The organism is Pseudomonas sp. IT-P176 (assembly GCF_949767245.1).
Classification (GTDB): Bacteria; Pseudomonadota; Gammaproteobacteria; order Pseudomonadales; family Pseudomonadaceae; genus Aquipseudomonas.
The window spans coordinates 1-56875 of sequence record NZ_CATKPN010000049.1 but is presented as its reverse complement, the minus strand read 5'-3'; the positions used below and the strand labels follow the sequence as shown (position 1 = coordinate 56875).

Here is a 56875-nt window from a genome sequence, read left to right as displayed (position 1 = left end):
CGCCTAATCCAACACCACCCCAGAGGCCGCCACGCAAGCAAGCTCCATCGCCACAGGCCGCTACAAGGTTGTGTAGATACCTATGGCCATCGCGGGCAAGCCGCAAGCGGGCGCCGCAAGCAGGCGCCGCAAGCGGGCGCCCGCTCTCACATTAATCCAGGTCGTTCGCAGATTATCCATACACCCGCCAAACCTGTGGAGCCCTCAGGCGACGTTGGCTTGTAGTGGGGTGTTGTCGGCCAGGATGCGTTCGATGGCGCCGACCAACAGGCTGTGCAGCAGGCGGTCGCGCTCGCGGGGGGGCAGGGGGTGTTGGCCCAGCCAGCCGGGGGCGCTGTTGAGCAGGGAGGCGATGGTGTGTCCGGCGGCCAGCAGGGCTTGGTCGCCGAGTCGGATCGCGGGGCAGAGCATGCGCATCAGTTGTTGCTCGTAGCGTTGCTGTAACTGACGGACGCGCACTTGCTGGTCATCGTTCAGGCAACTGCTGTCGCGCTCCACCAGGCGAAAGTGCCAGGGCATGTCCTGATGCAGTTTCAGGTGTGCCTGGATCAGCGGCAACAGGCGGTCTTGGGAGGTGCGCGAGCGCCGTTCGATGCGGGTGAGGGTGGCCAGCAGTTCTTCGTAGAATTCTTCGATCAAATCCAGCAGCAGGTGCTGTTTGCTCGGGTAGTGGTGATACAGCGAACCTGGGGTAAGCCCCAGGTACGCCGCCAGTTCACGCATGCCGACCTGGCCAAAGCCCTTGCTGGCGAACAGCTCCAGGGCCTTGTCCCGGCTTTGGGCAAAGCGTGAGCAGCGCTCAGTCGTAGACATGGAAGCCGCGTCCGGTCTTGCGACCCAGGTAGCCGGCCGCGACCATTTCCTTGAGCAACGGGGCCGGGCGGTACTTGCTGTCGTTGAAGCCGTCGTAGAAGGCTTGCATGATCGCCAGCAAGGTATCCAGGCCAATCAGGTCGGCCAGGGCCAACGGGCCGATGGGCTGGTTGCAGCCCAGGCGCATGCCGGCGTCGATGTCTTCGGCACTGGCCAGGCCTTCCTGCAGCACCAGCACTGCTTCGTTGATCATCGGTACCAGGATCCGGTTGACCACAAACCCCGGACGGTTGCCCGCGGTGATCGCGGTCTTGCCCAGGCGCTGGGCCATGTCCAGGGCCAGGGCGTGGGTCGCGTCGCTGGTCTGCAGGCCACGAATCACTTCGATCAGCGCCATCACCGGCACCGGATTGAAGAAGTGCAGGCCGATGAACCGCTCGGGGTGGCTGACGCTGGCCGCCAACTGGGTGATCGACAACGACGAGGTGTTGGAGGCAATCACGCACTCGGCGCTGACCTGGGCCGCAGCTTGTTGCAACAGGCGCAGTTTCAGCTCGAGGTTCTCGGTCGCGGCCTCGATCACCATCTGCACGCCGTGCAGGCTGGCGTAGTCGGTGCTGGTGCGGATCTGCCCCAGGGCCGCGAGTTTCTGTTCCTGGCTCAGGCTGCCCTTGGCTACCTGGCGATCGAGGTTCTTGCCGACGGTGGCCAGGGCCTTTTGCAAGGCGCTCTCGGCGATGTCGATCAGGGTCACCTGCAAGCCTGCCACCGCGCAGACCTGCGCGATGCCGTTGCCCATGGTGCCGGCGCCGATCACGCCGATGTGCTGCAGATTCATGTCGATGTCCTTGCTCATACGCGTTCGAACAGCACGGCGATGCCTTGGCCGCCGCCGATGCACATGGTTGCCAGGGCGTAACGGCCCTGCACGCGGTGCAGTTCGTGAATGGCCTTGGTGGCGATGATCGCGCCGGTAGCGCCTACCGGGTGACCGAGGGAAATCCCCGAACCGTTAGGGTTGACCTTCGCTGGATCGAAGCCCAGTTCCTGCGCCACGGCACAGGCCTGGGCGGCGAACGCTTCGTTGGACTCGATCACGTCCAGGTCAGCCACGGTCAGGCCGGCGCGCTCGAGCACCAGGCGGGTCGCGGGAATCGGCCCCAGGCCCATCATCGACGGCTCGACACCGGCGTGGGCGTAACCCACCAGCCGCGCCATCGGCTTGAGACCTTGTTCCTGCACGACTTTGCCGGTGGCCATGATCAGTGCGCCGGCACCGTCGTTGAGGCCCGAGGCGTTGCCGGCGGTGACGCTGCCGTCTTTCTTGAATGCCGGCTTCATGCGCTCCAGCTGTTCGCTGCTGACGTCGCCGCGCACGTGTTCATCGGTGGCAAAGGTCACGGTGCCTTTGCGGGTAGCGATCTCGATCGGCACGATCTGCCCCGCGAAACGCCCTTCGGCGATGGCGTGGGCAGCGCGCTGCTGGCTGAGCAGGGCCAGTTGGTCCTGGGCCTGGCGACTGATGCCGAAATGCTCGGCGATGTTCTCCGCGGTGATGCCCATATGGATCCCGGCGAATGGGTCATGCAAGGCGCCGAGCATGTAGTCGATGCCCTGGATATCGCCCATGCGCGCGCCCCAACGTGCCTGCGGCAGCAGGTAGGCGCCACGGCTCATGGATTCCACGCCACCGGCCATTGCCGCGCCGGCGTCACCGAGCATCAGGCTCTGGGCGGCACTGACGATTGCTTGCAGGCCGGAACCGCACAGGCGGTTGACGTTGAAGGCCGGGGTTTCCTTGGACAGGCCGGCGTTCATCGAAATCACCCGGGAGATGTAAGCGTCGCGGGCTTCGGTCGGGATCACGTGGCCCATCACGGTGTGGCCGATGTGCTCGGGGGCCAGGCCCGAGCGCTCGATGGCGGCGCGGCACACGGCGGTGCCCAGGTCGATCGGCGAAACGTCCTTGAGGGAACCACCAAAACCACCGATGGCGGAACGGACGGCGCTGAGGACAAAAATATCGGAAGGCTTCATGAATGTTCCCTGGGTATCGTGGGCAGCGCGCGGCTCACGTAATATGGGCGGCGCTGGAGGAGGCTGGTTTATGGCGCTGAGTCTAGAGTCAGCCGCGCCGCGGCGCCTATGCCAAAACTGCGCAAGGGTGGTGGCGTTTTTTGCCATGTTCAGATGATCGGGAGCCAGGGAAATACATGCGGGAGACGGATTCGGTAGCGGTGTACTTCGTGTACCCGATGATCCAGGCCTTGCGCGCGGACCCACAGCGCCTGCACGCGGTGCTGCGCCAAGTGGGGATCGATCCGCAACTGCTGGAGCAGCCGGCGGCGCGGGTCCCGGCCTCGGCGTTTGCCGCGTTGTGGCTGGCGCAGATTGGTGAGTTGCAGGACGAGTTCTTCGGCCTCGATTCCCACGGCATGCCACCCGGCAGCTTCGCCCTGATCTGCCGGGCGCTGATCCAGGAGCCGACCCTGGAAAAAGCCATGCGCCAGTGCCTGGCCAACTTTGCCCTGTTCCTGCGGGACTTTCGCGGCACCCTGACGGTGCGCGGCAAACGCGCGCTGATCAGCCTGCAGACCCAGGCGCACAGCGTTGAGCTGGCGCGTTTTGGTGAAGAGACCTTCCTGGTGCTGATGATCAGCCTGCTGTGCTGGCTGGGCGGACGACGGATCGCCATCGACCGCGCCGACTTCCAGCACCCGCGTCTGTCCCTGGACGACGATGCCTTGCTCTGGGGCGCCAACCTGACCTTTGGCGCGGCACGCACGCAAATCGAGTTCGACAGCCGCTTCCTGCAACTGCCGGTGACCCAGGACCTGGCGTCGCTCAAGGCGTTTTTGCGCAGTGCCCCGCAATGGCTGGTGATTCGCTTCCGCAACCAGCACGGCCTGGCGGCGCAGGTCCATCAGCGGCTGCGCAACAGCGATTACAGCCAATGGCCGACCCTGGAAGCCTTTGCCCGCGAGCAACACCTGAGCCCCAGCACCGTGCGGCGCAAGCTCGAGCGCGAAGGCTGTGCGTTCCAGGAGATCAAGGACGAAGTGCGCCGCGCGGTGGCGATCGAACAATTGCGCCGCACCCAGGCCAGCATCACCACGATTGCCGAGCAGATCGGCTTCCAGGAGCCCAGCGCGTTTCACCGCGCCTTCAAGAAGTGGACGGGGGAAAGCCCGGGGCGTTATCGGGCACGGTTCCAGGGTGCGCAGGCATTGCCGGCGGTGGACGAGCATGACCGGTGATCGTCTCGGCTGAGTAATCCAGCATGCCCTGGGCGTTGTTCAACTACTGTTGAAAGTCGCCATGATTGGGGAGTGCCTGTGATGAATAACGTGATTGCCGATCTGATTCTGCACAACGGTCGCCTGCACACAGTGGATCGGGCCAAGCCCCGGGCCAGCGCGGTGGCGATCAAGGACGGGCGGTTCGTGGTGGTCGGCAACGACGCCCAGGCCATGGCCCTGCGCGGCGCGGGCACCCAGGTGGTCGACCTGCTGGGGCGCACGGTGATCCCCGGGCTCAACGACTCGCACTTGCACTTGATCCGTGGCGGCCTGAACTACAACCTGGAATTGCGTTGGGAAGGGGTGCCGTCGCTGGTGGACGCCTTGCGCCTGCTCAAGGACCAGGCCGAACGCACACCCGCCCCGCAGTGGGTACGGGTGGTGGGTGGCTGGAACGAATTCCAGTTCGCCGAAAAACGCCTGCCGACCCTCGACGAATTGAACAGGGCCGCCCCCGATACGCCGGTGTTTGTCTTGCACCTCTACGACCGCGCCTTGCTCAACCGCGCGGCCTTGCGGGTGGTGGGCTACGACCGCAATACGCCGAACCCGCCCGGCGGCGAGATCGTGCGTGACGCCAATGGCGAGCCGAGCGGCATGCTGGTGGCCCGGCCCAACGCGATGATCCTCTATTCGACCCTGGCCAAGGGGCCGAAACTGCCGCTGGAATACCAGCTCAACTCGACCCGCCAGTTCATGCGTGAACTCAACCGCCTCGGGGTCACCAGCGCGATCGATGCCGGCGGTGGTTTCCAGAACTACCCGGACGACTACGCGGTGATCAACGAGCTGGCGGCCAAGGATCAACTGACCATCCGCATCGCCTATAACCTGTTCACCCAGAAACCCAAGGAGGAGCTCAACGACTTCAAACACTGGACCGCCAGCGTCAGCCTGCACCAGGGCGATGATTACATGCGCCACAACGGCGCCGGGGAAATGCTGGTGTTTTCGGCGGCGGATTTCGAGGACTTCCTCGAACCGCGCCCGGACCTGCCCTTGACCATGGAGCAGGAGCTGGAGCCGGTGGTGCGGCATCTGGTGGAGCAACGTTGGCCGTTTCGCCTGCACGCCACCTACGACGAATCGATATCGCGCATGCTCGACGTGTTCGAGAAGGTCAATCGGGATATACCGTTCAATGGCTTGCCATGGTTCTTCGATCACGCCGAAACCATCAGCCCGAAAAACATCGAGCGGGTGCGGGCGCTCGGCGGCGGCATCGCGATCCAGGATCGCATGGCGTTCCAGGGCGAGTACTTCGTCGAACGCTACGGCGCCAAGGCCGCCGAGCTGACCCCGCCGATCCAGCGCATGCTCGCCGAGGGCGTGCCAGTGGGGGCGGGCACCGATGCCACGCGGGTGTCGAGCTACAACCCCTGGACCTCGCTGTACTGGATGGTCAGCGGGCGCACGGTGGGCGGGCTGGCGCTGTACCCGCAAGGGCTGCCCCGGGACACCGCGCTGGAACTGTACACCCACGGCAGTGCCTGGTTCTCCTCGGAACAGGGCAAGAAAGGCCAGATCAAGGTCGGGCAACTGGCGGACCTGGTGGCGCTGACGGCGGACTATTTCACGGTCGAGGACGAGGCGATCAAGTGGATCGAGTCGCTGCTGACGGTGGTCGGCGGCAAGGTGGTGCACGCGGCGGGGGATTTTCAGCGGCTCGCGCCACCCACCTTGCCGGTGACCCCGGACTGGTCGCCGGTGGTCAAGGTCCCGGGGCATTGGCGCCCGGCTGCGCCGCTGCAGGCCCAGGTGCACCAGTGCCGCGGACCTTGTGGCGTGCATGCCCATGGTCACCAGCGCGCGCGGCTGTCGAACGTCCCGGTGAGTGATTTCCAGGGATTCTGGGGCGCCTTCGGTTGTTCGTGTTTTGCCTTTTGAGGGCTGGCCGGCGATTGCGTTAATGAAAATTATGCTGTAGTTTTTCATGAAATTATAAAAACATAATTTCATGGGTAGACAGATGTTTCAGCAATCCACACAACATGTCGCCAGCTACTACGCCCACAGTTGCGCCGATCGATTGCTGGAACGACCGGTGTTTGCGGGCGAGCAGGACACCGAGGTGGTGATCATCGGTGCCGGTTTCAGCGGCCTGCACACCGCGTTGCGCCTGGCCCTGGCCGGCAAGCGCGTGACGGTGCTGGAAGCCAGCCGGGTGGCCTGGGCCGCGTCCGGACGCAATGGCGGCCAGGCGATTCTCGGCTGGTCCTGCGACATGCCGCCCCTGGAAGCGGCGCTCGGTCATGAGCGCGCGCGCCGCCTGTGGGACAGCATGCGCTGGGCCGCCCGGGAGTTGCGTGAACTGCCGGCCCGCCACGGTTTCGACTGTGACTATCGCCCCGGACATTTGTGGACCTCGGTCATGCCGCGGCGGGTCAGCCTGTTGACCGAGTGGCAGCACGAGGCCAGCCACAAGTGGGGTCACGATGGCCTGCAATTCATCCCCCGCGAACAGTTGCCGCAGTGGGTCGCCAGTGAGCGTTACCAGGCCGGGTTGTTCGATCCCGAAGGCGGGCACCTCAACCCGTTGAAACTGGCCCTGGGCCTGGCCGCCACCATCGAAAGCGCAGGCGGTCGCATCTACGAGCAAAGCAAGGCCCTGAGCTACCGCCAGGTGGGCGATCGTTACGTGGTTGAGACTGAGCAGGGTAGCCTGCGCGCCGATGTGCTGGTGCTGGCCTGCAATGCCTACCTCGATCGACTCGATCCGCAGTTGGCCAGTTGCGTGTTGCCGGTGGGCACCTACCAGGTCGCCACCGCGCCGCTGGCGCCGGCACTGGCCAGGGCGTTGCTGCCGGGCAATGTGTGCGTCACCGACAACCAGTTTGTCCTCGATTACTTTCGTCGTACCCCGGACCACCGCCTGCTGTTCGGTGGCGGCTGCACCTACCTGGGCGGCATGCCCAGGGACATCGGCGCGGCAACCCGGCCGTTTCTCGAGCGGGTGTTCCCGCAGTTGCAGGGCGTCGAGCTGGAGTACGCGTGGGGCGGGCACATCGACCTGACCCTCAAGCGCACCCCGGACATCGGCCGGCGCGGCGATCTCTACTGGCTGCAGGGCTATTCGGGACACGGCGTGTTGCCAACCCTGGCCGCCGCCCGCGCGGTATCGGCAGCCGTCCTCGGCCAGGCCGACGAATTGGCCCTGTACCAGGGCCTGCAAAACGACAGTTTTCCCGGCGGCAAATACCTGGCCGCGCCGCTGGAAGCCATCGGCAAGGCCTGGTACCGACTGCGCGACAGCATTTGATCAATCCTCTTCCGGAATTCCAGGCATGAACAAGCAAGAAGAAATTGCCGCGCTGGCGATCCTGATCCACGACCTGCGCAAGCACAAGAAATTCACCCTCAAGGAGCTGGCGGACAAGATCGAGCGTTCCGTGGGTTTCCTTTCGCAAGTCGAGCGTGGCCTGTCCCGCCCGACCGTGGCTGACCTGACGGCGATCAGCGAGACCCTGGGGGTGCCGACCACCTATTTCTACAGCCTGCCCAAGCCCAAGGTCCTGCCGTGGGTCACCCGGCCGGATGAGCGCCGCACCCTGTACTACGCCAACGGCATCACCGACATCCTGGTCTCGCCGAAAATGCGCGCCACCTTCTCGATGCTCGAAAGCCGCCTGGAGGCCGGGGCCAACAGTGGTGAGCGGCACCTGAGCGACAGCTCGGAGCAGGGCGGCTACGTGCTCGAAGGCGAGTTGACCCTGTGGCTGGACGAGGACGACGAGCCCGTCACCTTGCTGGCCGGCGACAGTTTCCAGCTCGACAGCCACACCCGCTGCCGCTACGGCAACCTCACTGACCAACTCACGCGCGTGCTGTGGGTTTACACCTGATCACTACAACGGGAACCTTGAAGATGGACGCTGCCTGCTCTGATCTGTTGGCCGAAGTACGGGCTTTTCGCCAACGCTACCCTGAGGTGCGTTATGTCGACCTCATCTCCCTGGACATTCCGGGGCACTTCTACGGTAAGCGCTATCCGATCGACATGCTGGAAAAAGTCGCCGCCGGCACGGCCCTCAAGTTGCCGCAGAACTGCGTGCTACTGGGTGTGCAGGGTGGCCTGTTCAAGATCGGTGACTACTGCTTCCACGACGGCGACCCGGATGCCGTGCGGCGCCTGGTACCGGGCACACTCAAACCCGTGACCTGGGAGTCCCAGCCCTTGGGGCAGATGCTGATCACCTCCGACGGCACCGCCAAGCCCATCGAATTCGAACCCCGGGAAGTCCTCGCCCAGGTGCTGCAGCGCCTGCGCGGCAAAGGCATTCACCCGGTGGTGGCCTTCGAGCTGGAGTTCTACCTGTTCGACAAGCAACTGCGTGACGGCCTGCCGCAGTTCCCCCGCGACGGCCTGACCGACGACACCGACGATCAACCGAACATGCACATCGAGCGCCTGTCGCGTTTCTCCCCGGTACTCGATGAAATGGTCGAGGCCGCCCGCATCCAGGGCATCGACACCACGGTGATCACCGCTGAACTGGGCCCAGGCCAGTTCGAAATCAACTTCGGCCACCTTGACGACGGCCTGCAAGCCGCTGACTGGGCCGCACTGTTCTGCCGCAGCACCCGGGGCGTGGCCCTCAAGCACGGCTATCGCGCCAGCTTCATGGCCAAGCCGTACCTGCAACATCCCGGCAGCGGCATGCATGTGCACGTCAGCCTGTACGACGTCGCTGGCCAGAACCTGCTGGCGGCCAACCAGCAACAGGCCCTGCGCCATGCCGTCGCCGGCTGCCTGGAACTGCTGCCGCACTGCATGCCGATCTTCGCCCCCAACCAGAACGCCTACCGCCGCCTGGGCGGCACCGTCAACGCGGCCACCCGCGCCAGTTGGGGCTTCGAGGACCGCGACGCCTGCGTGCGCATCCCTGAATCCGACGCCAAGAACCTGCGCATCGAACACCGCCTGGCCGGTGCCGACGCCAACCCCTATCTGGTACTGGCCGCGATCCTGGTCGGCCTGGAGCAGGGTCTGGACGCTGGCCGCGAACCCATCCCGCCGCTCAACGAAGACCGCAACAGTGGCATCGACTTCCCCTTGGACATGCTCGAGGCCGTACGCCAGATGCAACACCAGCCACAACTGCGCGAAGGGCTGGGCGCCGAGTTCGTCGACGTCTACTGCGAAAACAAGCGCCAGGACCACTTGGCCTTCCAACAGGAAATAAGCGCACGGGAATACCGCTGGTACCTATAATCACCCCCTGGCCCGGCTCGCCCCGGGCCAGGGAATTGAAAACCTTGATATTTTTTACTTTGCGTCCTTGACAGGACATCGGAAGCAGTCCAGAATTGCGTCCATTCCTGCTTAGGGAACGAGAAAAACCCTTTAGATTTCAAAGGGTTGGGAGTAGATGAAAATCTAGTTTCCTTCTCCAGTTTGTTTGCGTTTGGTGTTGTTTTTCAGGCATCCGACGTTTGAGGCCGAGTAGCAAAATGGTTATGCAGTGGATTGCAAATCCACCTACGCCGGTTCGATTCCGACCTCGGCCTCCACTATAAATAGCCCTGTAGATCAACGATCTACAGGGCTTTTTTATTTAAGCTGGTGCGCAATGTTTTGTCCTGGATTTGCCTTGGATGAACTTGCTTAGCAGGGTAGGGGTGTATATATTTCCTCCCCTGTCGCACTAGTAGCAAAAACGACTGGTTGGCTTCAAGTCGTGATTGACCGCTACACCGCGCTACCGCCCGAATGGCGAAACTGGTAGACGCATGGGACTTAAAATCCCCCGCTCGTAAGGGCGTGCCGGTTCGATTCCGGCTTCGGGCACCATATATATCAAGGGCTTGCGGGATTTTATCGCGCAGGCCCTTGTTCGTTTCTGGTCCGCAATTACTGGATTGGTCCGCAATTCCCGCCACTCGTCACCTGGCGGGTGTCACCTTCATGCCTTTGCGCATTCTGATGTATTGCTCAGTCATCCCTACGGTTGTATGCCCCAATTGATCGCGGGCTTCGCGTATGTTGCCTGTTGATTCCTCCTTATCTGTTGCTGCGAGAAAATGCGGGCGGGAAATCCCAAAGGAGCTTGATTCAAGGTATACCTGAAGCTGTGAACATATCCTGTCAAAAGCGCCAGGTGGCTCCGCCGCCAATGATGTGCAGGGCCGAATTGCGATAGGTGCCTGAAAGTGTGTCTCCCGAGCGTGATTTGGTTTGTTCGACGTCCATGTCACCCATCCAGACCAGGGTGTAGGCCGCATGCAAGTCCAACCCCTCATCGACCTTGTAGTTGACCCCGGTGGCCAAGCGCCAGGCTTCCCCCATGGGGTTGTCCACGGTGCGATCCTTGTCGTCCACCGCCGAGCTGTCATAGCCAAGACCCATGCTCCAGCGCAGCTTTGAGGTCGCCTGGTATTGCGCCCCGACAGAAGCATGCCAGGTGTCTTTGTATTGGCGGTCGGCAGTACGGCTGACGTCGGCGGCATTGGCGTCGACCTCTACACCGATGTCGCCGAACTCGCTCCAGTCCTGCCAGCCGAGACTGCCCAGCAACTTCCATTGCGGGTCGAGATCGTGCGCGATGCTGAGTAGCACAGTCTGTGGCACCGACATGTCCAGCTCCAGGGAGTCGACATCCAGACGACGCAAAGCGGCGTTGGTGATTGGATTGTCGACCTTGCGCACGCTCGGACTGTCCTTGAATTCCAGATCGATCTTGCTGGTGTAGGCGAGGCCAATCTGGGTGCGTTCGCTCAATCTGTAGAGCAAGCCGAGATTGACCCCTGTGCCGACATCGGTGTCCTTGTACTCAAGCTGGCCATCAGGAGTATCACGCAACCCGAGCAGGTTGTTGTTGATCGCTGTCTCGTTACGGTAATAGGCATACATGATACGAGGGCCAATGCCGATGGACAGGTCATCGGTGAACTTGTGCGCCAACGTGGGCTGGAAGGACATGCCGATGATTGCAGCCTCCTGGTTGAAATAACGGCCGGTCCAATCATCGTCGTAATCCAGGGCCAACCCGAAGTTGCCGTACATGCCGAAGCCGACGGCCGTGCGCTCATCAATCTGATGGCTGATAAACAAGCTGGCGCCTGGCAGGTATTGCAGGGCATTGCCGCCTTCATTGCCGTCGAACTGGTTGTTACCGTCGCGAGAGAAACCCAGGTCGCCAAGAATGACCTGCGCATTGGCGCTGATCTGGGTGCCCGCCAGTTCAGTGAGACCGGCCGGGTTGCTCATCAGCACGCTGGGGTCTGTCGCCAGCGCAGCGGCACCCGCGTTGGCCAGGCCGTTACCTTCCTGTCCAGCCTCGTAAATCAGGATGCCACCGGCCCAGGCATTACCAGTGAGCAGACTCAAGCTAAAAGCCAATGCAGATAAGCGAAACCGGGGAGTCTGGTCGTTTCGATACATAGCGCGTCCTCTGCGAGACCCTCAGGCACGAAGGGAAGGTCTGTTACCAAATTTCTCTATACCAACGGGAAAACGACCAACAGGACTGCGCTTACCTCACAGAACGCGTCATGTGCTGCAGAGAGATTTCGTCAGGCAATCCTGTTGGTCGGATTAGGGCATTACTTGGTTTTTAGCTGTTTGTACGACCTGACGATGTCTTGCGCCCAGACATCGAGCACCGCCTTGAAGTCTTTGGCTTGCACCACCTCTGAGGAATTTTCCAGATCAGTCCCCGCACCTTTGCGAACCATTTTGGCAACTACCTTGTTGTCGCCACCATCGAGAAACGCGGCTTCTGTGGCCAGGCTGGTGTCCCGATCGCGGATGCCGGTCGCCGCACTGACTCCGGCAGCGACCAGGGCGATCGGGATAATCTCGTAAGGGCGCAGCCCCTTGGTTTTGGCGCTGACGGCCGTGATGGCCGGTCGCACGACCAATACACCTGGCCCGGGGCCGGTGGCGAGCGGAAGCTCTCTGGAAAAGGCATTTTTCAAGGTTTGATCGTAGTACTGAGTAATGCCATTAAGGGTGCTCTGGGGAATTTTCTCGGTTGCCATCTTCATAAAAGCTCCAGAGGGATCTGTGAAGGCAAAACAAGTGTCGTCGGCAAGTCAGAATGACGGCAGCTTTTGAAGCGCTGCCGCCTTCTGAGAACGTGTTTTATGGGGGGCAAAACCCCCTTAAAAGTTGATGTGTTACGGCGTCACGATGTTGAACCAGAAATCGAAGTTGTCCATGTAGGACACCAGTTCCTCGAGCTTGCCTTGCGCCCCGTCGATCTTGATATCACCCGAGGCCATCGCATCTTTCAGTGAGGTCTCTTTCAACACGATTTTGTTCAGCGTGTCGCGGGTCAGGGTGACCTTCGCATCGGCATCCTTGGCTTCAACGCCTTCGGTGTGGTTGAGCACGCCATTCTCCATCTCCAACGAATATTTCTGCTTGAGGTCGGTGAAGTCGAAGTTGAGCGATAGGCGTTTGCCTTCGGCTTTTGGCCCGTTCAAGCGCATGGCCAGGAAGTCAAAGAACAAATCCAGATCCATCGCCCGCACGGTATCTGGGCTGGCCGTATCCGGGGTCGGCAGCTTCATCACCCCTTCACGTAGTTCCTTGGCACCGGTGAGGTAGAAATTGCGCCATGGCCCGCTTTCGGCCTGGTAACCCAATTGCTCCAAGGTATCGGCTTGCAGGTTCTTCGCCGCCTGGTTGTTCGGATTGGCGAACACCACATGGTTGACCACCTCGGCAACCCAGCGATATTCGCCTTTGTCGAAGTACTCCTTGGCTTTTTTGAGCACGGCCTCTTCGCCACCCATCATCTCGACGTAATGTTTGCCACCTTCCTCCGGTGGCAGCTCATGCAATTGCGCCGGGTTGCCGGTAAACCAGCCCAGATACAACACATAGGTGGCCTTGACGTTGTGGTTCACCGAACCGTAGTAGCCACGGTTGGAGAATTTGTTCGCGATCGTTTTGGGCAGTTTGAACTGCTCTGCGATCTCGACCATGGTGTAGCCCTTGTTGATCATCCGCAGGGTTTCATCGTTGATGTAGCGGTACATGTCGCGCTGCGAGGACAGTTGCTCGCGCACCTCCTTGTTGCCCCAGACTGGCCAGTGGTGCATGGCATACATCACCTGGACATCGTCGCCCCACAGCTTGAGCGCCTCGTTGAGGTATTTTGACCAGGGCAGTGGTTCGCGGATCTTCGCGCCGCGCAACGAGTAGGTGTTGTGCAGGGTGTGGGTGGAGTCTTCGGCGGTGTTGAGCGCTTTCTTCTCCTTGATGTAATAGAGCATTTCGGCCGGCGCTTCACTGCCTGGCGCATACAGGAACTGATAGGTCAGGCCGTCAATGACATGGGTTTCGCCAGTGGTCTTGATGATGTCGGTTGGTGGGATCAGCGTCACTGTGCCCGCTGAGGTGGTGGTGCCCAGTCCTGCACCCAACTGACCGGTCGGAGCGGGAGGCAGTAGGTTGCCGTACATGTAGCTGGCACGACGACTCATGGCCGTGCCTGCCATGACGTTTTCGGCAACTGCGTGCTCAATGAATCCAAGGGGGGCATAAACCTTCACCTTGCCGGCTTTCACATCTTCTTCATTGATTACACCGCGCACACCACCGTAGTGGTCAACGTGACTGTGGGTGTAAATCACCGCCACGACGGGTTTTTTTGGTCGATGCTGGTAGTAGAGATCGAGTGCTGCCTTCGCGGTTTCGGCGGAAATCAGTGGGTCGAAGATGGTAATGCCGTCCTTGCCCTCGACGATGGTCATGTTCGATAGGTCGTAGTTGCGAACCTGATAAATACCGTCGGTAACCTCGAACAGGCCGGAGATGTTGATCAGTTGGGACTGCCGCCAGAGACTGGGGTTAGTGGTGTCCGGAGCGTCCTCACCTTCTTTGATGAATGAGTATTTCGCCGGGTCCCAGATCACATTGCCCGACGCACCTTTGATGACCGTCGACGGTAGGGGCGCAATGAAGCCTTTGTGCGCCAGCTCGAAGGATGTCTTGTCGTTAAATGGCAGTTCCTTGAGCAGCGCACTGTTAGCAGCTTTGGTCGACTCCGAGGCGGGTTTTGCTTTCTCGGCATCGGCTGCAACCGCTTGAGTGGCCAGTGCAATGGCTGCAACGAGTGAGCAAAGGGTTCCCGCTACTTTGAAGGGGCGCCCCTCATGTTGATAGCGGGCGAGCTTCTTCAATGTCATCTCGTGATTCATCTTCAAGTTCCCTCTAGTAGCAATGAGCCGTACCAAAAGTGGTAGCGGCGGGCTCAAATAAAACTAGTAGGAATCGAGGAAATTTCGAATAGTAGAGTTTGGATTAGATAGCTCCAGCGAAAAAAATGTTTCCCAAATGCACCTCTCCTTGAGAAAAATTGCACATTGCTCACTGTTGCCTACGCTTGTCTCTTGCTGCGCTTTTGTCGACTACAGGTGATGAGCAATGGATTTAAAAGAGCGATGGAGTTACACCTTTTCGGCATTGGTTGCCTGGTTGTGCGTCGCGCCCCTGTCCCAGGCCGAGGATTCGGCAGAACTAGCCAAAAAAGCCCTCAACCCGGTGGCGGCCATGTACAGCCTGCCGGTGCAGTACAACTGGGACCAGAAAATGGGGCCGACCGGTGAGGGCATGCACAGCGTGACCAATATCCAGCCGGTGCTGCCCTTTACCCTTAACGATGACTGGAACCTGATTTCGCGGACCATCCTGCCCGTCATCGATCAACACGGCCTGGCACCCAATGGCGCGGCGGACAAATCCGGGGTCGGCGATATCACCCAGAGCTTTTTCTTTTCGCCGAAAAAGCCCACGGACAGTGGCTGGATACTCGGCGTCGGCCCGGCAATCCTGATTCCCACTGGCAGTGATGAATTGCTGGGTAGCGAGCAGTGGGGGATCGGCCCGACTGCCGTTGCGTTGAAACAAGCTAATGGCTGGACTCACGGCATACTTGCCAACCATATCTGGGGGCTGGACGGCAGCCCCCCGGACGACAAGGACAAGGTCAACCAGACCTTCCTGCAACCCTTCCTTTCTTACACCACCAGTACCCTTACGACGTACGGGGTGAACACCGAATCCACCTACAACTGGCAGTCACGCGAATGGTCTGTGCCCGTCAACCTGACGGTCACCCAACTCCTGAAAATCGGCGGTCAGCCATTAACGGTGCAAGCCGGACCACGTTACTGGCTCGACAGTCCGGATGATGGCCCCGAGGGTTGGGGCTTTCGTTTCGCCGTGACCTTGTTGTTTCCACGCTGAGACTGGTGCGACAAGAAGGGGTGAACAATGGACCCTCGTCGGGCTGGTCGTTCGCGATTGGCCGAGCAACCGCTCCGAGAGCTATAGAAGGGAGTTCGCGTCATGCTTGAGTTTCTGCTTCATGCCTTGCGTACTGAACCGGAAATTGCGGTATTCCTGGCGATCGCACTGGGCGTCTTCATTGGTCGTATTCGTATCGGTAGTTTTCACCTGGGGTCGGTGGCGGGCGCTCTCCTCATGGGACTGCTGATCGGCCAGATCGGCCTGGAAGTACCGACGGGGTTGAAGTCGGTATTTTTTGTGATGTTTATCTACGCGGTTGGCTTCAAGAGCGGGCCGGAATTCTTCGGCAGCCTCAACCGCGGTACGCTGAAGCTGGTGGTGCTCAGCGTGGTGCTGTGCGCAACCGCGTTGGGCTCGATTTTGCTGATGAATGCGATATTCCACTTCGATGCCGGTTTCACCGCCGGGCTCGGTGCCGGGGCGCTCACCGACACGGCGATCATGGGTACGGCCACCAGTGCGATCAATCAACTGGCGATCGATGCCGCGGCCAAGGCACAGCTCAACAGCCATATGGCGATTGCCTATGCCATCACCTACCTGTTCGGCACCATCGGGTTGATCGTGTTTGTCGGCAGCATCGCGCCGAAGCTGCTAGGCGTGGATCTGCGAGCTTCGGCGCGGGAACTCGAGCTGGAACTGGGCATTGCCAAGGACGAGGACGCGATCACCGTACCCTACACACGCATGGTGGTGCGCGCGCATCAGGTGGCGGGCTACAGTGCCGCAAATGGACTGAGCATTGCCGACTTTGAAAAAGTGCACGAGTCTCTGACCATCGAACGGGTAGTACGCGATGGTCTGATTATCGAGCGTGATGAAGGTTTGACCCTCAAGGCCGGCGACATCGTCGGGGTCTACGCCTTGCGTGAAGTCGTCGGCCCGCTGTCGCAGTGGGTGGGGCCGGAGATCGACCATGCCGATTCGCTTTCGTTTCCGACCCGCGAGGTCGATATTGTCCTGACTTCACCGGAGTTTGCCGGCAAGACCATTCACCAGGCCAAATCCCGGCTGGAAAATACTCGGCGCCTGGGCTGCTTTATCATCTCCATTACCCGCCAAGGCTACGAATTGCCGTTGCTGCCCAATACCGTATTGCGTCGGGGCGACGTGCTTAAGCTGACTGGCCGCACCGCCAGCGTCGAGGCACTGGCCAAGCGCTTGGGGCGGATTCGTGAGAGCAACTACAAAAGCGATATTGCCGTGCATACGCTGGGGATGGTACTGGGCTCATTGCTGGGGTTGTTGTCCACGCATGTAGGGATGATCCCGGTGGAACTCGGCATCGGCGGTGGCGTGTTGGTCGCCGCGCTGTTTATTGGCTGGTACAACTCGCGCCACCCGGAAATCGGCGCATTGCCGCCGGCCGCGCAATGGGCGTTCTCCGAGTTCGGCTTGACCGCCTTCGGTGCGGTCGTCGGTTTGCTCGCGGGCCCGGCGGCGTTCGCCGCCATGCGCGAGCAGGGCCTGGCACTGCTGTTGTCTGGCGCTGTGGTGACGATTGTGCCGCCGCTGGTGGCCCTGTACTTTGGCCGTTACATCCTGCGCCTGCACCCGATGATCCTGTTCGGTGCCCTGGCCGGGGCGCAGACCGAGGCGGCGTCGATGAACAAGATCATCGAGCAGTCCGGCAGCAACACCCCGGTGATCGGCTTTACCGTCTGCTACGCGATTTCCAACGTGCTGCTGGCGGTGTGCGGGCCGATTATCGTGTTTGTGGTGGCCGGTTGAAGGGCTGGCCTAGAAACCACTCTCGCGCATGAACACCGCCATCACATGGGTAGCGCCGTCTGCCAACAGGCTGCGGCGCTCGCCTTCGATCTTCAGGTGGCCACGGGTTTCGCGCAGCGCCGGCAAGGGTTCGTCGAGCTGGATCAAGACCTGGAACAGCGCCGCACTGGGAATCAGCGAGTGTTCTGCGCTCGTGGTCGGCACTGGCCCGCCATAGCGCGAAGACAGCATGCGGTGAGACAGCTGGCTGGCCCGGGTGCTGCCGATCTGCAGCACATGCCCGCCAAGCGGCGTAGTCTGGCCGTCCGGGTAGAAACGCACGCGATCGCCAGCAGCCAGGCGGTGTACCTGATCCTGGGCGACATAGGCATCCACCTGCCAGCTACGCGGATCGATCAGGATGCCCATGGGCTCCTGGCGACCGATCCACTGGCCGGCATTCCAGTCTGGATTGACATCCAGCCAGACGCCGGCGAAGGGTGTCTGCAGATTGAGCCGGGCGATTTCCGAACGGGCGGCCCGGGCTTCCTCGAATTGCACGTTGAGGCGCTGGCGGGTCACCGCATCTTCGGCGAGGCCGCCGGGATCGGCCAGCAGCCCGGACAACCGTGCTTCGTAGCTGCGCGCGTTGGCTTCACTGCTGCGCAGGCGTGAGGCGATGTCCGGCTCGTCGAGCACCATCAGGGTTTCCCCGGCCTTGACCACACCTTCAGGGTGGATTGATTGCAGGCGCGCGGGGTAGGGCGCGTAGACCCGCAACTGTTGCTCGGCGCGGGCCACGCCCACTGCGTCGATCTGGCTGTGCCAAGGCATTGCCAGGCCGATCAGCAACAGTGCCAGTGCCGCATAAAACAGCACTTTGCGCCGGGGCGGGACGCTCGCGCGATGTTGCCACCAGTGGCTGAGTTCGCGCACCACCGGCATGGCGATAAACCAGGACAGTTCGACCATGAACAAAATGATCCCTAACAGTTTGAAGAAGAACAGGTAGACCGCCAGGGCAATCCCCAGGAACAGCACCAGGCGATATAGCCAGGTCACGATGGCAAAGGTCACCAGCAGCCGAGCATCCCGGCCAGGCGTTGCAGGAGCTGTTGCGGGTGCAGCAGCGGAATGCGGAAAAACAGCTAGTGGTGCAACCACCAGCGCCAGCTCAGCCAGTTGCCCTGTTCGCCCTTGGCTTCAAGCGTTCCAGGGCTTCGGGGCCGGAGCGCAGCAACTGGTGCTGTTCCAGAAACTGGCGGAAGTCGAGGATCTGTTCGACCACAGGCTTGAGCGCGGTGCCTTCGGCAATCTGCTCGCTGATCTGCCGTGGCGACTGGCCCCAGCGCAACAGGCACTCGAATTCCAGCCAGCCAATGCGGTAGAAGCGGTTGATCACAATGTCCTGGATGACCCAGGCCGGTTCGCCGTCGCTGCCATTGGCCGCTTCGCTCAGGCGCAGGTCTTCACGCAGGGGCGGCAGGGGCAGGTCTGCGGGGTCGTTCATCACCAGCCACTCCACGCCCGCAGCGTCGCCAGCGGCCTTCGCAGCAAGTAATAACCGAGCATCACTCGCCCGCCATAGAGCTTGGCGGTGCCGTGCAGGCCGAGGCGCGCATGCGCAGTTTAGCGGCCACTATTGGCCGATATTTTCCTGTCGTTCAGGGCTGCACCGCCCCATTAGAAACTCGCAGGAAAGACAGTCTATCGTTTGTTGAAGGGAGCAATTTTCTTTGAGTGAGTTAGTGTTTGATCAACTCGCTTTGTCAGGCGCTATCTGACCAACCCCACTGAGTGGCTGGCAAGGTTAGCTCTCTCTAGCTCGAAAATTTTGCAATTTATGTCTATGCGCTCTGGCTATCAAAGCCTTCTCGGTTGATTGATTTTTTAATTGAGTCGAGACATCGCTTGCTCTCTGCGCATAAAAATCATGTCAAACAAGTACATGGCTGCTCCCAACTATACGAGGGTATGGCGACTCTCAAATTCAGCTACGCCTCATCAAGGCAAAAATACACAAGTGTCCTATGGTGAAACTGGCATCGCGCCTAAGATTCAGCAGCGCAAAGTAGTGGCAACGCTTTAGTCAGCAACGAGACCCTGTCCTATAAGGAGTTGTAGGTATGACTAATTTAAGTAAATGGTTACCGGCGTTTGCCCTGGTGGCGGCGTCGGTGATGGCAGCATCAGCAACAGCCGCAGAGAAGCCCAACATTCTGGTGATTTTTGGCGACGATATCGGCCAGACCAACATCAGCGCCTATTCCATGGGCGTGGTCGGTTACAAGACGCCGAACATCGACCGCATTGCCAAAGAAGGCATGATGTTCACCGACTATTACGCGGAGAACAGCTGCACCGCAGGGCGATCTTCGTTCATCACGGGCCAATCCGTGTTGCGTACCGGGCTGTCGAAAGTTGGCTTGCCGGGTGCGACCGTCGGCCTGCAAAAGCGTGACATCACCATCGCCCAGGCCCTCAAGTCCCAAGGCTACGCTACCGGTCAGTTCGGCAAGAACCACCTAGGCGACCGCGACGAGTACCTACCGACTGCCCACGGGTTTGACGAGTTCTTCGGCAACCTTTACCACCTCAACGCCGAAGAGGAGCCTGAGCGCCCGAATTGGCCCAAGGACAATCCTGAGTTTACCAAGGCCTTTACTCCGCGCGGGGTGATTCACAGCTTTGCCGATGGCAAGATCGAGGACACTGGCGCGCTGAACACCAAGCGCATGGAAACCATCGACGACGAAACCACCGCCGCCGCCCAGGCGTTCATCGAGAAACAGGCCAAGGCGGACAAGCCGTTCTTCGTCTGGATGAACACCACCCGCATGCACTTGTTCACCCACGTGCGTGAGTCGATGAAGGGCCAGAGCGGTATGCCCGGCAACGAGTATGCGGACGGCATGATCGAGCACGATGGCGACGTCGGCAAACTGCTGAAAACTCTCGACGATCTGAAAATTGCGGACAACACCATCGTCGTCTACACCACCGACAACGGCCCGAACCAGTTCTCCTGGCCGGACGCGGCAACCACGCCGTTCCGTAACGAGAAGAACTCCAACTGGGAAGGCGCTTATCGCGTACCAGCGATGATCCGCTGGCCGGGCAAGGTCAAGGCTGGCGAAGTGTCCAACGAGATGTTCTCGGGCATGGACTGGTTCCCGACGCTGCTTGCAGCAGCCGGCGATACCGAGGTGAAAGATAAGTTGCTCAAGGGGTGGGCACCGACCTCGGGCGGCACTAACTTCAAAGTGCACCTCGATGGCTACAACCAACTGCCTTATCTGACCGGCCAGGCGCCTAAGAGCGAGCGTAAGGAGTTCTACTACTTCAACGACGATGGCGTGCTGGTATCGATGCGTTTCGATAACTGGAAGGCCGTGTTCTGCGAACAGCGCGCTCCCGGTGGTTTCAAGGTTTGGAGCGAACCGTTCGTATGCCTGCGCGTGCCGAAGATTTTCAACCTGCGAATGGACCCGTATGAGCGTGCTGATGTGGTTTCCGACCAGTATTACGATTGGGCTACCAAGAACGTTTACCTGACTGAGATAGCGGTGATGAAGTCGGCAGCGTTCCTGCAAACCTTCGTTGACTACCCTCCTAGCCAGGCTCCGGCCAGCTTCAGTATCGATCAGATCCGCAAGGCGGTAGATGCAAAAATTGAAGAGAAAATGAAGGCTCAAGCGAAGTAGCAGTGGAGTGTAGCCGGACATACAGGACAGCTTCTTCAGTGCCAAAAAAATCGCCTTCTCTTTTGGTTGTTTAATCAAGAGAGAAGGTTTTTTTATAGATAAACAATCGTTGATCGGTTGATGGGCAGATTTGACGAAAGTTGGAAAGCGGTTAGCTGCTTTGCGACAGGCAACTATTGGCCGATTACTGCTGTTCGTATAAATGCCGCAGCCGCATGGCGTCAGTGACGCCTCGCACAGCGTTTCCATTGCCTCCATTGCGTTATCGGCCACATTCCCAGCGCCACAGCTTGTGCAACAGCAGTGTGAGAATATCTGCTATGGCTACGTTCGCTTCAGAGTGACCTGGTATGGGTGTTCTCGGAGTTCGTGATGTAAGAGGACTAGCTGAACCTCGCTAGCAAAAGTCACGTCAACGGATCGACCTCCCTCTGCCTGCCTTGGCCGAATGCGGATACCCCAGACGCGCGGAGTTCATTCCGCAAATTATTTTGCGGTGCTGATTTTACTGGCTTTAAACGAACAAAAAATTTGTGAAATGCGGAAAAGTAGTAAGCCTAAGTATTTGATTTATAAATAGAAAAATATGGACTTAAAATCCCCCGCTCGTAAGGGCGTGCCGGTTCGATTCCGGCTTCGGCACCATATATATCAAGGGCTTGCGTGATTTTATCGCGCAGGCCCTTGTTCGTTTCTGGTTGAGAAAAAAGCTCATTAAAACTTTTAATGCCTTCTGCGACCGTCCAGTCCTGGCTGACCAAGTAAATCTGAAACGATTTCCAAAGGGCTCTTTGAGGACCCTTTTCACGTCATAGGGTCTGCAAGCGAGGTGTTCTGGAATTCCTTGATCAGCGATGTGTGCACCCGTAGGTAGCATCCAGAAAATACAAATGCGAATACGTATCAATATATTGCTGTGAGGTATACCATACGCCGCGATTTATTGGCATGTATGCCCTCCCATTTGGCTATTTTCTCAAGGTTTACTAGATGCGTCGTACTCTGGTGTCCATCTGCGTGCTTCAGGCATTCTCCGTGTCCTCCTGGGCAGAAGAAGCCACAACTGAAAAAGCCAGTCTGGAGTTGCAAGCGACTGACATCGTTGGCACAGCAGATTTTGAAACCGCCCTTGGGCCAGTTGACGGTTATCGCGCGACGCGGTCGGCCAGCGCTACGCGCACCGACACTTCGATCCACGAAACGCCACAGTCCATCAGCGTGGTCACCAGGGATGTCGTCGAGGACATCAGTGCGACAAGGTTGCAGGACGCTCTCGATTACGCCGGTGGTGTGGGGCGGGCCAACAATTTCGGCGGACAGGGGCTGACTACCTTTACCGTGCGCGGCTTTACCACCGGGGAGTTCTATCGCAACGGGTTCCCGATCAACCGTGGTTATCCGAACATGCCCGATGCCAACATCATCGAGCGACTGGAAGTGCTGCGAGGGCCGGCGACCATGCTCTATGGCCGAGGCGATCCAGGTGGCACCTTCAACGTCATCTCCAAGCAGCCCCTGGCCGTGCCCACTGTGACCCTGGGGAGCCAACTCGACGACCAGGGCATGCAGCGCGGCACGCTGGACGCCTCCGGCCCGTTGGACGAAGAGGGCCGCCTGGCCTATCGCCTGAACGTGGTGGGTGAGGGCGGTGATACCTTCCGCGATCATGTCGAAACCGAACGCTACGGCGTGACCCCGGTGCTGTCCTGGCAGGCCACCGACGAGACCAAGGTGATTTTCGAAGGCGATTTCATGCGCAACAATCACCCGCTCGACCGTGGCCTGACGCGCTATCCAAACCAGATCGGCACGGCCTCGCGCGACACCTTCTTCGGCGAAAAAGACGTTGGCAAACTGCACAACGACAACAACATGGCGCAGCTGCGGTTCGAGCATCTGCTGAGCGATAACTGGACGTTGGGCGGTGGATTCCAATGGCTCGACGGGACCCTGGCGGGGAATGCGGTCGAAGCCAACGGTGTGGCTTCGGACGGGCGCACCCTGGGCCGTAACTTCAATTACCGCAAGCTGGAGTGGACGGACAAGGACACCCAACTCAACCTCACCGGACATTTCACCGCAGGCGGTTTAGATCACACCCTGCTGACCGGCGTCGAGTACGAGGATTACGACTACCAGTCGATCATCCAGCGCTCCAGCGGAGACGCCAGTGCCTATCCGATCGATATCTTCAATCCGGTGTATGGCCAGCCGCGTCCAGCCTTGACCCGCACCCCGACCAACGACAAGGAAAACCTCAAGACCTACGCCGCGTTCATCCAGGATCAGGTGGCCGTGACCGAGCGCTTGCGCGTCCTGGCCGGAGCCCGTTTCGAACGCTTCGAGCATGCCTACCAAACCTTCGTGCCGGCCGGCAGAAGCTGGGAGGCCAGCGACAATGCCGTGACCCCGCGCGTTGGTGTGACCTATGACCTAACCGATACCGTGGCGATTTATGCCGACACGGCGCGCTCGTTCAAGCCCAATACCGGTGCCAGTCGCCAGGGCGGTGGTTTCGAACCGGAAAAGGGCAAGTCCTATGAGCTGGGTATCAAGTGGGAAGCGCTGGACAGTCAATTGAGTGTCGACGCGGCGATCTACCAGATCGAAAAGCGCAACGTACTCACCACCGATCCTGTGGACTCGACGTTCAGCGTGGCGGCAGGCGAGGTGCGCAGCCGTGGTTTGGACCTGAACATCGCCGGCAACCTGACCCCGCAATGGCGGGTGATCGGCGGCTACGCCTATGTCGATGCGCAAGTGACCAAGGACAACGTCATCGAATCCGGCACCCGGCTGATGAACATCCCGCAGAACAGCTTCAGCCTGCTCAATGTCTACGAGTTCCAGGATGGCGCGCTCAAGGGTCTGGGGCTTGGCACCGGGTTCAAGTACGTCGATGAGCGCGCAGGGCAGACCGCCAACACAGCGTTTTCGATGGGTAGCTACACGGTGGTCGACCTGCTGAGCTACTACAAGGTGAACGACAGGGTCAGGCTTAATCTGGATGTGAAAAACCTGGCGGATGAAGATTATGAGGAGGGGGCGTTCGGCAACGTTTACGCTTATCCAGGGGCGCCGAGAACAGTGCAGGTCGGTATTTCCTACACTTTGTGATTCGATTGAATAGGCGGTCTTGAGCGTTGGCGTTTTAGGCTTTTCGCAGTAACGCCCGGTTCATGGCGAGAATCGTGCCTAGCAACGAGAGAAGGAGAAGCCCGATAACACCCCATGCAAAGGACGCCAAGCCTGTTCCATCAAGCAAAATACCTCCGACGATACCGCCGGCGGCAACGGCGGTGTTCCAACCAGTGGTATACATGGATTGCGCGACATCGACCGACTCGCCGGCAAAACGAGACAATGCCGTTTGGGTGATCGTAGCAAACCCACCAACGGCCAATCCCCAGATCACGACGCAAGAATAAACCATCCCTGGAAGGTCGCCCCAAAGACCAAGTAGCAGGGAAGCACAGGCGAAGGCCACGATGCTTGCAACAGCAAGGAGTTGCAGTCGGCGATCAACCATTGAGCCGACGAACCACAGGCCAATGATTGAGCCTATTCCGAAGACGAACAGAACAATATCGACATCCGCAGACAAGCCCGAGGGTTCGAGGAGGGGCTCAATGTAGATATAGAGAATGTTGTGGGCGACAACGAAGGTAAAGACCACAAACAGCACGGCACGAATGCCAGTCTTTAGAAAGACTCCAGTAAGTGGCTGGCGCTGCTCCCTGGTCTGACCGGGAAAGTCCGGAACCACGGCGATTATCCATACGATGAGCGACAGTGCCAGGACAGTCATCAGGCCAAAAGCACCTTGCCAGCCAATGGCTCGGCCAAGCAACGCCCCCAGCGGTACGCCCAACACCAACGCGATGGTTGCGCCGGCGCCGGATATCGCAATCGCCCGGCCGCTGAGGTGAGACGGTGAGATACGAACCGCATAGCCAGCTAGCAACGACCAAACAATGCCGCCGAAGACGCCAGCAAAGAAGCGCGCTACCAATGAGATGCTATAGCTATCGGAAAGCGCGGTGACGAGATTGACAACCGAAAACCCAAGGATCGCGACCAGCAGCAAAGGACGCCGCCGCATGCCTTGCGTAAGAGTTGTCACTGGAATGGCAGCGACCAGTGCCCCTACCGCGTAGGCAGTAATGAACTGACCGGCCAAGCTTTCGGATACGTTCAAGCCCCCTGCGATGGAGGAAAGCAGTCCGGCCGGCATGATTTCGGTCAACAGCGTGATAAAGGCTGCCATCGCCAAGGCAAGCAGTGCCGCGATAGGCAAAGCCTCCGTACTCGTGGCTGAAGCAGATGTAGTCGTCGTACGCATCAATCAAATTCCTCAAATCGAGAGTTGTCTCAGCCCCTTGTGGGGCGCTACTCGGCAGTGTGCTCATTGGCGGAGAAAAGAAAAATAGGCAATAATTCAATACATATATGACGATTTAGTCATGAATAAGGATGCCCATGGAAAGCCTTGGTTCCCTCGAAGTTTTCGTTCGTGTCGGTGAGTCGCGCAGCTTCACAACTGCCGGGCAACAACTAGGCATCTCAGCATCAGCAGTCAGCAAGGCTATCGCTCGTCTGGAGGAGCGGTTAGCTACGCGACTGTTCCATCGGTCGACTCGAACTGTCTCCTTGACTGCAGAAGGTGCTCTATTCCTGGAACGCTGCAGGCGCATCCTGGGTGAGGTAGAGGCGGCGGAAAACGAGCTTGCGCAATCCAGCCAGACACCTCGCGGCAAGCTTCGCGTTAGCCTGCCTTCCGTCGGTCTACTGTTCATGCCGCAATTCGCTGAATTCAAACGCCAGTACCCCGACATAGAACTGGATATCGACTGCACTGATCGTCTGGTGGATGTAATCGAGGAAGGATTTGATGCGGTGATCCGCACGGGAGAACCGAGTGATTCCCGGTTGATGGCACGTAAGCTCGGAAGCTATCGCCGTATCATGGTGGGTGCGCCGAAGTACTTCGAACAATGTGGTGTGCCGAAGACCCCCGAGGATCTAATGCAGCACCGCTGTCTACTGTACCGCTTCCCCAGTAGTGGCAAGGTCGACCAGTGGCCACTCAGCCGGGGAGGCCAGGCACTCACTTTTGATCTGGCCAGTTCAATGACGGCCAATACACTTGAACCGCTGGTTTGCTTCGCAGAGTCAGGTCTTGGCATCGCCTGCATGCCTGACATTGCCATCCGCCAGCAACTGGAAATTGGCAGCCTGGTATCCGTACTGGATGGCTTCAATCGAGACCACACCATCTTACGAGTGCTATGGCCTTCAAGCCGGCATCTTTCACCCAAGCTGAGAGTCTTCGTGGATTACGTGGCCGCCACTCTATTTCCTGATATCAGCAAGAAACCGGCACAACCCAATACATAATCTCAAGGTACCTCGCACGCCACTCGAAACACAGTTGCCGGTCGGGAGGGTTCTGCATCAGATCTGCAAGTCACCCGCCCTGATGAATTCGATGAGTGCTTTCAAGGCAGGTGGCATATGGCGTCGGCGGCCTTTGGCGCAATGTTGTGCCGTTACGCGATCACAGGAACCTGTAGCAGCTGCCGAGCCCGCGAGGCTGCGTTCGGCTGCGAAGCAGCCGCCAGGCCCTACGCCAACCCGGCGAGGACTCCGTCCTCGAACGCAGCCTCGCGAGCTCGGCAGCTGCTACAAGTACTACGCACATCGCGTAACGGTACGGTCACTTCGCCACCGCCGTCATCAGCAGCTTGCGAATCTCCCCGGTAATTGCACTTTTGGTGCCTTGCTCCAGTATCCCCACCCGGCGTACCGCCAAGTCGCCGGGCAGTGGCAGCACTCGCAGACTGGGGTCCTTGTGCCAGTCGAAGTTTTTCAGCAAGGGCACGATTGCCACGCCGACTTGTTGGCGAACCAGGTCGGCGATGCCGATGATGGAGTTCAGTTCGAGAATTTCCAACGGCTCGACGGACTCACTCTTGATGATTGCCTGCACCTTGCGCCCGACTGCCGTGGACCTGTCGTAGCGAATAAACGGCTGGGTTCTCAGCAGTTCCACGGCATCGTCAATGCCGGCGGTTTGCGTGGCATTGGCGAGCATGACGATCGGTTCGTTGTAGAGCAGGGTCCAGCTCAGTCCATCGAAGTTTTGCCGTGCGGTCTCGATCAACAGCGCGGCGTCGAGCTTGGCGGCATGCACCAGGTTGACCACTTCGTCGGAGCGGGCAGTCATCAAGTTGACCGATATCCTCGGGTGCAGTTTTTTCAGTTGCACCAGGCAATTGGCGAGCAGGCCCATGCCGGAGGTAATGCCGCCGATGGACACTTCACCCTCCATCGCCACGCCTTCGGGCGCTTCGGCGATCATTTGCTCGTAGTCCGCCAGCAGGCGCTTGGCTTTGGGCAGCAACAACACCCCGTCGCGGCTCAGTTTGATCTGCCGATGACTGCGGTCGAACAGCGGTCGGCGCATCTCTTCTTCGAGTGCGCGCATTTGCTGGCCGACCGCGGCATTGGTCAGGGCCACGCGGTCGGCGGCGGCGGCAAAGCTGCCGTATTCGGCGACGGCGATGAAGGTCTTGAAAAAACGAATACTGCTCATGGCAAGGGCCGTAGTCAGGGGGTATCGCTGCATCGTAAAGGTTTTGTTTACTCAAACTAAAGTTTAATTAGTTTTTCTTTTTATAGCCTCCGCCCAATACTCATTCCCGAACTGACTCGGCGAACTTTCCACATGAGCAATTTAGACACCACGTTAGATAACAACCCCGAACAACTGGCCCTGCGTGCTGCCAAGAGCGTGTATCACCTCGGTGCTACCACCGTGTATTCACACACCGAAGACAGCCGTTTTGCCTACACCCTCTACGTGCCTGAGGCGATTGAAGACAGCACCCGGCCAGTGGACCTGGTGGTCTCGCTGCACGGCTCGACCCGGGCGATGGAGATCTATCGCAATGGCTTCGCGGAATTTGGCCGTTGGAACGATTGCGTGATTCTGTCCCCACTGTTCCCGGTCGGCGTCCTGGGTGACAACAATGGGGACGGCTACAAGCAGTTGGTCGAGGGCGATATCCGCTACGACCAGGTCCTGCTCGACATGATCGCCGGCGTCGGTAAACGTTATGGTCGGCGCTTCGATACCTTTGCGCTGTTTGGTTATTCCGGTGGCGGACAATTCACTCATCGATTCTGCTACTTGCACCCAGAGAAACTCTGGGCAGCGTCCATCGGTGCGCCGGGATCGGTGACCTTGCTGGATGCCGACCAGGATTGGTGGGTAGGGGTGCGGGACTTCGCGGCGCGATTCGGCAAACCGCTGAACCTGCAAGCCTTGCAGCAACTGCCGGTGCACATGGTGGTGGGTGACTCGGACCTCGAGACCTGGGAGATCACCCACCGCGAAGGCGGCAAGCACTACATGGTCGGTGCCAACGCCGCCGGACGTACACGCCCGGAACGCTTGGCCAGCTTGCAGGCAAGTTTCCAAGCCGCCGGCGTACAGGTGCACTTCGACCTGTTACCCAACGTGGCTCACCAGGGCATCAAGGCCATGCCGGCGGCCCAGGACTTTTTCGCCAAGGTGCTGCGGCACAAGCGCAGCCTTGGCTGATACAGCACTGCAGATGCACTCAGAACAGGCCGTATAACAATAACTAAGGATTCACTCATTCTGATGCCGGTCCTGCCCTGGCCTTCGCCACTGACCGGAATACTTCTTCAAGGAGTCGTTCTCCCGTGAATAATTACGTAAAGACCGCGCTCGTCGTCGCGATGTCGACATGCACAGTGTCCCTTGCCGTTGCGCAAGACAAGGTGATCAATGTGGGTCTCAATGGCGATATCCGCAGCACCGACCCAGGCGTCAACCGCGACGACAATACCGATGCGGTCATGATGCATATCGTCGAAGGGCTGGTGGCGTATCGCGAAGACACCAGCATCGCGCCGATGCTGGCCAGCGCAGTGGACGTCTCGCCGGACGGCCTGCGCTACACCTTCACCCTGCGCGAAGGGGTGCACTTTCAAAATGGCCAGTTGTTGACGGCCAAGGACGTGCAATGGACCTGGCAGCGCTACCTTGACCCCAAGACCCAGTGGCGCTGCCTGGCGGAGTTCGATGGCCGTGGCGCGGCCAAGATCGTCGATGTCTCCACCCCCGATGCGCAGACCGTGGTGTTCCAGCTGGACCAGGCCAATGGCTTGTTCCTGGCTGCGATGGCCCGCCCGGATTGCACCGGCAGCGGCATTCTGCATCCGGACTCCCTTGCCGCCGATGGCAGTTGGCGCGCACCGATTGGTACCGGTCCATTCACCTTGGGCAAATGGCAAAAGGGCCAGTACGTCGAGCTGGATCGCTTCAAGGATTACTCCCCGCGGGCCGAGGTCGAGGCGGACGGGTACACCGGCAACAAGCAGGCGTTTGTCGACAAGGTGCGTTTCGAGGTGATCCCCGATTCGGCGTCGGCCAAGGCTGCGCTGCTGTCGGGTGGCGTGGACCTACTGCCGGACGTGACGGCGATGGACGCCGCGGAGCTCAAGAAGGTCAAGAATCTGCAGATCCAGGTCAGCCCGATCATGACCATCAGCGGCCTGTTGTTCCAGACCCGTGACCCACTGCTCAAAGACGTGCGCATTCGTCGTGCGGTGGCGCTGTCCCTGGATTACGCGCAGATGGTGGCGGCGTTGTCCGATGGTTTGTCGGTGGTCAACAACTCGGTGATTCCTACCGCCAGCCCGTACTACGACGCCACTGCGCACCAGGGTTACAGCTACAACCTCGACGAGGCCCGGCGCCTGTTGAAAGAGGCGGGTTACGCCGGTGAAAAGATCCGCATGCTGGTCAACAAGCGCTACCCGCAGATGTTCGACATGGGCTTGCTCAGCCAGGCCATGACCCAGGCGGCGGGGCTCAATATCGAGATGGAGACCCTGGAGTGGGGCACGCAGTTGGAGCGCTACCAGACCGGCAGCTACCAGATGATGTCGTTCTCTTATTCGGGGCGTTTCGACGCGGCGCAAAGCTACGAGTCGGTGATCGGCGACAAGCACAAGGAGCCGCGCAAAGTCTGGGACAACCCCGAGGCCCTGGCGATATTGCGTGAGGTCCAGCGCGAGGTTGACCCTGCCAAGCGCCAGCCGCTGTTCGACAAGCTGCATACCTTGATGCTCAAGGATGTGCCAATGGTGGCCATCTACAACGGTACCGCCATCGGCGCGATGGGCAAGCGCGTTGAAGGGTACCGCTCCTGGCCCGTTGCCAAGCCGCGCCTGTGGGGCGTGAAGCTGGCCGACACTTCCAAGTAAGGCGTACCACTATGTTTCGATTCATCTTGCACAGGCTCGGCATGGCGGTGCCGACCCTGCTGCTGATCTCGGTGATTGTATTTGCCTTGATCCGCCTGATTCCCGGCGACCCCGCGTTGCTGATGCTGGGCGACATGGCCGACCCGCAAAGCCTCGCCGACATGCGTAGCAGCCTGGGGCTGGACCACTCGGTGCCGACCCAGTACCTGATCTGGATCAAGTCGGTGCTCAGTGGCGACCTTGGGGTGTCCATCAGCAGTCGCCAGCCCGTGTTGGAGTTGCTGGTCGAGCGTTTCAGCGTCAGCGCCACGGTGGTGCTCGTCGCGGTGTTGCTGGCGACCCTGCTCGCGGTACCGGTGGGCTTGCTCGCGGCCTGGAAGCAGAACAGCGCGATGGACCTGGGCCTGGTGGCAACGGCGACCTTGCTGTTGTCGGTGCCAAGCTTCTGGCTGGGTTTGTTGCTGCTGTATGTGTTCGGCATTCAGTTGGGTTGGTTGCCGGTGATCGGCTACGTTGGTTTCGCCAGCGATCCCATGAAGGCGGTGACCTATGTGGTGCTGCCGATCATTACCCTGACCCTGGTGGAGTTCGGCGCCATTGCGCGGATGGCACGGGCCAGCACCATTGAAGTGTTGCGCCTGGAGTACATCGCCCATGCTCGGGCCAAGGGATTGTCAGAGGGCGCGGTGCTGTGGAATCACGCCTTGCGCAATGCGTTTGCGCCGACCTGGACCCTGATCGGGCTGATCCTGGGCAATCTGCTCGGCGGCATTGCAGTCCTGGAAACCGTGTTCACCTTGCCCGGCATCGGCCGGTTGATGGTCGATGCGATCTTCTCCCGCGACTATCCGGTGCTGCAGGGTTGCCTGCTGCTGATCACCTGCATCTACGTGTTGGTCAACCTGTTAGTGGATCTGGTGTATCCGCTGTTCGATCCAAGGGTGAAGCTATGAACCTCAAGACTCCCGCCTTGCCGAGCGGGCTGGATACCCAGCCTCGACGGAGCTGGCGTTACCCGCCGTTGAATGCCTTGATCGGCGGCAGTTTACTCGCGGCACTGGTATTGCTGGCGTTGCTCGGCGTGGTGTGGACACCTTATGACCCGCTCAAGCTGGACTTGTTGTCGCGCCTGCACGCGCCGAGCGCTACGCACTGGCTGGGCACCGACGAGTTCGGCCGTGACGTGTTCAGCCGCTTGATCATTGGTGCACGCACCAGCCTGTGGATCAGCCTGCTCTCGGTGAGCGTGGCGGTTATCTGCGGCACAGTGATCGGCATGCTCGCCGGTTACCTGCGCGGCTGGACCGACCGCGTGCTGATGATGCTCAACGATGCGCTGCTGGCGTTTCCCGGGATCCTCATGGCCCTGGGTATCATGGCGATCGTGGGTGCCAGCCAGTACGGAATCGTGCTCGCCCTGGGCATCGCCTACACCCCCTCGGTGGTCCGGGTCGTGCGTGGCAGCGTGTTGTCGTTGCGTGAGCTGGAGTTCATCGAGGCCTCACGGGTGATCGGCAACTCAGAGCTGTACACCATGTTCCGCCACATCACCCCCAACTGCCTGGCGCCGTTGTGTGTGTTGGCCACCAGCATGTTCGGCTGGGCCTTGCTCTCGGAGAGCGCGCTGAGCTTCCTTGGCCTGGGCGTGCCACCGCCGGCTGCCACCTGGGGCAGCATGCTCTCGGCAAGCCGCACCTATATCTCGACGGCACCGTGGCTGGGGATCTTCCCGGGCATCTTTATCAGCCTGACGTTGCTGGCTATCAATCTGTTCGGCGATGCCTTGCGCGATCGTCTCGACCCGCGCATGAGGAAATGAGCATGAGCGTTTCAGTGCCACTACTGGCCGTTGAAAATCTACAGATTCGTGTCGGTACAGACGGTCCGCTGGCTGTCGACGACTTCAGCTTCACCATGGCTCCCGGGGAAATCGTTGCACTGGTGGGTGAGTCCGGCAGTGGCAAGACCATGGCTGCACGCGCGGCCATTGGCTTGCTGCCAGCGCCGATGAACGTGTGTGGCGGGCAAATCATCTTCCAGGGTGAACCGTTGGAGCCCGGCAATGCCAAGGCGATGCGTGGGGTGCGCGGCGCGCGGATCGGCATGGTGTTCCAGGAACCGATGGTCTCGCTCAACCCCGCACTGACCATTGGCCGGCAGATGAGCGAGGCGCTCAAGCTGCACTCCGAGCTGGACGCGGCGACGATCCGTCAGCGTTGCAGCGATATGCTGCAGCGCATCGGTATCAAGGACGCCGAGAAATGCCTGGCATCCTATCCGCACCAGTTCTCCGGTGGCATGCGCCAACGCATCATGCTCGCCTCGGTGATGCTGCTGCGCCCGGCGCTGTTGATTGCTGACGAGCCGACCACGGCACTCGATTGCCTGGCACAACTGGACGTGATCGAGTTGATGCTGGAGCTGACCCGCGAGCAGGGCACTGCCATTCTGTTCATCAGCCATGACCTGTCCCTGGTGGCGCGTTATGCCCACAAGGTGGTGGTGATGCGTGCGGGCAAGGCGGTGGAGCAGGGCCGAATCGAAGACATCCTGTTCGCGCCGAAGGCCGACTACACCCGCCAGTTGCTTGAAGCGCTACCACGGCGCGGCGCGCTGGTGCCATTGCCAGCGGCCGAAAGTGCGCTGTTGCAGGTCCAGGATGTGTGCATCGAACATCCGGGGCCGCGCAGCTTTTGGGGGCGCAGCGTGCCCAAGCGGGTGGTGCATTCGGTGAACCTGAGCATCGCACCGGGCGAGACCCTGGCCTTGGTCGGTGGCAGTGGTTCGGGCAAGACCACCCTCGGCCGTGCCGTGGTCGGGTTAGTCACGCCATGCGCCGGGTCGATCCTGTTCCAGGGCGTGGATATCCTCAAGGCCGCCAACCGTGCGCACCGCCTGCAATGCCAGATGATTTTCCAGGACCCGTATTCATCCCTCGATCCGCGCATGACCGTGGGCCAGATCATCGCCGAGCCGCTGCGCCATGAACCGGGCCTGACGGCTGCGCAAAAACGCCAGCGGGTCACCGACACACTGCTCGATGTGGGCTTGCCCGAGCAGTTCCGTGAGCGTTTTGCCCATCAACTCTCGGGTGGCCAGCGCCAGCGCGTGGCGATTGGCCGAGCGCTGGTCCGGCGGCCGAAACTGGTGATTGCCGACGAGCCGATTTCGGCGTTGGACATGACCATTCAAAAGCAGATTCTGGAGTTGTTCGAACGCCTGCAGCGCCAATACGGGTTCGCCTGCCTGTTCATCTCCCACGACCTGTCGGCGGTGGAGCGCATTGCCCATCGCGTGGCAGTGATGAACCAGGGTGAGGTGGTGGAAATGGGCCCGCGCGAGAGGATTTTCGACACTCCACAACACCCTTACACCCGCCGGCTGCTCGCGGCGGCCAGCCCCTTGGAAAAACGTGCGGATGGCAGCTACCGCCTCCGTGCCAGCGTGATTTAGGTACTGCAACACCCCAGGCCTGTGCTTTGCAAACCCACCCTTCGTCAATCGCTGATTGGCGAAGCAGGCGAAGCCATGGCCGAAGAAAACAAAAACAACTCCACTCACCCTGTCTGCCAGGAACCTACACATGAATATCCGCTTCAACACAGTCCTCGCCAGTGCCAGTGTCATGGGCGCCGGTTTCATGCCCTTGTTTGCCCAGGCTGACTTCGTCGCCGACAGCAAGGCTGCGCTTGAACTGAAGAACTATTACTTCAACCGCGACTATCGCGAGTCCAGCGGCCAGAGCAAGCGCGCCGAGTGGGCACAGGGCTTCACCCTCAACGTCCAATCGGGTTTTACCGAAGGCACCGTCGGTTTTGGCCTCGACGCGGTTGGCATGTTCGGGATGAAGCTCGATTCGAGCCCGGACAACTCGGGCACCGGGCTGTTGTCCCGCTCAAGCGTCGCCGAACCGGGCGCCCCCAGCTATGCCCGCCGTGCCCACGACAACTACTCCAAGCTCGGCGTCACCGGCAAGGCGCGCCTGGCGCAAAGCGAGCTGCGTGTGGGCTATATGGTGCCTGACCTGCCCACCCTGCAACCGAACCTCAGTCGTCTGTTCCCGCAGAGTTTCAGCGGCACCGCGCTGACCTCCAGGGACATCGACCAGTTGACCCTGACCGTGGGTCAACTGGATCAGGTCAAGCAGCGCGATTCGACCAACTACGAAGACATGGGCCTCACCAGCCAGTACGGCGCGTACAAAAGCAGCGCCAAAAGCGATGAGTTCCGCTACGCCGGCGGTGAGTACAAGCTGACGCCGAGCACCATCGCCACTTACCAGTTCGCGCAACTGGAGAGCTTGTACCGTCAGCATTACCTGGGCTTGAAAAACAGCTTCAAGTGGGGCCCCGGCACGTTCAAGACGGACATCCGCTACTTCGACGCGAGCGAAGATGCCGCAGGGCTGGCCGGCAAAGTCGATAACCGTGCGTTGAGTACGCGTGTGGGCTATGGCCTGCATGGCCACAACCTGAGTGGCGGTTACCAGGAGCAGTACGGTTCGACGCCGTTCACCTATGTCGACGGCACCAACACGTACCTGTTCACCGAGTACCAACTGGCGAACTTCTCCCAGACCGGCGAGCGCGTGTGGCACGCCCGTTATGACTATGACTTCGCCACGCTGGGCATTCCCGGCCTGCTGTTCTCGACGCGTTATGCCAAGGGCGACAACGCCAAGGTCATTGGCTTCGACGGCGAAGGGCGCGAGTGGGAACGCGATCTGAGTCTCGGCTATGTGGTGCAGAGCGGCACTTTCAAGGACGTGTCGCTGCGTTGGCAGAACGCTAGCGCCACCAGCAACTTCGCCCGTGACACCAATGAAAACCGAGTGATCGTCGGCTACACCGTAGCGCTCTGGTAGCAGTGACGGCGTGCAGCAGGGGCAGCCTGTTGCACGCCCAGGCAATGGAAATGAGGGGATAGATCAGATGACGAGTTTGCCGTTGCGGCGGGCATTGCCCAGCCAACAACGCGTATCGGCGCGTGGCGTGAGTGAGTTCATCGATGCGGTGAACGCTGCGGGCCTTCAGTTGCACAGTTTCATGCTGTACCGCGACGGTGCGGTGGTGGCTGAAGCATTTTGGGCGCCTTACCGTGCCGACCGACTCCATGTGCAGCATTCGGCAACCAAGAGCTGGGTGTCCATGGCCATTGGGCTATTGGTTGATGACGGCGTGCTGTCACTGGACGCCAAGGTGGTGGATTTTTTCGCCGCCGACTGCCCGAAACCGGTCAGCGCCAACCTGGCCGCCATGACCGTGGGCGATTTGCTGACCATGCGCACCGGGCATCGCCAGGGTATTTCTGGCGGGGCCTGGCGGGGGCGCAGTGAAAGTTGGGTGAAGTTGTTCCTCAATGAGCCGGTTGCAGACCTGCCAGGGCAGCACTTCATCTACAGCAGCGCGTCGAGCTTCATGCTCTCGGCCATTGTCAGCGTGGTCAGCGGCCAAACGGCGTTCGAGTTGTGCAACACCCGTCTGTTCCAACCCATGGGCATGGGCCGCATCGAGTGGGACCTGGCACCGGGTGGCTTCAACACGGGTGGCAATGGCTTGAGTTGCAGCACCGAGGACTTGCTCAAGTTCGGCGTGCTGCACTTGCAGCAAGGTAACTGGGAGGGGCAGCAGTTACTGTCCAGAGAGTGGGTGGCGCAGGCCACGCGCGGGCACGTCGACGATGTATGGATGGGGGCCTTCGATGGCAAGCGCTACCTGGGTCGCGACGAGTCGAGCAATGGGGCTGTGACGCGCCGCGAGGGCTATGGCTACCAGTGGTGGATGACCCTGCATGGCGGCTATTACGCCTCCGGGGTGTTTGGCCAGCAGTGCATCGTGCTGCCGCAACACAACGCGGTGATTGCGTTTACCGCCGGGCTGCCATTGGGTGAAAGGCGCCTGCATAGCCTGCTGTGGGAGCACCTGGTGCCTGCGTTGGGCGTGCCCGGCGACTGCGCGGCAGATGCCGATCTTGCCGTGCAGTTGGCCAATCAGCGGCGGCCGGTTATGACAGGTGCGTCGACCTCGCCGCATCAGGCGCAGTTCAGCGGCACGTTTGTGATGGAGGCCAATGAAGATCAGGTCAGCACGATACGCCTGGAGTTTGGCCCCGACCATTGCGACTTTTACCTCACCGACCCGCGTGGCACCCACTGCATTCGCGCAGGACTTGCCGACGGTATCGAAAGCCAGACCAGCATGACCGGACACTATCTACATCACCAATACCAGCCGCAAATCACCCCGGTGGTGGCGCAGGCGCGCTGGACCGAGGACGGCGCGTTGAGCATGACCTGGCAATTTGTCGAAACCGCCTTTTGTGACCACGTCACTTGCCGCATCGAGCGCGGCAGCTTGTCTGTGGACCGCCGCGTCAACGTTAACGCTGGCCCGTTGCAGCGCCCGACGCTGACCGGCCATCCAACCAGTACTTTGCAGGAGTCGCTATGAACGATCTGTCCAACCCATCAGGTTCCCGGTCCAGCGCGTTCTGGGCACCGTTTACCCCGATGCGCCAGTTCCAGCAGCAACCGATGATGTTCGCCAGCGCCGACGGCATGTACTACACCACCACCGATGGCCGACGGGTACTCGATGCGATGGCGGGGTTGTGGTGCGTCAACGCCGGACATGGCCAGGCAAAAATCGTCGAGGCGATTCGCGAAGCGGCGGGGCGCCTGGACTTTGTCTCCTCATTCAAGATGAGCCATCCCCACGCCCTGGAGATGGCCGAGCGTTTGATCGAAATCAGCCCGGCCGGCATCGAGCAGGTGTTCTTCACCAACTCAGGTTCCGAGGCGGTCGACACTTCGCTGAAAATTGCTCGGGCCTATCACCAGGCCCGGGGCGACAGCCGCCGGACCAAGTTTATCGGGCGGGCCAAGGGTTACCACGGCATGGGCTTTGGCGGGCTGTCGGTGTCGGGTATCGGCCGGCAGAAACGTGAGTTTGGCCCGCTGCTGGGGGAGGTGTCACACCTGCCGCTGCCTTATGACGCGCAGATGCGTTTCAGCGCGGGACTGCCACAGCAGGGCGCCAGTTATGCCGATGCACTGTCACAGCTGCTGGAGATCCAGGACCCGAGCACCGTGGCCGCGGTGATCGTTGAGCCGGTGACTGGCTCCGGCGGTGTCTACCCGCCGCCCCAGGGTTACTTGCAACGCCTGCGCGAGATTTGCACCCGGCACGGCGTGCTGTTGATTTTCGACGAAGTGATTACCGGCTTCGGCCGTGTCGGGGCCAGCTTTGCCGCGCAAGCCTTCGGCGTGACACCGGACCTGATCACCACGGCGAAAGGCCTGACCAACGGCGCCGTACCCATGGGCGGTGTGCTGGTCAGCGGCGCGGTGTATGAAGCGTTCATGGCCGGGCCAACCAATGTCATCGAGCTGATGCACGGCTACACCTATTCGGCGCATCCATTGGCGTGTGCGGCCGGGTTGGCGACCATCGAGTTGCATCGTGAATTGGGCATCAATCAACACGTCAACGCGGTCAGCGGGCTCTGGCAGTCAGCCGCGCTGACGCTGCGCGGTGTTGGCCCGGTGCTCGACGTCCGCACCGTCGGTTTGCTGTGCGCCGTCGAACTCGAACCGCGCCCCGGTGCCGCCGGCGCACGGGGCAGCGAAGTGGCGCAGTGGTGCTTCGAGCACGGCGTACTGGTGCGCGGCTCGGGCGATACCATCGTGATTTCGCCGCCGCTGGTGATCAGCCCGCAGGAGATCGCCCAGGTGTTCGACACCTTGGCGGATGCGTTGCAACAGGTCGCCTGATGGGAGTCGATGGCATGTCCGATTCGTTTGAGTTCTACATCGACGGCGCCTGGGTCAGACCCCATGGTGAAACCGTCGAAACAGTGGTGAACCCGTCCACCGAGCAGGCGGTGGCGCGGATAATCCTGGGTGACGCGCAGGATGTAGACCGTGCAGTCAGTGCGGCTCGCCAGGCGTTCCCGACGTTTGCCGCGAGTTCGCTGCAAGCGCGTATCGACCTGCTGCAGCGCATTATCGAAGGCTACCAACGCCACAGCGAAGCGTTGATCGAAGCGGTTCACCTGGAGATGGGCGCGCCGCTGTCCCTGGCCCGCAGCGCCCATGTGCCGGCGGGGCTGGGCCATCTGACGCAGGCGCTACAGGTGTTGCGCGAGTACCGCTTCGAACGGCGCCTGGGCAATACGCTGGTAGTGCGTGAGCCGATTGGCGTATGCGCCTTGATCACGCCCTGGAACTGGCCGCTCAATCAACTCACCTGCAAGCTCGCGCCCGCCCTCGCGGTGGGCTGCACCGTGGTCCTCAAGCCGAGTGAGCGCGCGCCGCTGTCGGCGCTGATCCTCGCGCAAATCCTGCATGAGGCCGGGGTGCCCAAAGGCGTGTTCAACCTGGTCAACGGCGACGGTCCTGGCGTGGGTACCGCGCTGGCACGCCATGCCGACGTGGACATGGTGTCCTTTACCGGCTCGACCGGCGCTGGCATTGCCGTGGCGAAGGCGGCGGCCGATACGGTCAAGCGGGTGTCCCAGGAGCTGGGCGGAAAATCGGCGAACATCCTGCTGGACGATGCCGTCCTGCCCGACGCGGTGCGCCACGGGGTCTTGGGGTGTATCCGCAACAGTGGCCAGTCGTGCAATGCGCCGACGCGGCTGCTGGTGCCCCGCGCCCAGCAACAGGCGGTGATTGATATCGCCAGGGACGTGCTGGCGCAGGTGTGCTTCGACGACAGTAACCCGGCGTCAGCCATCGGCCCGGTGGCGAACGCCGTGCAGTTCGAGCGTGTACAGGCGATGATCGCGCAGGCGATGACCGATGGGTCGCGGTTGGTCGCCGGAGGGCTGGGCCGGCCGCAAGGGGTTCAGCGCGGCTACTATGTACAACCGACGATATTTGCCGACGTCACCGCGGATATGCGGGTGGCACGTGAAGAAATCTTCGGTCCGGTCTTGGCGATCATGCCGTACGACAGCGAAGCCGAGGCCATAGCCATTGCCAACGACAGCCTTTACGGTTTGTCGGGGTACGTCACCTCGACGAGCCTGGATCGCAGTCGCGCGGTGGCCCGCCAACTGCGTACCGGGATGGTCCACATCAACGGCGCGCGTGCTGACCAGGCCGCGCCGTTTGGCGGATACAAACAGTCGGGCAATGGACGTGAGTGGGGTGAGCAGGGGTTTGACGAGTACCTGGAGAGCAAGTCGATGTTCGGCTACTAGCGGCTTGAGGCGTGTGCCAAGGGGGGGACTATCAAGGTCCTGATTAACCTTCTTGCCTGGAACCCTTATGGTTAAATGGCAAGTCCAGGCCATCGTTAGTAGGGATAGAGTTGTATGGGAATGGAAAGCACCGTCTTGGCATTCTTGAGGCGCTATCGGTACTGGTTACTGGCGTTGATGATCGCGGCCGCCCTGGTAAACGCCTTTGTGCGTTTTGCCGGGGATGGACCGAATTTCTTTGGCGCGCTGCTGGTGCACGGATGGCTTATCCAGGCAGTCTTTGCGTACTGTCGCGGCGGTTGGGTCGCGCTTGGCCCAGGTGGATGATCCAAAGATGCGAACCCCATGGGTCGAGCCGCGTTAGCCGCAACCGCATTTGCATTTTACTTGCTGACGTTCACCTACGATGGCGCGCTGCGCGATGACTCGGTGCATGAAAGAACAGCCGAGGACTGGACGATGCCTACCCGGGAGGAGTTCCGGCAGGCGAAGGAGCAATAGCCAGCTGGTACCTCGTCGACAAACGCTGCGACGGTTCACTCCGTTAATAACCAGGCAGGGATAAACACAGTCTCAGCTTGCTGCGCAGCGCCTACCCTCAGCATTTGCTTCGCATCCCATGGACGGCCAAATGATCGCAGAAGGACTTTCGCTACTCATCGACTACGGTATTTACCTGCTTCCAGGTCTTTGCCTCTGTGCCCTGTGGTTCTGGCTGACACCGAAGACGCAGCCAGGTCTACGCATTGTGATCCTGCTGCTGACCTTCGTACTGATGCGCGATGTGATGACCCCGCTGCGCTTATGGTCCCTGAGTGGCGGCGTGCAGATCGGCTTTATTTCAAATCCATTGGTCCTGGCCACGCTAGGCGTTCTGTCGCTGGCGATCATCGCCGCTCTGGCACGGATCGCCCCCGAGTTATGGAAACTCGTGGTCTGGCGCAAGGGCAACCTGGCCGCGGGACTTGCCCTGGGCATCGCTGCCGGCTGTGCGATCGGTGTCCCGCTGCGGCTCTATCAAGGCACCGATGTAGGCGAGATAGCAGGGTACTGGCCTTGGTTGCTGGGCATGGTCGTGCTGGCCTACGGCGGCAACGCGCTGGAAGAGGTGCTGTTTCGCGGTTTCCTGCAAGGACACCTCGAACAGCACACTTGTGCACTACGAGCAGCCCTGATCAGTGCTATCGCCTTCGCCGCCTGCCATTCGTTCCTGGCACTGAGCGTTACCCGGATTGGCTGGCCGATTTTACTGTTCACGCTGGTTGAGGGGCTGGTCTGCGCTTTGGTGCGCATGCGCTATGGCGTAAGTGCTGCCATAGCCGCACATGGGACGGCGATAGTGCTGATTGCCGTGCCCATGTAGTGGCCTAACGGCCATGATCCGTATGCATATTTGAAGGGTGTGCTCACGCGACTGCCGATGCAGCTTCGGTTTCTCAGATGCTGACAGTTCGGTTGGAAGGGTTACTCAGTTGCTGAAGTTCAAGCTGCTTGGCAGCACTGGCTTCGAGGTTTGCACGCTCTTGATCCAGATACTGATAGATGCTTTGGAAGCTGGCGATTTTCTGTTTGATTTCTGCCATCTTTTTTTCAATTAACTTAGCGCCGTCAGCACAATCGATCAGCTTGTTGCGCTGCGCATCCAGAATCTCGCCTATTTCCCCCAGGGAAAACCCCATGCTTTGCGCGCGCTGGATAAAGTCCAGATCCTGCAGCGTTTGCGTGGTGTAAACGCGATAGTTGTTAGTTTGCCGCAGCGGTGAGATCAGGCCGATTTGTTCGTAGTAACGCAGCGTATGGCGGCTGGCGCCGCTGCGGGCTTCGAGTTCGCCGATTTTCATGAAAACATCGCTTGACTGTAGAGTTGGGTCGATAGTTTACGCTTGATTTCTCACCTTAAACAAGGAACAGGGAAATGAGCGTGGAGTGCTTTGTCACGGGGGGTACCGGCTTTATCGGTCAACATTTGGTGGCGTACCTGAGTGCAAAAGGTCACACCGTTCGGGTGTTGATGCGTCGCCCGGATCGACTGGTTGCACTGCGCGAGCAAGTCGACAATTTGGGAGGCTGCGCAGCCCGGGTATTTGCCGTTGCTGGCGATCTGGAACGGGACAATCTCGGGCTGAGTCTTGCTGACCGAGAAGTGCTAAGGCGCGCCAGCGTCATATTCCATCTGGGCGCCCACTTCGCATGGGGGCTTTCAGTGGAGCATTCTCGTGCGGTGAATGTGGAAGGGGCAAAGCGCGTGGCGCTGTTGGCGGCTGAGCAAAAGAGCCGGTTAGTGATGATCGGCGGCTACATGCTGAAAAATCATGAACATCTGCAGCGCATCGGAATTGATCCTCGTTATCCGCAGCTGACGAATTGGCCTGCTGTCTACCGACGTGTCGGTGGTTACGAGGGGAGCAAGCTGGAGGCGCATTTTGCGACCCTGGAGGTCATGTCCGCCAAGGGCGGGGAGATTACCGTTGTCCATCCCGCGACGGTTTGTGGCCACAGCCGTACGGGGCATATCCTTGACGGTCAGCCGCTGGTGGAGCTGATACGCAACCTTGTGCAGGGAAAGCTGACTGCAGTGCCTGGTACCGCCGAGCACTGGCTGCCACTGGTTACCGTGGATTACCTGGTTGAACTGGTGGCGGTGTGTGCTTTTGATCCTGCCATGGTGGGTCAGGAACTGCTGGCGCTCGATGACCAAACGCCCAACTTGCGAGAACTGCTGGTACAGGCGGCACAACCTTTGGGCTTAAAGTCTCCCAAGCATTACATTTCACTCCGATTGCTGAAGTTGCTACTGAGTATTCCTCCCGTTGCGCGGTTTTTGAATTCAAAACCCGAAGCCTTGGACTTCATCCAGACCACTCGTTTTGATACCGCGGCGGTCGAGCAGTTTGCCAACAGGCATGGAATAGCCAAGCCGGATATACGACAGTCTTTGCAGCACACTGCAAGGTTCGTCAACTCATATTGCATAGCCAAGGGCTAGGCCCTCTGACTTCTCCCTTGCGGGCATCCTCAAACTTTTCGCCGTCGATGTAGGACGGCACTCTATCGAACGACAATTCAGCGACAGGGATCGTCAACAATGCAATCTACTTTCAGCAAAGGCGTCATGTTTGCACTCTGCGCTGCGGCACTGAACGCAACGATCGGTGTGCTCAGTAAAGTGCTCATGAGTAATGGTTTCACCGCTAGCAGTGTCGCTGTCATCAAGACCGTACTTGGTTGCGTGCTTCTCTCGATCTTACTGTTTCTCCTCAAGCGCCCGGCGGTGTCGACCAAATGGACTCAAGCGGCTATCTGCGCATTCCTTGGCATCTTCGTGCTGTTCCATTTCGAAACGTCCGCTTATCGACATTACGCTGCGGCAGGTGTGGTGGTGGTGTTGATGGCCAGCGCCTCAATATCCTCGATCATTCTGGGGCGCATTTTCCTCAAGGATGCCATCACCGCCAACGCAACCGTTGGCGCCGCACTGGCTATCGCTGGGATCTCGGTGATCTTCGGCGGCGACCTGCAGCAGGGTTTTAACCTGCAAGGCGCTGCGCTCGCCTGCATGGCCGGCTGCGGCTATGGGGCCTTTTCAGTTGCCATGAAGCGTATGGGTGTTTCGGGAGGGCTGCACTTCACCCGGCAATTGTTGTTCTTTGGCAGCCTGTACCTGCTGATGCCGGCTGCGGCCGATGGTTTTGCGATGGGCGAGCTGTCGCCGCTGGCGATCGCTGCGCTGCTGGCGCTGGCCACGCTGCCGACAATCCTGGGCTTCTTCTGCACCACCAAGGCCATCGAGTATCTCAAGCCATCCCAAGTGCAAGCGCTGGAGCTGACCGAGCCATTGTTCGCCGCGCTGCTGGCGTTTGTGGCGCTCAATGAAGTGCCGCGCGAAAGCCTGTATGCGGGAGCAGCACTGATTATCGTCGGCCTGTGTTTCTCCAATGAACTAATCCGCTTGGGCAGCAAAGCGTCCGTCTCTTCGACCGAGTGAGCTAGTTTCGGATCCTGATGATTTCAGCAATCTGTGGTTTTTGAGAGTTTTGAGCGATTTGCCGCTTCTAGCCGATTTCTGTCTGTCGTCACCGGCTGAAAACGACCGATTCTGTTGAAAAAGTCGTTTCGCCCAGACTGCCCCAATACTGACCGCTGAAAACGTCTTTATTGCGCATAGCTACGCGAAATCTGAGCCCAGAACCCTCTGCTCGAAGTAAAGATTTCAATCTCAAACGCGTACTTTTCTACCGTGGAAACCATGACCGACTTTTTCAACAGAATCGACCCAATGCGGACATCTGGAATGAGTAGTAACCGATCTGCCTGAACTGCGATCAAACAACTCTGCTACAGCGTTATGGCGTTCCATTCCTTCCGTACAGCCGGTAGCTTTGTCGCCGACTCAGACGTTCGTAATAGTCGCTCACTGCAGGAAAGTTCGGATGAGCGAAGGGTGTTTCAAACCATCGATTAACCGAGAGTCCAATCGGTATGTCTGCAAGAGAAAACTTGTCACCAATGACGTAGGCCCCGGTTGAGTCGAGCTGTCTATCGAGAATCTCCATGTGCCTCGACCAGTCATCGCATGAGGTTGCCAATGCATGGCTGTCTTGATGCCCATGCGAATGCCTGACCAGCGACATAAAGGCATAACTCCACGATTTGTTGAGATCCGACGCTTGCCAATCGATCCATTGATCCACACGCGCTTTGGCCCTTGCTTCGATCGGGTACAAACCGGTGTCGTCGTAGCGAGACGCCAGGTAGCGAATAATCGAGTTTGACTCCCAGAGGATGAAATCGTCATCCTGGATGACCGGCACCATGGCATTGGGATTCAACGCCATGAATTCGGGCGTTTGCGTCGACCTGAATCCAGAACCCCAATCCTCCCGCTCAAAGGGGATTCCAATCTCAGCGCAGGCCCAGAGTACTTTTCGTACATTGATCGATGATGCCTTACCCAGTACGCGCAACATTCCTTGTCCTTACAGTGATGGCTGGTCGTGTCGACAATATCGCCTAGTAGAGTCGGGTGTCCAGCGACCGTTTTTAGCCGATTTCTGCCGATCGCGACCGGCAGCTGTCGACCCAAAACGGACACTAAGGATTGCATGAGAGGATAGTTTCCCGGCGCCTTCGTGCGCCGTATAGTGGCGATATTTTGTCGGTCAAAGGAATGGCTATGTACCCCTCAAGCTGCCTACTCGTCGGTGTGATTGGCGACTGTGATATCGCATATTTTTCGCATTGCGCTAAAAGGGCAACGCCATGCGTTTGAGAATGATCCTTGCCGGGATCGGCACAACGTTGGCGCTGGTGTCTGCATCGCCAGCCCAGGCTGCGCCCCTGCCGCCAGGAGCGATCAAACAGGGTGGTATTTCGGTGCTGGTCCAAGGCTCGGGACCAGACATCATATTGATTCCGGGATTGGCGTCGTCTTACGAAGTGTGGGCTGATTTGGCCTCCAGACTACAGCAGAGCCACCGTCTTCATCTGGTACAGGTAGCTGGCTTTGCCGGCTCGCCTGCCGTATCCGATCCAGGCGGGAAAGTAGTAGCGCCGACGGCCGAGGCGATCGCTGAATATATCCGCAGCCAGCGCATCGAGGCCCCGGCCATCATTGGCCATTCGTTGGGCGGTGAGGTGGCACTGATGCTGGGTGCTCGTCATCCCGACCAAGTTGGACGCCTGATGATTGTCGATGCGCTGCCCTTTTATGCGTTGCTGTTTGACCCTTCGGCGACCAGTGAAGCGGCGACCCCGCAGGCTGCTGCGATGCGCGATGCAATGTTAGCGGCAACGGCTGAACAGGCGGAAGTCATGCAGCATGCATCCATCGCCCGTCTCGCCAAAACTGAAGCGGTCAGGCCAGGCTTGGCCGTGGCGGGAACAAGCTCGGACCGCAAGACCGTGGCCGATGCCATGCATGAGCTGATGGTCACCGACCTGCGGCCTGAGCTTGGACGCATCAGGGTGCCGGTCGAGGTCGTCTATGCCTACGATTTGCTTTACGGCGTAGAGGCGACCCAGGTTGATGCAATGTTCCGTAACGCCTATGTCTCGACCCCAAACATCAGTTTCAGGCGCATTGATGGCAGCTTTCACTTCGTCATGCTTGACCAGCCAGAACTGTTCGCCAGTGCTGTCATTAAGTTCCTGGACCAGTAAGCGGCGGCGGCGGGTTGTCAGGGATAATAAATCTGTCCCTTTTTAAGCTTGCTGAAACGATTCATCAAGTTTATAAAAAGGCACAACTCCAAGAAAGGCTGCCGCCATGATCCCGCTCAAACTCGTTGTTGCCCTCAGCGCACTGTCCGCTGCCTCCCACGCCATGGCCTGGGATTACGTTCTGCTCGACACCGACAAAGCCGCCCAGAACTGGCAGATCACCAGCCAGCAACTCGGCATAAAAACCGACAAACCCTTCAGCGTTACCCTGCGCACCTTGCACGGCGGTCGGCAGGAGGGCGTCAGCATCGTCGACATCGATAACGGCACGATGAAACTCTCGGTAGTACCAACTCGCGGCATGAACGTCTTGCAGGCCTCGGTCGGTGATGTGCGCATGGGCTGGGATTCGCCGGTCAAGGAGGTGGTCAATCCGTCCTTCATCGAACTCAATGGCCGCGGTGGTCTGGGCTGGCTGGAAGGTTTCAATGAACTGGTCACCCGCTGTGGATACGAATGGGTCGGCCACCCCGGCGTCGACAACGGTGAACTGCTGACCCTGCACGGTCGGGCCGCGAACATTCCTGCGAACAAAGTCACCCTGCACATCGATGAGAAACCACCGTACGCCATCACCCTGCGCGGTGAACTGAAAGAGCAGGCGTTCAAGAAGGTCGACTTCTCGGTCGCGACCGAACTGGTCACCGAACCCGCCAGCGTAGTGTTCGCCCTCAATGACACCCTGACCAACAACGGCGACTATCCCAAGGAATACCAGGCGCTGTATCACAGTAACTTCAGCACCCCGTTCCTGGAACAGGGCGCTCGTTTCGCCGCGCCGGTAAAACAGGTGTCGCCGTTCAACGACAAGGCCAAGGGCGATCTGCCCGATTGGCAAACCTACCGCGCACCAACCAAGGACTACGACGAAACGGTTTACAACGTGGTGCCGTATGCCGATGCCAAGGGCGATACGTTGACGGTGTTGCATAACAAGGCCGGCAGCCTGGGCGTTGCGGTCGGCTTCAATACTCAGACACTGCCGGTGTTTTCCCTGTGGAAAAACACCGATACCCAGGGCCAGGGCTATGTCACGGGGCTGGAGCCGGGGACAAGTTTTTCCTACAACCGTCGTTATCAGCGGCCACTGAACCTGGTTCCGACAATTGCGCCGAAGGAGCACAAGCAGTTCCGCATCAGCTACAGCTTGTTGGTGGATAAGGCGGCAGTGGACAAGGCCTTGAAGCAAGTGAGCGAGATCCAGGGTGGGCGGGAGACTGAGGTGCGGCAGACACCGTTGGTTGATCTGACCAAGGGCTGACGCCAGGGATAATAAATCCGTCCCCTTTTAGACGGCCTCGGGCGCGCGAAAGGCCTTACTGTAATAGCCGGACTGGTCGAAACAGCAAACGTGCTTCTTGCCGGACGCGAGCATGTCGCAGGCATCACTGATTCGTTTTGCGCGCGTCTTGAGTTGCTTGGCTGAAGTGATCCAGTGTATCCAGTCGACTCGGGCGATGGTCGTCGTATCCCTCCAGACTTTATGAGCCTCTGGAGCGGCTGCCAGTGCTTCCTGGAAATCTGCCGGGATGTCAGGCTCGGGTTCCTTCTTCACAGGAGTTAGCTCGAGTGCAACGACATCCCCAACGGCCGCGCCTGCGGCTTTGAGTAACGCTCTACTGACCTGCAGCCAATGGCTCAGCTGACCATCCGGCTCAAGGGTTGCCTGGAAAGGATGCCCATTGATTGTGCCTTCAACTGTCGTCCTTCCTCGCCTCGGCAGCTGTTCACTCGCGTCTCTTGGCAGTACCAAGAACGCCCAAGACGTATCATTGCCAGGCTTCGCCGGACGAAGAAGCGTTGCTTCGAATCGGGATTTCACATCGACTGTTGTCATTGCCACGCCTCCAACTGATACGTCTGGAAAGTCGACGCTACCGACTCGTCACGAGGCTGTCCAGCGGCTGTTGGTGCCCGCTGGTTGTCCTTCGCATCGTGCAACTAACGCCTCACAAGAACCCGCCCCGAACATTCCTTTGAGGAATGCCTCTTATAAAATTAATGAATTTTTCTTATCAGATTATCTGGCGTAGCTTGATTCAAGGACACGGAGAACCGCCTTGAAATCATCCCCTCTGAACTCAGCTGAAAAATTCGATACTTCACGGTCTAATGAGTACGCACGCCAGAGCCGTATCGCATTAGCCGGGTATGACGCCTGCCAGGATCTTGCTGCGTGCATGCTGGCGGCAAGCCTGGGCAATGCGCGTTCGGCGAAAATACTGGTGGTTGGCGCGGGTGGTACGGCTCAGGAGATTATTGCGATGGCAGCGCTGGAGCCGACCTGGCGCTTCACTGCCGTTGATCCATCCGAGCCGATGCTCGAGGCTGCGGCGCAGCAGTTGCAGGCAAACAATCTGCTTGAGCGAACCAGCCTGCATCTCGGCCATGTTGAAGACCTGGTTGCGGATGAGTCATACGACGCAGCGACCTTGATCGGGGTGCTCCATCATCTCGAGGGGGATGCTGCGAAGCGACAGATTTTACGCTCCATTCGGGCTCATCTAAAGCCGGGTGCGCCGTTGATTGTCGCCGGCAATCAATATGCTTATGCCAGCCAACCGTTATTGCTTGCGGCCTGGGGGCAACGGTGGCGACAGCATGGCGCCAGCGCGGATGAAGTGAAGGCCAAGCTGGGGAAAATCCTTCAGGGCGCCGACCCACCCCATTCCGAGGCGGCGGTTCAACAATTGATGTTTGACGCCGGATTCGCAGACGCTACGCGCTTCTTCAGTAGCCTGTTCTGGGGGGCCTGGCTAACGCGTAAAACCATTTGAACGGCAGCGATAGGTTGTCGTTTCTTGCCAATCGAGGGAGCCTGCGTCTTGGTGTGTCAGTAGGGCTTGGGTTAGGATTGCCGGGTTTTTCAAGGATGAAGCCAATGAAGTACCTCAAGGCCCTGAACGCCGCCGCAGAGCGTTTTCTAAGCAGGTTTACGCGCAAGCAGTTTCTCTTTGCCGCGATTGCGGTGACGGCACTCAATTATTTGCTGGCCTATACCGTCCCAGGGTACAGGTCCATCTATCTAGCCATGATCGGTGGCTGGCTGTTCGGCATGATTTTCGCGGGATTCCATTCTGCCAAGAGCGCCGAGAGCGAGTCATGAATGGCTGGCACTGCGCACGCTCAACGTCGGCGACGCCGCTGCTTTTGACTCCATCCTTCTAGATAATTTGCGCCAGGCGCAGCGCCACCGCTGTTGCCTGTTCGGCACTGGTGATGTTGGTGAAGCCGAGCACCAGGCCATGCCTGGGCTCGACTTCGAGGTACCACTGCGATAGCGGCTCGACGGCGATGCCAACGGACCGGGCACGCTGTGCCAACTGGTTGTCATCACCTTCGCGAAGGCCCACCACCAGGTGCATGCCGCCGGCCTGGGGGTTGATCAGCAGGCGGTCTCCCAATTGTTGTTGCAGCGCCTCCACCAGCCATTGGCGGCGGTGGGCGTAGAGGCTGCGCATTTTTTTCAGGTGCCGGGCGAAGTGCCCCTCGTTGAGGAATGCCGTGACGGTTGCCTGCAGGAGGTGCGGGCAGTGGTTATGCAGTCGGTCTGTCTGGCGGGCGAACGCTTCGCTCTGGTCGGCCGGTACCACCAGGTAGGCCAGGCGCAGGCCTGGAAACAGCACTTTACTGAAGGTCCCGGTGTAGAGCACGCGACCCTGTTGGTCGAGGCTCTTGAGGGCGGGCAGGGGTTTGCCCTGGTAGCGGTATTCGCTGTCGTAATCGTCCTCGATGATCCAACTGCCCCGGCTGTTGGCCCAGTCCAGCAGGGCCAGGCGCCGTGGCAGTGACAGCGACACTCCCAGCGGGCTTTGGTGGGTCGGCGTGACCACGGCGAAGCGGGCATCCGGGGCGCGGCGGATGCCTTGTGCGACGTCCAGTCCCTGGTCATCCACGGGCACCGGCACCAACTGTGCGCCGGCTTCCAGCAGGGCGTTGCGGGCCATGAAGTAGCCGGGTTCTTCCAGCCAGCAGCTATCGCCAGGCTGCATGAGGGTGTGGCTGATCAGGTCCAGGCACGCGCGATAGCCGGCGCAGACGAATATCTGCTCAGGGCGGCAGGTGATGCCGCGGGAGATGCCCAGGTAGGTGGCGATGGCCGCGCGCAACGGCGCATGGCCGCGTGGGTCCGGGTAGACCAGCCCCTCGAGGCCGGCCTGGCGCAACTGGCGGCCCGCCAGCCGGGTCCAGAGCTTGCGCGGAAAGGCATCCAGCGCTGGCAGGCCCATCTGCAGGGCGAGCGGCTGCGTCCCACTGTGGGTGGCCAGGTACGTGGTTGATGCCAGCGGGGGCTGATGGATGGGCGAGGAAACGGCTGCCAGGTGAGGGGTGACCACCGTCCCTGCGGCCCCGCGAGCCATCAGATAACCTTCGCCAATCAGTAACTGGTACGCCGCTTCGACGGTGCCGCGCGCCAGGTTCAGCTCCGCCGCCAGTGCGCGAACGGCAGGCACCCGGTCTCCCGGGCGCAGGCGACCGTCGGCGATCGATTCACGAAATCGCTGATACAGCTGGCGATAGATGGGGGCTGGTTGGCAGCGATCCAGTTGGAAGGGCGGAATCATGGCCTAGTCATTTATGCATTTTTCGGCCCTGTAGCTTAAGCCATTACCGCCCTAAAGTGAGCCATCTCTTCACGGCGGACAACGCACATGCCTTACACCTTTCAACACCTCGACGACCCGCAGGCCTTGGCGGCCAGCTTTGCGCTGATGGGCGTGTTGCGCCCGCACCTCAATGACCAGGACCGCTATGTGGCGCAACTGGTTCGGCAGGCGGAGCAGGGCTACCGTTTGCTGGCCGCGCAGGAGGGCGAGCGCCTGGTCGGCCTGGCCGGTTACCGCGAGTTGGAAAACCTGCTCTACGGGCGTTTCATCTATGTCGATGACCTGGTGGTCAGTCCCCAGTTGCAGCGCAGCGGCGTGGGCGCGCAACTGTTGACCGCGGTTCGCGAGCAGGCCGTGCAGCGCGATTGTGATCACCTGGTGCTGGATACCGGCCTGCATATGCCGTTGGCCCAACGCTTCTATTTTCGCCAGGGGCTGTTGGCCCGTGGCATGCATTTCACCCAGAGCCTGCGGGCAGGAAATCCGGCATGAACAATCTGTTGTTGCTCAATGCCAGCCCGCAGGGGCAGGTGTCCCACGCCAACCAGTTGGCACTGGAACTGGTGGCCTCCCTGCGCAACCGCTATCCGCAGCTCGAACTGGTCGAGCGCGACCTCGGCGCGCAGCCGTTGCCCCCGCTGGATATGGACTACGCGCGTGCGCTGACCACGGCCACGCCCTTCGACTCACCAACGTTCGACGTATCCGAGGCGTTGATCAGCGAATTGGAGCGCAGCGATATGCTGCTGATAGCCACGCCGATGCACAACTTTACCCTGCCGGCCGCGCTCAAGCTGTGGATCGACTACGTCCTGCGCATTCACCGCACATTCAGCTCGGGCCCGGAGGGCAAGACCGGTCTGCTGCGCGATCGCCCGGTGTACGTGATTGTCGGTTCCGGTGGTTTTCACCAGGGCGAGCGGGCCCGGCAAGCGGATTTCCTGACCTCGTACCTGCGCCATGTGCTGAACACTCTCGGGCTGTTCGACCTGCACTTTTCTTATCTTCAGGGCTTGGTGTTGGGTGAGGAGGCCGTCCGCGCAACGCTCGACGATAGCCGCGCCCGCCTGGCGCTGGAGCCGCTGTTCAATCATCTCGTTTGTGCATGAGCGATTTTTTCTACCGAGGAGTTTCACCATGAGCCAACTCAGACTGCCGTTTCCGTCCCTGTCGCCTGCCGCCTATCAGGGCCTGCTCGCCACCAACTCGGCGCTGGCTACCAGTTCCCTCGGCTTGCCGCTGCTGGAGCTGGTGTACTTGCGCATCTCGCAGATCAACGGCTGCGCGTTCTGCCTGGGCAAACATGCGCAGACCTTGCGCGACAGTGAGGTGGCGCAAGAGAAGCTGGATTGCCTGGCGGGTTGGCGCATCAGCGAACTGTTCAACGCCCGCGAACGCGCCGCACTGGCCTGGGCCGAGACACTCACCTACGTCAGTGAGAAGGGCGCGCCAGACGAATTGTACGAGCCATTGAAAGCGCACTTCAGCGATGTCGAGATTAGCGACCTGACGTTGGCTGCGGCCTTGATGAATGCGTTCAACCGATTGGCGGTGGGGATGAAGCTCTAAGGGCAAAAATCCTATTCTCAAAACCCTGGGCGAGCCGGATAATCCGCGCAACCGCGCGCACTTGTAGGAGCGGGTGCCCGCTCCTACGACTTTTCACCCAGGTTGAGGGATTATCCTTGGTTAGCACATCAGCTGTTCACACCCTGCGTCCGCTGTCCGACCTGGATTACTACGACTGTCGCTCGGCCGCGCTGGCTGCGGATGTCAGTGTGCTTGAGGCATGGAACATCATTACCGCGCAAACGGGGTGGTTCATGCGCCTGGCGTTCCGGGTGAGGGACCGGATTTCCTCGCTGTTCGGGGTGAAGCGCATCGGCGGTTTTTCCGCTACCCAGCGCGAGACAGTCAGTGTGGGCGACTACCTGGATTTTTTCCGGGTGGAGCATTGTGCCCCCGACGTGCTGGTTCTGACGGAGCGGGACCGGCACCTGGATGTGATGATTTGCCTGTCGATAAGCGCTCGAGTGATGACGATCACCTCATCGGTGGTCACCCACAACGCCTTCGGCCGCGCCTACATGGTGCCGGTCGGTCCAGCGCACAAGGTGATCATCAAGCGCAATCTGCGGCAACTGCAGCGCACGCTGGCAGAGCGCGCATCAGCGCTCACGGACTAGCAGCGGATCACTGCCGATCAATGTCGCGCCGCAGGACCACTGCGGTGGTGATGTCTTCAACTGATTCGTGAATCGCGACGGCGTCCCTGACTCGATTGAGGTCATCGATGGTGCGCGATTCAACCTCGATCACCAGGTCGAGCTGGCCACTGACCGAGGAGACGCGGCGTACCTGGGAGTTCTGGGCCAGCAGGTCGAGCAGGCCGATGGCGGGGGTGCGTTTCAGGCTGACCAGCAAGATGGCGCGAATCACGTGGGCGTCGATTTCGCCGATGTCGGCGCGGTAGCCGCGGATCACGCCGTTGCGTTCCAGGTTGATCACGCGCTCGCTGGTAGCACTGCGTGAGAGGCCAATCCTCGCGGCCAGGGCCTTCAGGGCGATGCGTGCTTCTTTCGACAGGATTTCCAGGATTTCGCGGTCTTTGGTGTCCAGGTCGCGCATATCAACTCCCCATTTTTGCTGCCGATTTTGTGCCGGTCGATTCCGACAATATGCAGGCCAAAGCCGACCGTATACTTACTGCCTTCCCTGGTTTCGCGTGCCAAGCTATCTGAAAAAAATGGCTTGGAAAACAATTACTATGACTAATCTTTCGCATCCTGCCCCGCAGTTCTCGACAGGCGATGCCGAAAAGCTGGGCGCGCAGCTTTTCAACGTAATCGGTACCGCCACGCCGCTGGACGGTGAACGAGATCGCAACTATCGGTTGCAGACCCAAAGCGATGCGGGGTGGATCCTGAAAGTCGTCAACTCCACCGAGCCACGGGTTGAAAGCGAGTTCCAGACGGCCATTCTCAGCCACCTCGCCAGTCACAATCCCGAGCTGACCGTGCCGTTCCTGAAGAAGAGCCTGGCCGGCGATTTCCTCGCCACCGCAGTGGCGGCCTCCGGCGAGACCCACGCGGTGCGCCTGGTCAGCTGGCTGCACGGCACGCCGATGGCCGAGGTCGAGCGTACCTTCGAATTGATGCGCAGCCTTGGCCAGTCCTTCGGTGAGATCGATCGGGCGCTGCAGGGTTTCATGCACCCCGGCGCGGTGCGCGATCTGGACTGGGATCTGCGCCACGCCGCCCGTTCGCGGGCACGCCTGCACTTCGTCAAGGACCCGGCCAAAAGGGCGATTCTGCAGCGCTTCATCGAGACCTTCGAACAACAGGTCCAGCCCCGGCTTGCGCGCCTGCGTGCCCAGGTCATTCACAATGACGGCAACGATTGGAACATCCTCGTCGATTCCGGCAATCACCAGAAAGTCTCGGGCATCATCGATTTTGGCGATGCGGTGCACACGATTCTGATCGCCGAAGTAGCCATCACCTGCGCCTATTCGATTCTCGACATGCAGGACCCGATCGGCGCGGCCGCCGCCCTGGCTGCCGGGTTCCATGAGAAGTACCCGCTGCAGCCGGAGGAACTGGACGTCCTGTTCAACCTGATCGCCATGCGCCTGGTAACCAGCGTGACCTTGTCGGCCTCGCGCCACGACCAGACGCAAGACAACCCTTACCTTGCCATCAGCGAAGCACCGGCCTGGCGCCTGCTGGAGCGGATGGACGCGATGAACCCGCGCCTGGCGACAGCAATCCTGCGCAAGGCCTGTGGGTTTGACGCGGTCGAAGGCGCGGGGGCGATTCGCCGCTGGGTGGCGCAGAACAGCCAGTCCTTCGCGGATATCGTGCGGCCTTCGGCGGCGAGCATGAACAAGGCCATTGCGCCGTTTGGCGATGCCGCCCATGTGATGACTGTCGCTTCCGCCGAGCAGCGTCCGGCAGAGGCCACCCAGTGGTGGGAAGACTTTGCGGCCGAGCACAAGGTGCCGCTGGGCATCGGGCCGTGGGGGGAGGAAAGAACCATCTACACCGACGCTGCGTTCGAGTCGCGCTTCATCCAGGGGCAACGGCGCATCGTGCACGTCGGTGTCGACCTGATCATGCCCGCTGGCACGCCGCTCTATACGCCGGTCGCCGGGGTGGTGCAGAGCGTCGAGGTCGAGTGGGAGCCGTTGGGCTACGGCGGCCTGATCATGCTCAAGCACTCCCCTGAAGGGTGCCCGCCATTCCTGACCCTGTGGGGCCACATGGCCCATGAAGCGCTAAGTCGCCTGAAGCCCGGTGACCAGCTGGAAGCGGGGGCGCTGGTCGGGCACATGGGGGCGGATCAGGAAAACGGCGGGTGGATTCCCCACGTGCATTTCCAGATGTCCACGGACATCGGCCTGAAAGCGAGCGAGTTCATCGGGGTCGGTGAACGGGCCTATCGTGAGGTCTGGGCCGATGTGTTCCCCGACACCTCGACGCTGGCCGGGATCCCGCCAGAAACCTACAGCCAGGATGGCCGCACCAAGGCTGAGATTGTCGCCAAGCGCAAGGAGCTGCTGCTGCCCAACCTGTCGATTTCCTATTCTGACCCGATCAAGTTCGTGCGCGGCGATGGGGTCTGGTTGATTGATAACTTCGGCCGGGCCTATCTGGACTGCTTCAATAACGTGTGCCACCTCGGCCACTCCCATCCGGATGTGGTGCAAGCACTGGCGCGCCAGGCAGGACGCCTGAATACCAACACCCGCTACCTGCACGACAATATCGTGGAGTATGCCGAGCGGCTCACCGCGACCTTGCCGGAAGGCTTGGCGGTCGCGTCCTTTGGCTGTTCCGGCAGTGAAGCCAACAGCCTCATGCTGCGCATGGCGCGCAACCACACCGGGCGCAACGATGCGATCGTGCTGGATTGGGCTTACCACGGCACCACTCAGGAACTGATTGACCTCAGCCCCTACAAGTACAAGCGCAAGGCCGGCAAGGGCCGGGCCGAACATGTGTTTGAAGCGACGGTGCCGGATGCCTACCGTGCGCCGGACGATTGGCCGTTCGAGGAGCTGGGCAAGCGTTTTGCGCAAAGCGTGGCGGAGCAGATTGACTGCATGCGCAAGCAGGGCAGGGCTCCGGCGTTTTTCTTGGCGGAGTCGATTCCCAGCGTCGCCGGGCAATTGTTCTTCCCTGAAAACTACCTCAAGGAAGTCTATGCCATGGTTCGCGCCGAGGGCGGTCTGTGCCTGGCGGACGAAGTCCAGGTCGGCTTTGGTCGGGTCGGCAGTCACTGGTGGGCGTTTGAAACCCAGGGCGTGGTGCCCGACGCAGTGACCATGGGCAAACCGATTGGCAACGGCCATCCGATGTCGGCGGTGGTGACCACCCGGGAGATCGCCGACAGCTTCAACAACGGTATGGAGTACTTCAATACCTTTGCCGGCAGTCCGGTGTCTTGTGCGGTGGGGCTTTCGGTACTGGAGGTGATTGAGCGCGATAACCTCAAGCTCAATGCGTTGACCATGGGTAACTATCTGCTCGATGGCTTCCGCAAATTGCAGCAGCGCTACGAGGTGATCGGCGACGTGCGCGGACAGGGTCTGTTCCTTGGGATTGAACTGGTCACCGACCGCAAGACCAAGGTGCCCGCCACGCACATGGCCAAGCGGGTCGCCGATGGTGCCCGCGAGCGCGGGATTCTGATCGGTACCGAAGGGCCGTATGACAACGTGCTGAAAATGCGTCCCTCGATGATTTTCAACCAGGCCAATGCGGACTTCCTGTTGGAAGTGCTGGACGACAGCTTCCGGGCAGCACTCCAGTAAATTCCCGCAAACGGCGTGCGACAACCACGGTGTCGTACGCCGTTTGCGGCTGGCGCAAAGCCTGGGGGGTGATCAAGCGGTTGGCAGCTTCACGAGCGGTTGTGTACTATCGGCGCTGGCCGCTGCTGCCCGCCGCTCGCTCCCGTTGGGAAAGGTGAAAGCAGGTTTTTTTCAAACTCTCCTGTATCACTCTTGATAGTCGAGATTTGGCAACGCGAGCACCAGAATGCTTCGACTCCGGGAGTCACAATGCTGTCTATCCTCAATGCCAAGCAAATGGCCAAGCACCTGCGTGCTTCGCTCGAGCAGCACCATCAACCAGTGTCCCACTCCACCGCGCTTGAACTGGTCGCCCAGCAGTTGGGCTACAAGGACTGGAACACCGCCTCGGCACTGCTGCCAGAAGAAAATCCCCAGCCCGCCGTGACCTTCGACAAAGCCATTCCGATCCTGCGAATGTTCGACGAAGCCAAGGCGCGGGAGTTTTATCTGGATTTCCTGGGGTTCAGCGTCGAATTCGAACATCGCTTCGAAGCGGATCTGCCGCTGTACCTGGGCATCAGCCGTAACGGCCTGCAACTGCACCTGTCTGAACACCATGGCGATGCGAGCCCCGGGGCGACGATATTCGTGCCGATGCACAACATCGACATGCTCCGCGATGAGTTGCAGGGCAAACGCTACGGTTACGGGCGTCCGGAGATAGTCGAGCAGGGCTGGGGCAAGGTTCTGGAAGTGTATGACCCGTTCGGCAACCGGATTCGCTTCTGCCAAAGCTGATGGGGTGATGGGCCCTGAGCTATAGCCAGGGCCCTGCATAGGTATCTACACAACTTTGTAGCGGCCTGTGGCGAGGGAGCTTGCTTGCGTGGCGGCCTCTGGGGGGTTGGATTAGGCGGGGTACATATCCATTTCTTCGGTAACGGCCTCCTATGGTTCCGCTT

At 60.1% G+C, this 56875-nt stretch carries 45 protein-coding genes, 3 tRNA genes and 3 pseudogenes; 36 read left to right on the top strand and 15 right to left on the bottom strand.

Features of this window, described 5'->3' with window-relative positions:
• Positions 1-204: 204 nt before the first annotated feature.
• The 3 genes from ACM6IP_RS14965 to ACM6IP_RS14955 are packed head-to-tail and all read right to left on the bottom strand — an operon-like array spanning position 205 to position 2850.
• On the bottom strand, positions 205-813 hold the full coding sequence (locus ACM6IP_RS14965; protein ID WP_095169634.1) for a TetR/AcrR family transcriptional regulator: 609 nt from the start codon (positions 811-813) through the stop codon (positions 205-207).
• Positions 800-1651, bottom strand: coding sequence for a 3-hydroxybutyryl-CoA dehydrogenase (locus tag ACM6IP_RS14960; protein ID WP_095169739.1), 852 nt, complete (start codon positions 1649-1651; stop codon positions 800-802). Before ACM6IP_RS14960 ends, ACM6IP_RS14965 begins: the two co-directional genes overlap by 14 nt.
• Positions 1652-1665: 14 nt before the next feature.
• Positions 1666-2850 carry an acetyl-CoA C-acyltransferase family protein gene (locus tag ACM6IP_RS14955; RefSeq protein WP_095169635.1) on the bottom strand — a complete coding sequence of 395 codons (1185 nt, stop codon included), beginning with the start codon at positions 2848-2850 and terminating at the stop codon, positions 1666-1668.
• Positions 2851-3026: 176 nt separating this feature from the next.
• Here ACM6IP_RS14955 and ACM6IP_RS14950 point away from each other — a divergent pair, with 176 nt between their 5' ends.
• The 7 genes from ACM6IP_RS14950 to ACM6IP_RS14920 all read left to right on the top strand — a co-directional run bounded on the left by ACM6IP_RS14950 (position 3027) and on the right by ACM6IP_RS14920 (position 9903).
• The gene (locus tag ACM6IP_RS14950) at positions 3027-4070 is read left to right on the top strand and encodes an AraC family transcriptional regulator (protein ID WP_320334326.1); all 1044 of its coding nucleotides are present in this window, start codon (positions 3027-3029) and stop codon (positions 4068-4070) included.
• Between the two features lie 90 nt (positions 4071-4160).
• Positions 4161-5999 carry an amidohydrolase gene (locus ACM6IP_RS14945; protein WP_414861765.1) on the top strand — a complete coding sequence of 613 codons (1839 nt, stop codon included), beginning with the start codon at positions 4161-4163 and terminating at the stop codon, positions 5997-5999.
• Between the two features lie 82 nt (positions 6000-6081).
• Positions 6082-7371: an NAD(P)/FAD-dependent oxidoreductase gene (locus ACM6IP_RS14940; RefSeq protein WP_414861764.1), complete on the top strand. Its 1290-nt coding sequence runs from the start codon at positions 6082-6084 to the stop codon at positions 7369-7371.
• A 25-nt stretch (positions 7372-7396) separates the two neighbouring features.
• The gene (locus ACM6IP_RS14935) at positions 7397-7954 is read left to right on the top strand and encodes a helix-turn-helix domain-containing protein (RefSeq protein WP_095169638.1); all 558 of its coding nucleotides are present in this window, start codon (positions 7397-7399) and stop codon (positions 7952-7954) included.
• Between the two features lie 23 nt (positions 7955-7977).
• Positions 7978-9324, top strand: a complete 1347-nt coding sequence (locus tag ACM6IP_RS14930) for a glutamine synthetase family protein (RefSeq protein ID WP_414861763.1) — start codon at positions 7978-7980, stop codon at positions 9322-9324.
• 225 nt (positions 9325-9549) lie between these two features.
• Positions 9550-9623 (top strand) — tRNA-Cys (locus tag ACM6IP_RS14925).
• A gap of 193 nt (positions 9624-9816) precedes the next feature.
• Positions 9817-9903: transfer RNA gene (locus ACM6IP_RS14920), tRNA-Leu, on the top strand.
• A 92-nt stretch (positions 9904-9995) separates the two neighbouring features.
• Here ACM6IP_RS14920 and ACM6IP_RS14915 read toward each other — a convergent pair.
• From ACM6IP_RS14915 to ACM6IP_RS14900, 4 genes and pseudogenes are all read right to left on the bottom strand, one after another.
• Positions 9996-10127: pseudogene (locus ACM6IP_RS14915) on the bottom strand (integrase); the annotation flags it as partial.
• 70 nt (positions 10128-10197) lie between these two features.
• On the bottom strand, positions 10198-11493 hold the full coding sequence (locus ACM6IP_RS14910) for an OmpP1/FadL family transporter (protein WP_414861762.1): 1296 nt from the start codon (positions 11491-11493) through the stop codon (positions 10198-10200).
• Positions 11494-11654: 161 nt separating this feature from the next.
• Positions 11655-12089, bottom strand: a pseudogene (locus ACM6IP_RS14905) (DUF3313 domain-containing protein); the annotation flags it as partial.
• Between the two features lie 141 nt (positions 12090-12230).
• The gene (locus ACM6IP_RS14900) at positions 12231-14318 is read right to left on the bottom strand and encodes an alkyl/aryl-sulfatase (protein WP_414861761.1); all 2088 of its coding nucleotides are present in this window, start codon (positions 14316-14318) and stop codon (positions 12231-12233) included.
• A gap of 169 nt (positions 14319-14487) precedes the next feature.
• Here ACM6IP_RS14900 and ACM6IP_RS14895 point away from each other — a divergent pair, with 169 nt between their 5' ends.
• Both ACM6IP_RS14895 and aspT read left to right on the top strand, forming a co-directional pair.
• Entirely contained in the window at positions 14488-15309 is an 822-nt protein-coding gene (locus ACM6IP_RS14895) for a transporter (protein WP_414861760.1), read from the top strand.
• 102 nt (positions 15310-15411) lie between these two features.
• Entirely contained in the window at positions 15412-17103 is a 1692-nt protein-coding gene (gene aspT / locus ACM6IP_RS14890) for an aspartate-alanine antiporter (RefSeq protein ID WP_414861759.1), read from the top strand.
• 9 nt (positions 17104-17112) lie between these two features.
• On the opposite strand, the pseudogene ACM6IP_RS14885 reads toward aspT, so the two are convergent.
• Positions 17113-18592 (bottom strand): annotated as a pseudogene (locus tag ACM6IP_RS14885) (efflux RND transporter periplasmic adaptor subunit).
• A 616-nt stretch (positions 18593-19208) separates the two neighbouring features.
• On the opposite strand from ACM6IP_RS14885, the gene ACM6IP_RS14880 reads away from it, so the two are divergent.
• The 3 genes from ACM6IP_RS14880 (at position 19209) to ACM6IP_RS14870 (ending at position 23903) form a co-directional block, all read left to right on the top strand.
• Complete coding sequence (locus ACM6IP_RS14880; protein ID WP_414861758.1) at positions 19209-20786, top strand: arylsulfatase; 1578 nt, start codon at positions 19209-19211, stop codon at positions 20784-20786.
• Positions 20787-21341: 555 nt separating this feature from the next.
• Positions 21342-21431 (top strand) — tRNA-Leu (locus tag ACM6IP_RS14875).
• Positions 21432-21776: 345 nt separating this feature from the next.
• Positions 21777-23903 (top strand): TonB-dependent siderophore receptor, encoded by a 2127-nt coding sequence (locus ACM6IP_RS14870; RefSeq protein ID WP_414861757.1) that lies wholly within the window; start codon positions 21777-21779, stop codon positions 23901-23903.
• 34 nt (positions 23904-23937) lie between these two features.
• On the opposite strand, the gene ACM6IP_RS14865 is transcribed toward ACM6IP_RS14870, so the two are convergent.
• The gene (locus ACM6IP_RS14865) at positions 23938-25128 is read right to left on the bottom strand and encodes an MFS transporter (RefSeq protein WP_401130642.1); all 1191 of its coding nucleotides are present in this window, start codon (positions 25126-25128) and stop codon (positions 23938-23940) included.
• A 137-nt stretch (positions 25129-25265) separates the two neighbouring features.
• Here ACM6IP_RS14865 and ACM6IP_RS14860 point away from each other — a divergent pair, with 137 nt between their 5' ends.
• A complete protein-coding gene (locus ACM6IP_RS14860; protein WP_414861756.1) occupies positions 25266-26183 on the top strand; it encodes a LysR family transcriptional regulator in 918 nt (305 codons plus the stop codon).
• 319 nt (positions 26184-26502) lie between these two features.
• Here the strand turns inward: ACM6IP_RS14860 and ACM6IP_RS14855 are convergent, their stop codons facing one another.
• A complete protein-coding gene (locus ACM6IP_RS14855) occupies positions 26503-27381 on the bottom strand; it encodes a LysR family transcriptional regulator (protein WP_095169714.1) in 879 nt (292 codons plus the stop codon).
• A gap of 132 nt (positions 27382-27513) precedes the next feature.
• On the opposite strand from ACM6IP_RS14855, the gene ACM6IP_RS14850 reads away from it, so the two are divergent.
• The 11 genes from ACM6IP_RS14850 (at position 27514) to ACM6IP_RS14800 (ending at position 40653) form a co-directional block, all read left to right on the top strand.
• Positions 27514-28392, top strand: a complete 879-nt coding sequence (locus ACM6IP_RS14850; protein WP_414861755.1) for an alpha/beta hydrolase — start codon at positions 27514-27516, stop codon at positions 28390-28392.
• A 125-nt stretch (positions 28393-28517) separates the two neighbouring features.
• Positions 28518-30086 (top strand): ABC transporter substrate-binding protein, encoded by a 1569-nt coding sequence (locus ACM6IP_RS14845; RefSeq protein ID WP_414861754.1) that lies wholly within the window; start codon positions 28518-28520, stop codon positions 30084-30086.
• A gap of 11 nt (positions 30087-30097) precedes the next feature.
• Complete coding sequence (locus tag ACM6IP_RS14840; RefSeq protein WP_159995430.1) at positions 30098-31039, top strand: ABC transporter permease; 942 nt, start codon at positions 30098-30100, stop codon at positions 31037-31039.
• Entirely contained in the window at positions 31036-31905 is an 870-nt protein-coding gene (locus ACM6IP_RS14835) for an ABC transporter permease (RefSeq protein ID WP_414861753.1), read from the top strand. Before ACM6IP_RS14840 ends, ACM6IP_RS14835 begins: the two co-directional genes overlap by 4 nt.
• A 2-nt stretch (positions 31906-31907) precedes the next feature.
• Positions 31908-33539, top strand: coding sequence for an ABC transporter ATP-binding protein (locus ACM6IP_RS14830; RefSeq protein WP_414861752.1), 1632 nt, complete (start codon positions 31908-31910; stop codon positions 33537-33539).
• A gap of 130 nt (positions 33540-33669) precedes the next feature.
• Positions 33670-34950 (top strand): OprD family porin, encoded by a 1281-nt coding sequence (locus ACM6IP_RS14825; protein WP_401130633.1) that lies wholly within the window; start codon positions 33670-33672, stop codon positions 34948-34950.
• Positions 34951-35017: 67 nt separating this feature from the next.
• Entirely contained in the window at positions 35018-36535 is a 1518-nt protein-coding gene (locus tag ACM6IP_RS14820) for a serine hydrolase domain-containing protein (protein ID WP_414861751.1), read from the top strand.
• Complete coding sequence (locus ACM6IP_RS14815; RefSeq protein WP_401130629.1) at positions 36532-37857, top strand: aminotransferase class III-fold pyridoxal phosphate-dependent enzyme; 1326 nt, start codon at positions 36532-36534, stop codon at positions 37855-37857. The genes ACM6IP_RS14820 and ACM6IP_RS14815 overlap by 4 nt, the downstream gene beginning before the upstream one ends.
• 14 nt (positions 37858-37871) lie before the next feature.
• On the top strand, positions 37872-39290 hold the full coding sequence (locus ACM6IP_RS14810) for an aldehyde dehydrogenase family protein (RefSeq protein ID WP_414861750.1): 1419 nt from the start codon (positions 37872-37874) through the stop codon (positions 39288-39290).
• A 120-nt stretch (positions 39291-39410) separates the two neighbouring features.
• The gene (locus tag ACM6IP_RS14805; RefSeq protein WP_414861749.1) at positions 39411-39617 is read left to right on the top strand and encodes a hypothetical protein; all 207 of its coding nucleotides are present in this window, start codon (positions 39411-39413) and stop codon (positions 39615-39617) included.
• Between the two features lie 304 nt (positions 39618-39921).
• Complete coding sequence (locus tag ACM6IP_RS14800; protein WP_320334339.1) at positions 39922-40653, top strand: CPBP family intramembrane glutamic endopeptidase; 732 nt, start codon at positions 39922-39924, stop codon at positions 40651-40653.
• A gap of 73 nt (positions 40654-40726) precedes the next feature.
• Here the strand turns inward: ACM6IP_RS14800 and ACM6IP_RS14795 are convergent, their stop codons facing one another.
• Positions 40727-41131: a MerR family transcriptional regulator gene (locus ACM6IP_RS14795; protein ID WP_159995442.1), complete on the bottom strand. Its 405-nt coding sequence runs from the start codon at positions 41129-41131 to the stop codon at positions 40727-40729.
• A 74-nt stretch (positions 41132-41205) separates the two neighbouring features.
• Between ACM6IP_RS14795 and ACM6IP_RS14790 the strand changes: the two genes are divergently transcribed.
• The gene (locus ACM6IP_RS14790) at positions 41206-42276 is read left to right on the top strand and encodes an SDR family oxidoreductase (protein WP_414861748.1); all 1071 of its coding nucleotides are present in this window, start codon (positions 41206-41208) and stop codon (positions 42274-42276) included.
• A 99-nt stretch (positions 42277-42375) separates the two neighbouring features.
• On the top strand, positions 42376-43275 hold the full coding sequence (locus tag ACM6IP_RS14785) for a DMT family transporter (protein WP_414861747.1): 900 nt from the start codon (positions 42376-42378) through the stop codon (positions 43273-43275).
• 358 nt (positions 43276-43633) lie between these two features.
• Here ACM6IP_RS14785 and ACM6IP_RS14780 read toward each other — a convergent pair whose 3' ends face one another.
• Complete coding sequence (locus tag ACM6IP_RS14780) at positions 43634-44257, bottom strand: glutathione S-transferase family protein (RefSeq protein WP_027618193.1); 624 nt, start codon at positions 44255-44257, stop codon at positions 43634-43636.
• Positions 44258-44549: 292 nt separating this feature from the next.
• Between ACM6IP_RS14780 and ACM6IP_RS14775 the strand changes: the two genes are divergently transcribed.
• Positions 44550-45449, top strand: coding sequence for an alpha/beta fold hydrolase (locus tag ACM6IP_RS14775; RefSeq protein WP_414861746.1), 900 nt, complete (start codon positions 44550-44552; stop codon positions 45447-45449).
• A 106-nt stretch (positions 45450-45555) separates the two neighbouring features.
• A complete protein-coding gene (locus ACM6IP_RS14770) occupies positions 45556-46770 on the top strand; it encodes an aldose 1-epimerase family protein (RefSeq protein ID WP_414861745.1) in 1215 nt (404 codons plus the stop codon).
• A 27-nt stretch (positions 46771-46797) separates the two neighbouring features.
• On the opposite strand, the gene ACM6IP_RS14765 is transcribed toward ACM6IP_RS14770, so the two are convergent.
• A complete protein-coding gene (locus ACM6IP_RS14765) occupies positions 46798-47346 on the bottom strand; it encodes a YdeI/OmpD-associated family protein (protein ID WP_414861744.1) in 549 nt (182 codons plus the stop codon).
• Between the two features lie 223 nt (positions 47347-47569).
• Here ACM6IP_RS14765 and ACM6IP_RS14760 point away from each other — a divergent pair, with 223 nt between their 5' ends.
• Both ACM6IP_RS14760 and ACM6IP_RS14755 read left to right on the top strand, forming a co-directional pair.
• Positions 47570-48286 carry a class I SAM-dependent methyltransferase gene (locus ACM6IP_RS14760; protein ID WP_414861743.1) on the top strand — a complete coding sequence of 239 codons (717 nt, stop codon included), beginning with the start codon at positions 47570-47572 and terminating at the stop codon, positions 48284-48286.
• Between the two features lie 104 nt (positions 48287-48390).
• Positions 48391-48615 carry a hypothetical protein gene (locus ACM6IP_RS14755; protein ID WP_095169730.1) on the top strand — a complete coding sequence of 75 codons (225 nt, stop codon included), beginning with the start codon at positions 48391-48393 and terminating at the stop codon, positions 48613-48615.
• A gap of 58 nt (positions 48616-48673) precedes the next feature.
• Here the strand turns inward: ACM6IP_RS14755 and ACM6IP_RS14750 are convergent, their stop codons facing one another.
• Complete coding sequence (locus tag ACM6IP_RS14750) at positions 48674-50074, bottom strand: PLP-dependent aminotransferase family protein (protein WP_414861742.1); 1401 nt, start codon at positions 50072-50074, stop codon at positions 48674-48676.
• An 87-nt stretch (positions 50075-50161) separates the two neighbouring features.
• Between ACM6IP_RS14750 and ACM6IP_RS14745 the strand changes: the two genes are divergently transcribed.
• From ACM6IP_RS14745 to ACM6IP_RS14730, 4 genes are all read left to right on the top strand, one after another.
• Positions 50162-50608, top strand: a complete 447-nt coding sequence (locus tag ACM6IP_RS14745; RefSeq protein WP_095169732.1) for a GNAT family N-acetyltransferase — start codon at positions 50162-50164, stop codon at positions 50606-50608.
• Positions 50605-51225, top strand: coding sequence for an FMN-dependent NADH-azoreductase (locus tag ACM6IP_RS14740; RefSeq protein WP_414861741.1), 621 nt, complete (start codon positions 50605-50607; stop codon positions 51223-51225). Before ACM6IP_RS14745 ends, ACM6IP_RS14740 begins: the two co-directional genes overlap by 4 nt.
• 28 nt (positions 51226-51253) lie before the next feature.
• Complete coding sequence (locus tag ACM6IP_RS14735; protein WP_320334348.1) at positions 51254-51685, top strand: carboxymuconolactone decarboxylase family protein; 432 nt, start codon at positions 51254-51256, stop codon at positions 51683-51685.
• A gap of 116 nt (positions 51686-51801) precedes the next feature.
• Positions 51802-52302 carry a DUF2867 domain-containing protein gene (locus ACM6IP_RS14730; protein WP_414861740.1) on the top strand — a complete coding sequence of 167 codons (501 nt, stop codon included), beginning with the start codon at positions 51802-51804 and terminating at the stop codon, positions 52300-52302.
• Positions 52303-52309: 7 nt separating this feature from the next.
• Here the strand turns inward: ACM6IP_RS14730 and ACM6IP_RS14725 are convergent, their stop codons facing one another.
• Complete coding sequence (locus ACM6IP_RS14725) at positions 52310-52744, bottom strand: Lrp/AsnC family transcriptional regulator (protein WP_095169736.1); 435 nt, start codon at positions 52742-52744, stop codon at positions 52310-52312.
• A 139-nt stretch (positions 52745-52883) separates the two neighbouring features.
• Between ACM6IP_RS14725 and ACM6IP_RS14720 the strand changes: the two genes are divergently transcribed.
• Positions 52884-55931 carry an aminotransferase class III-fold pyridoxal phosphate-dependent enzyme gene (locus tag ACM6IP_RS14720; RefSeq protein WP_414861739.1) on the top strand — a complete coding sequence of 1016 codons (3048 nt, stop codon included), beginning with the start codon at positions 52884-52886 and terminating at the stop codon, positions 55929-55931.
• Between the two features lie 249 nt (positions 55932-56180).
• On the top strand, positions 56181-56711 hold the full coding sequence (locus ACM6IP_RS14715) for a glyoxalase superfamily protein (protein WP_414861738.1): 531 nt from the start codon (positions 56181-56183) through the stop codon (positions 56709-56711).
• Positions 56712-56875 lie beyond the last annotated feature (164 nt).

What these genes read in the sequence shown, in the direction of transcription:
- ACM6IP_RS14950 (WP_320334326.1), top strand. Translation starts at nt 3,027, where the DNA reads ATGCGGGAGACGGATTCGGTAGCGGTGTACTTCGTGTACCCGATGATC.
- ACM6IP_RS14850 (WP_414861755.1), top strand. Translation starts at nt 27,514, where the DNA reads ATGAGCAATTTAGACACCACGTTAGATAACAACCCCGAACAACTGGCC.
- ACM6IP_RS14775 (WP_414861746.1), top strand. Translation starts at nt 44,550, where the DNA reads ATGCGTTTGAGAATGATCCTTGCCGGGATCGGCACAACGTTGGCGCTG.
- ACM6IP_RS14965 (WP_095169634.1), bottom strand. Translation starts at nt 813, where the DNA reads ATGTCTACGACTGAGCGCTGCTCACGCTTTGCCCAAAGCCGGGACAAG.
- ACM6IP_RS14740 (WP_414861741.1), top strand. Translation starts at nt 50,605, where the DNA reads ATGAACAATCTGTTGTTGCTCAATGCCAGCCCGCAGGGGCAGGTGTCC.
- ACM6IP_RS14785 (WP_414861747.1), top strand. Translation starts at nt 42,376, where the DNA reads ATGCAATCTACTTTCAGCAAAGGCGTCATGTTTGCACTCTGCGCTGCG.
- ACM6IP_RS14725 (WP_095169736.1), bottom strand. Translation starts at nt 52,744, where the DNA reads ATGCGCGACCTGGACACCAAAGACCGCGAAATCCTGGAAATCCTGTCG.
- ACM6IP_RS14860 (WP_414861756.1), top strand. Translation starts at nt 25,266, where the DNA reads ATGGAAAGCCTTGGTTCCCTCGAAGTTTTCGTTCGTGTCGGTGAGTCG.
- ACM6IP_RS14930 (WP_414861763.1), top strand. Translation starts at nt 7,978, where the DNA reads ATGGACGCTGCCTGCTCTGATCTGTTGGCCGAAGTACGGGCTTTTCGC.
- ACM6IP_RS14755 (WP_095169730.1), top strand. Translation starts at nt 48,391, where the DNA reads ATGAAGTACCTCAAGGCCCTGAACGCCGCCGCAGAGCGTTTTCTAAGC.
- ACM6IP_RS14910 (WP_414861762.1), bottom strand. Translation starts at nt 11,493, where the DNA reads ATGTATCGAAACGACCAGACTCCCCGGTTTCGCTTATCTGCATTGGCT.
- ACM6IP_RS14820 (WP_414861751.1), top strand. Translation starts at nt 35,018, where the DNA reads ATGACGAGTTTGCCGTTGCGGCGGGCATTGCCCAGCCAACAACGCGTA.
- ACM6IP_RS14780 (WP_027618193.1), bottom strand. Translation starts at nt 44,257, where the DNA reads ATGTTGCGCGTACTGGGTAAGGCATCATCGATCAATGTACGAAAAGTA.
- aspT (WP_414861759.1), top strand. Translation starts at nt 15,412, where the DNA reads ATGCTTGAGTTTCTGCTTCATGCCTTGCGTACTGAACCGGAAATTGCG.
- ACM6IP_RS14870 (WP_414861757.1), top strand. Translation starts at nt 21,777, where the DNA reads ATGCGTCGTACTCTGGTGTCCATCTGCGTGCTTCAGGCATTCTCCGTG.
- ACM6IP_RS14895 (WP_414861760.1), top strand. Translation starts at nt 14,488, where the DNA reads ATGGATTTAAAAGAGCGATGGAGTTACACCTTTTCGGCATTGGTTGCC.
- ACM6IP_RS14735 (WP_320334348.1), top strand. Translation starts at nt 51,254, where the DNA reads ATGAGCCAACTCAGACTGCCGTTTCCGTCCCTGTCGCCTGCCGCCTAT.
- ACM6IP_RS14715 (WP_414861738.1), top strand. Translation starts at nt 56,181, where the DNA reads ATGCTGTCTATCCTCAATGCCAAGCAAATGGCCAAGCACCTGCGTGCT.
- ACM6IP_RS14795 (WP_159995442.1), bottom strand. Translation starts at nt 41,131, where the DNA reads ATGAAAATCGGCGAACTCGAAGCCCGCAGCGGCGCCAGCCGCCATACG.
- ACM6IP_RS14940 (WP_414861764.1), top strand. Translation starts at nt 6,082, where the DNA reads ATGTTTCAGCAATCCACACAACATGTCGCCAGCTACTACGCCCACAGT.
- ACM6IP_RS14810 (WP_414861750.1), top strand. Translation starts at nt 37,872, where the DNA reads ATGTCCGATTCGTTTGAGTTCTACATCGACGGCGCCTGGGTCAGACCC.
- ACM6IP_RS14830 (WP_414861752.1), top strand. Translation starts at nt 31,908, where the DNA reads ATGAGCGTTTCAGTGCCACTACTGGCCGTTGAAAATCTACAGATTCGT.
- ACM6IP_RS14955 (WP_095169635.1), bottom strand. Translation starts at nt 2,850, where the DNA reads ATGAAGCCTTCCGATATTTTTGTCCTCAGCGCCGTCCGTTCCGCCATC.
- ACM6IP_RS14840 (WP_159995430.1), top strand. Translation starts at nt 30,098, where the DNA reads ATGTTTCGATTCATCTTGCACAGGCTCGGCATGGCGGTGCCGACCCTG.
- ACM6IP_RS14865 (WP_401130642.1), bottom strand. Translation starts at nt 25,128, where the DNA reads ATGCGTACGACGACTACATCTGCTTCAGCCACGAGTACGGAGGCTTTG.
- ACM6IP_RS14805 (WP_414861749.1), top strand. Translation starts at nt 39,411, where the DNA reads ATGGAAAGCACCGTCTTGGCATTCTTGAGGCGCTATCGGTACTGGTTA.
- ACM6IP_RS14790 (WP_414861748.1), top strand. Translation starts at nt 41,206, where the DNA reads ATGAGCGTGGAGTGCTTTGTCACGGGGGGTACCGGCTTTATCGGTCAA.
- ACM6IP_RS14720 (WP_414861739.1), top strand. Translation starts at nt 52,884, where the DNA reads ATGACTAATCTTTCGCATCCTGCCCCGCAGTTCTCGACAGGCGATGCC.
- ACM6IP_RS14770 (WP_414861745.1), top strand. Translation starts at nt 45,556, where the DNA reads ATGATCCCGCTCAAACTCGTTGTTGCCCTCAGCGCACTGTCCGCTGCC.
- ACM6IP_RS14880 (WP_414861758.1), top strand. Translation starts at nt 19,209, where the DNA reads ATGACTAATTTAAGTAAATGGTTACCGGCGTTTGCCCTGGTGGCGGCG.
- ACM6IP_RS14745 (WP_095169732.1), top strand. Translation starts at nt 50,162, where the DNA reads ATGCCTTACACCTTTCAACACCTCGACGACCCGCAGGCCTTGGCGGCC.
- ACM6IP_RS14935 (WP_095169638.1), top strand. Translation starts at nt 7,397, where the DNA reads ATGAACAAGCAAGAAGAAATTGCCGCGCTGGCGATCCTGATCCACGAC.
- ACM6IP_RS14800 (WP_320334339.1), top strand. Translation starts at nt 39,922, where the DNA reads ATGATCGCAGAAGGACTTTCGCTACTCATCGACTACGGTATTTACCTG.
- ACM6IP_RS14815 (WP_401130629.1), top strand. Translation starts at nt 36,532, where the DNA reads ATGAACGATCTGTCCAACCCATCAGGTTCCCGGTCCAGCGCGTTCTGG.
- ACM6IP_RS14765 (WP_414861744.1), bottom strand. Translation starts at nt 47,346, where the DNA reads ATGACAACAGTCGATGTGAAATCCCGATTCGAAGCAACGCTTCTTCGT.
- ACM6IP_RS14855 (WP_095169714.1), bottom strand. Translation starts at nt 27,381, where the DNA reads ATGAGCAGTATTCGTTTTTTCAAGACCTTCATCGCCGTCGCCGAATAC.
- ACM6IP_RS14835 (WP_414861753.1), top strand. Translation starts at nt 31,036, where the DNA reads ATGAACCTCAAGACTCCCGCCTTGCCGAGCGGGCTGGATACCCAGCCT.
- ACM6IP_RS14825 (WP_401130633.1), top strand. Translation starts at nt 33,670, where the DNA reads ATGAATATCCGCTTCAACACAGTCCTCGCCAGTGCCAGTGTCATGGGC.
- ACM6IP_RS14960 (WP_095169739.1), bottom strand. Translation starts at nt 1,651, where the DNA reads ATGAATCTGCAGCACATCGGCGTGATCGGCGCCGGCACCATGGGCAAC.
- ACM6IP_RS14750 (WP_414861742.1), bottom strand. Translation starts at nt 50,074, where the DNA reads ATGATTCCGCCCTTCCAACTGGATCGCTGCCAACCAGCCCCCATCTAT.